The organism is Streptomyces sp. NPDC029044 (assembly GCF_040637495.1).
In the GTDB taxonomy this organism is placed as follows: domain Bacteria; phylum Actinomycetota; class Actinomycetes; order Streptomycetales; family Streptomycetaceae; genus Streptomyces.
This window is the reverse complement of record NZ_JBEZWN010000054.1, coordinates 1-53,639: the sequence shown is the minus strand read 5'-3', so window position 1 is coordinate 53,639 and position 53,639 is coordinate 1. Positions and strand designations below refer to the sequence as shown.

Here is a 53,639-nt window from a genome sequence, read left to right as displayed (position 1 = left end):
CACGTTGCGGATGCGCATCCGCAACCCGGGGACTCCCGCGGCCCGGGCCGCCAGCAGGTCCGCGGCGTGGGCGCCCGCGGCCGGCGAGTGGGCCGAGAAGATCCCGAGCGCGCCGAGGTGCATCGGGTGTTCCGCGGACTCGAGGTTCCAGAACGCCAGGTCGAGAGGAGCGAGCAGGTCAGCAGTCAAGGGCTTGCCTCGCGTCGACGACGGGTGGGTCAGCAGTCAACCGCCCCCGCCCGATTACGGTCAAGTACGATCAGGCTACGCACAGTTAACATCCGATTAAGTCCCGCCCCGGTGATAGGGGCGGGACTCATGGTGCATGTGCGGTCAGTCCAGCACAGGTCGCGCCGCCGGGCACCCGGTGGGAGTCACCCGGGAGGCGTCACGGATCAGCGCCTCGTGCGCGGTCTTCAGCCGGGCCGTGTCGGGTTTCAGTACCGCCCGGTCGTAGGTGAGGAAGCCGTTCAGCTCGCCCTCGACGTCGGCGATCTGGGTGTACACGGCCCCGTTGCTCCCTTTGCAGACCAGCGCCCGGACCTCGTCGAGCTTCTCGGTTTCTGAGGCGTCGGGGACGCACGGAACCTTCATGCCAACGTTGTCATGTATGCGCCGAAGAGAGACAAGGGCACGACAACACAGATCCCGGACTTCGTCCAGAGGCAGGACAAAGTCCCCGGGGCCGCCGCGGCTCAGGTGACCAACTGCCCCTTCCCCAGGGCGATCACGCCGCCCTTGGACACCGTGTACAGCTCCGCGTCCCGCTCGGGGTTGACGCCGATGGTCGCGCCCGGCGGCACCTCGACGTTCTTGTCGAGGACGGCTCCGCGCACCACGGCGCCCCGGCCGATGTGCACGTTGTCGTGCAGCACCGAGCCCTGCACCACGGCGCCCGGGTCGACCACGACGCCCGGTGACAGCACCGACCGCGTGACCTGCCCGCGCACCAGGCAGCCCGCGCTGATGATGGACTCGCTGGCGATGCCGCCCGCGTTGAAACGGGCCGGCGAGAGCTGGTACGAGTGCGTGTAGATCGGCCAGCTGCGGTTGTACAGATTGAAGGCCGGGCGCTCGGCGATCAGGTCCATGTGGGCCTCGTAGTAGGCGTCCAGCGTCCCGACGTCGCGCCAGTAGCCCTGGTCGCGGGTGGTCTCGCCGGGCACGTGGTTGGCGCTGAAGTCGTAGAGCGCGGCCTCGCCCCGGTCGGTGAGCTGGGGCAGGATCGACCCGCCCATGTCGTGTACGGAGGACTCGTCCTCCGCGTCCCTCTTGAGCGCCTCGATGAGGGCCTTGGTGGTGAAGATGTAGTTGCCCATCGAGGCGAACACGCAGTCGGGGTCGTCCGCCAGGCCGGGTGGAGCGGACGGCTTCTCCAGGAAGCGCTCCACCGTCTGCCCGTCGGAGCCGGGGGTGATCACCCCGAAGGACGAGGACTCGGTGCGCGGCACCCGGATCCCGGCCACCGTCACGCCCGCGCCGCTCTCGATGTGCTGGGTCAGCATCTGGCGCGGGTCCATGCGGTAGACGTGGTCCGCGCCGAAGACGGCCACGTACTCGGGCTGCTCGTCGTAGACGAGGTTCAGCGACTGCAGGATCGCGTCGGCGCTGCCCAGGTACCAGCGCGGGCCGAGACGCTGCTGCGCGGGCACGGGCGTCACGTAGTTGCCCAGCAGGTTGGACATCCGCCAGGTGGTCGTGATGTGCCGGTCCAGCGAATGCGACTTGTACTGCGTCAGGACGCAGATGCGCAGGATGTCGGCGTTGACGAGGTTGGACAGGACGAAGTCGACCAGACGGTATGTGCCGCCGAAGGTCACCGCCGGTTTGGCACGGTCCGCGGTCAGGGGCATCAGCCGTTTGCCCTCGCCGCCCGCCAGCACGATCCCCAGGACCGAAGGACCACCACCACGCATGGCCGCTCCCCTCACGCCGATTTCCCGATGCCTGCCCCTGAGCAGTACCCGCTATGCCTGTTTGACGATCTCCTCGTAGAGCCGGACCGTGCGGCGGGCCACCGCGTCCCAGCCGAACTCGCCGACCGCGCGCTCGCGCCCGGCCTCGCCCATCCTCCCGGCGGCCGCCGGGTCGGCCAGGACGGTGTCCATGGCCCGGGCGAGCCCGACCTCGAAGCTGTCGCCGGGCGGGACGAGCAGCCCGGTGGTGCCGTCGTCCACCACCTCCGGGATGCCGCCGACCGCCGAGGCCACCACGGGGGTGCCGCAGGCCATCGCCTCCAGGTTCACGATGCCGAGCGGCTCGTACACCGACGGGCAGACGAAGAGGGCGGCGTGCGTGAGGAGCTGGATCACCTCCGGGCGCGGCAGCATCTTCGGGATCCAGAACACCCCGTCGCGGACCCCGCTCAGCTCCCCGAACAGCTCGCGGAACTCCTGGTCGATCTCCGGCGTGTCCGGTGCGCCCGCGCACAGCACGACCTGCGCGGCCGGGTCGATGTCCCGCACCGCGCGCAGCAGGTGGGGCACGCCCTTCTGCCGGGTGATCCGGCCGACGAACAGCACGTACGGGCGGGAGCGGTCCAGGCCGACGCGGTCCAGGGCGTCCGTGCCGTGGTCCGGCCGGTACAGGCTGGTGTCGATGCCGTTGTGCACGACGTGGACCCGCTCCGGGTCCAGCGCCGGGTAGCAGCCGAGGATGTCCTCGCGCATCGCCCCGGAGACGGCGATCACCGCGTCGGCGGCCTCGATCGCGGTGCGCTCCGCCCAGCTGGACAGCTCGTAGCCACCGCCGAGCTGCTCGGCCTTCCAGGGGCGCAGCGGCTCCAGGGAGTGCGCGGTCATCACGTGCGGGATGCCGTACAGCATCTTGGCGAGGTGACCGCCGAGGTTGGCGTACCAGGTGTGGGAGTGGACGAGCTCGCGGCCTTCGAGGGCGGCGGCCATGGCGAGGTCGACGGAGAAGGTGCGCAGCGCGTCGTTGGCGCCGTCGAGCGCGGACCAGGGCCGGTGGCGCAGCACGCCGTCGGCGCGGCCCTCCCCCCAGCAGTGCACGTCCAGGTCGACGAGCGGTCTGAGCTCGCGGGCGAGGAACTCCACATGGACGCCTGCACCGCCGTACACATCCGGCGGGTACTCCCGGGTCAGCAGTCCGACGCGCACCCGCAACTCCCTGCTCTCAGCGGCCGTTCCCTTTCATGGTCACCCAGAAGGGGCGCGTGGGGAAGAGCGGGGCGGCCGCGGGAAGCAGCAGTCGCCGCAGACGCCCCCGCCGGGCACCCGGTAGTACAGGCAGCAGCTGCGGCGCCGGAACGCTGTGCCGGTGAGGGTCCCGGCACCGGCGAGCAAGGGGTGGGCGAGGAGTTCGGCGGCCAGGGACCGGGCCCGGACGGCGACGTCGGTACGGCCGTGCCGCCCGGCCCAGCGGTCCAGTTCCCGGGCGGCACCGGCCAGGGCGGAGGCGGCGTTGCCGCGCAGCAGGCCCGGGGCGAGGCCGTGGTGGGCGCGCAGGGCGGCCGCCAGTGGGACGAGGTGCCCGTGCAGGACGACGTCCGCGAGGGACGGCGCGTCCCCGGGCAACTGCCGTACGTCCGTCAGCCAGAGGTCGTCGGGAGCGCTGCCGTCGGCGTCCCAGTGCAGCAGCCGGGCGTCCAGGTCGGGGACGGAGCCGTAGAGCGCGGCGCAGCCGAGGGCGATCGACCAGAGCCGGGCCGCGAGCCCCTGGTGGGTCACGGACGCGGCGACGCGCAACTCCGGGGCGCGCAGGGCGGTCGCGACCTTCCGCACGCGAAAAATCAGGGGATGTGCCGACACATCCGGTGACGTGGCGGCGTAGGCCTGTGCGAGAGTGGGAAGAGACCCGGCCGATGCTCGTTCCGTGCGCAGCACGAAGAAGCCGGCGAGCGGGCGGAGCGCGGCGAGGTCGGGGTCGAGGTCCACGAACAGCAGTAGTACCAAGGCCCCTAGGGGATGTGACCCGGTGGCCCCCGACCGGACTCACCCACCCTGGGGATGACGGGGTTCTCCGCGTACTCCACCGGCAGTAGGACCCAATGAGTGCTCAGGGACGACGACGGGAAGACCTGGACACGGCAGGGTGTTGGTCATGAAAGCCCACCTTTCGCCGCGCCGGGCCGAGCGCCCCCGCCTCACGCAGAGGAGCAGCCGATGAGCGCCCTCGCGTTGTCCGTCCTGCTGTCCCTCGTCTCCGCGTTCGCCTACGCGGGCGGGGCGATCGTGCAGGAGCGGGTGGCGGAGTCGTCGCCGGGCGAGCAGTACGCGCCGCTGCGGCGGCCGGGCTGGTGGGCGGCGGTCGGGCTGAACGGCCTCGGCGGCGTGCTGCACGTGGTGGCGCTGGCGTACGGGCCGCTGAGCCTGGTCCAGCCGCTCGGCGCGCTGACCATCGTGGTGGCCCTGCCGATGGCGGCGCTGTTCGTCGGCCGCAAGGCCGGTGCCACGGCCTGGCGGGGCGCGATCATGGCGACGGTGGGTCTCGCCGGTCTGCTGTCCCTGGTCGCCGCGTCCGACGCGCGGTCGCTGGACACGGCACAGCGGGTGGCCGTCGCCGTCGTCACCGCGGGTGTGGTCGTGGCGCTGATGGTCGCCGCCCGGGCCGCGCACCGGCACCCGGCGGTGCGCAGCATGCTGCTGGCGACCGCCTCCGGCATCGCGTTCGGCATGTCCTCGGTGTTCACCAAGACCGTCGCGGTCGACTGGACCGGCGGTGTGTCGGCGGCGGACGTGCCGTCCCTCGCGGTGATCGGCGTCCTGGCCACGGCCGGCATGCTGCTGTCCCAGGCCGCTTACCGGGGCGCCGGCCTCGCGGCCCCGCTGGCGACGCTGACGGTGGTGAACCCGGTGGTGGCGGCCGCGGTCGGCATCACGATGTTCGGAGAAAGCTTCCGCTACGGCACGACGGGCACGGTGCTCGCGCTGGGCTGTGGTGTGGTCGCGGCGGGCGGCCTGATCCTCCTCACCACGGAGCGGCTCACGCACGAGCACCCGGACGCGGTTCCGGCCGGGCCTGCGGAGGCGCCGAGCGGGACGGGCGCGCCGGGCCTGCCGGCCGGAGGCCCGGGCCGGGTGCCGGAGCGGACGGGCCGGGGCGGTCCGGCCGTGCCGGTGGGTGGCCCGCAGCGCCCGGGCGACGTCCCGGAGCGGGTGCCTGCCGGGGTCCGGGCGGGGCTCACCGGAGAGCGGCTGCTCGTGGAAGACGTGCGGGCGCCCGTCGCCACGGCGGCGGTGCTCGTGCCGGGACCGGACACACCGGCCGCGGTGATCGTGCCCAGGCCGCAGAAGCCGGCAGCTGTACGCGCACCGGAGCCGACGGCGGCACTCCCGTCAGGACCGGACACACCGGCCGCGGTGATCGTGCCGGGCCCGAAGACGACGGTCGCTGTCCCCGTGCCGGATGCACCGGACGCCGTGCTCGCGCCGCGGCCGGAGGGAGCTGCGGACGTGCTCACGCCGGAGCCGACGGCGGCGGTCCCCGTGGCCGTACCGGACACCCCCGCAGAGGTGCTCCTCGCGGAGGTCGCGTTCGGGAACGGGGAGTCGTCGGGGGCGGCGGCCTCCGGCGACGATCGCCCGTTCTCCTACGTGCCCTTCTACGGCATCCCGTACGTCCCGTTGCCCGTGATCGACCGGCACCGCATGCGTGTCAGATCCTGACGCCGCCGGCCCGGAGGTACGCCACCGGGTCCACGTCCGAACCGAAGCCGGGCCCCGTCCGCACCTCGAAGTGCAGATGCGGGCCCGAGCTGTTGCCGGTGGAGCCGGAGCGGCCGATGCGCTGGCCGGCGCTCACCGACTGCCCGTCCCGCACGGAGATCGCGGAGAGGTGGGCGTACTGGCTGTAGCGGCCGTCGGTGTGCCGGACCACGACCTGGTAGCCGTACGAGCCGCCCCATCCCGCGCTGACGACGCTGCCCGACGCGACCGACTTGACCGTTGTGCCGGTGGGCACGGGGAAGTCGATGCCGGTGTGGTAGCCCTTCGACCAGGAGGATCCCGCCTTGCGGTAGGGCGTGCCGAGGGAGGCGTTGACGGGGGCGACGAACCCCTGCCGGGTGGCCGTGGACCGGTCGGCGCGCTCCCTGCTCTCGTCCTTGGCCCGCTCCTTGGGCCGCTCCTTCGGCCGCTCCTTGGCGCGGTCCTGGGCCGGCTTCTTCGTCGCGGGCTCGGCCGACGGCGCCGGCCTGTGCTCGGGCCGAGTCTTCGTGGCACCCTCTCCGCGCAGCGCCAGGCGCTGGCCGGGCACGATCAGATCGGGGTCGGACCCTATGGTCGAGCGGTTGGCGGTGTACAGGCCCCGCCAGCCGCCCCGGACGTCCTGGTCGTCCGCGATGCGGGAGAGGGTGTCGCCGCGGACCACGGTGTACATCTCGGCGTTGCCCGCCCGGGACTGCGGCGTGGACTGCGGCCGCACGTCCTCGATCGAGGTCTTCTTCTTCGTGTCCTTCTGCTTCGTGCGCTCGGCGGCCGGCCGGATGTCGGGCTCGGCGCCGCCCCGGGTCAGTCCGGCCCGTTTGGAGCAGACCGGCCAGGCGCCCGGCCCCTGCCCGTCGAGGACCTTCTCCGCGACGGCGATCTGCTGGTCCTTGCTCGCCAGGTCCGCACGGGCCGCGTAGGCCCGGCCGCCGTAGGCCTCCCAGGTGGACTGGGTGAACTGAAGCCCGCCGTAGAAACCGTTGCCGGAGTTGATGCTCCAGTTGTTGGTGGACTCGCAGGCGGCGACCTTGTTCCAGGTGTCCACGTCCGCCGCCTGGGCGGCGCCGGTGCCCATGAACGGCAGTGCCATGCCCGCGCCGCCCGCCGTGACGGTGAGCGAGGCGCGGTTGATCCTGTTCGGCTGATACCGGCGGTGCCGGCCGCGTACGGCCATCGAAAGCCCCCCTAGACATGCGTCAGGAGGGGCAAAAGTAAGCGCTGCGAACCGGCCAGAACAAGACGGCTTTTCGCCGCCCGGGAGTCCAAATGGCCGGTATGAGGCCCCTGTTGCGCGACGCGCGCCACGGCGGTGCACCGTGCACGGCACACCGTGCGCCGGTGCGACGCGCGCGGGGCGCACCCGTCGGCTGAGTGCGACGGGGCTCTCGTCCGTATCAGCCTGCGCCACGCCGTGCGACCCGGGCGTGCGGACGAAGTAGCGGCACGTCAGGATGGTCGACGGGGGATGCCCGTGGGCACCTCCCACCGGCAGCACCGATACCGAGGTCTTTAGGAGCGAACCGAATGAGCAGTACAGCGCAGATCGGCGTCACGGGTCTCGCGGTCATGGGCCGCAACCTCGCCCGCAACTTCGCCCGCAACGGCTACACGGTCGCGGTGCACAACCGGACGCCCGCGCGCATGCACGCCCTGGTGGAGGAGTTCGGCGGCGAGGGGGAGTTCGTCGCGTGCGAGAGCGCGAAGGACTTCGTGGCGGCGCTGGAGCGTCCGCGTCGGCTGGTCGTGATGGTGAAGGCCGGTGAGCCGACGGACGCGGTGATCCAGGAGTTCGCACCGCTGCTGGAGCCCGGCGACATGATCATCGACGGTGGCAACGCGCACTTCGCCGACACCCGGCGCCGGGAGCGCGACCTGCGCGAGCAGGGCATCCACTTCGTCGGCATGGGCGTCTCCGGCGGTGAGGAGGGCGCGCTGAACGGCCCGAGCATCATGCCGGGCGGGCCGAAGGAGTCCTACGACTCGCTGGGCCCGATGCTGGAGAAGATCTCGGCGAAGGCGGCGGACGGCTCGCCGTGCGTCTCCCATGTCGGTCCGGACGGCGCCGGGCACTTCGTGAAGATGGTGCACAACGGCATCGAGTACGCGGACATGCAGCTCATCGGCGAGGCGTACCAGCTGCTGCGGGACGTCGCCGGATACTCCCCCGCCGAGATCGCGGAGATCTTCCGCACCTGGAACCGGGGCCGTCTCGACTCGTACCTGATCGAGATCACGGCCGAGGTGCTGTCGCACGTCGACGCGGAGACGGGCAAGCCGTTCGTGGACGTGGTGGTGGACCAGGCCGAGCAGAAGGGCACCGGCCGCTGGACCGTGCAGATCGCGCTGGACCTGGGCGTGCCGGTGTCGGGTATCGCCGAGGCGGTGTTCGCGCGGTCGCTGTCGGGCCACGCGGCCCTGCGCGAGGCCTCGCGCGGGCTGGCCGGCCCGAAGGCGAAGCCGCTGAGTGAGGCGGAGGCCCGGGCGTTCGCGGACCGGGTGGAGCAGGCGCTGTACGCGTCGAAGATCGTGTCGTACACGCAGGGCTTCCACGAGATCGACGCCGCCCGTGACGAGTACGGCTGGGACATCGACCTCGGCGCTGTGTCGGCGCTGTGGCGGGGCGGCTGCATCATCCGCGCGGCGTTCCTGGACCGGATCCGTGCCGCGTACGACGCCCGTCCCGACCTGCCGAGCCTGCTGTCGGACGCGACGTTCGCGCAGGAGATCGCGGACGCCCAGGACGACTGGCGTGAGGTGCTGGTCGCCGCGACCCGCCAGGGTGTGCCGACGCCCGGTTTCGCGGCGGCCCTCGCCTACTACGACGCGCTGCGCGCGGAGCGGCTGCCGGCGGCGCTGACGCAGGGGCAGCGGGACTACTTCGGTGCACACACCTACCGCAGGGTGGACCGGGACGGGTCGTTCCACACGCTGTGGGGCGGGGACCGCTCGGAGACCTCCGCGTAGGCGCTGCCGCTGAGGGACGCGTACGGGGCGGTGGACGGCAGGATGTGCCGTCCACCGCCCCGTTCGTCTGCCCGGGTCAGGACAGGGGAGGTCCGGGCTCGGGGTTCGGCACGGGATCCGGACCCGGAGGGATCGGGGACGGATCCGGGCCCGGCACGGGGTCCGGGCCCGGGGGCGCCGGCGGGGTCGGGCCCGGGGGCGGGGTGGGCGCCGGCGGAGGCGGGGTCGGCTCCGGGCCGGGCGGGGGCTGCGGGTTCGGCACCGGGTCGGGGTGCGGCTCCGGGCGCTGGGGATCAGGGCCCGGTGTCGGCGCCGGCGGCACGGGGTCGGGGATCGGGTTCGTCATCAGGTCCTCCAGCCAGTAGGACGGCTCCGGCTCTGGACTACCCCCGCCTACCCGGCACCCGCCTCCGCAGTCACTCCCCAGCGGGACGGGACGGGACCAGGTGGGGGTAGCGGGGGCGGGTGTGACGGAAACGGCCTCAGAACCGTCCCGGGTGGGCCCGCAGCCAGTCCTTCGCCGCCGCGAGGAGGGCCTCGTCGGCCGGCGAGGCCTCGTCGGGGTGGCGTTCGGCCCACTTGGTGACGTACGGGCAGAGCGAGGCGACCGCACTGTGCTCGCGGCCGGCGAGCGCGTAGAGCTCGCGCGCGAGCGAACCGGCGATGCCCTTGCCCTCGTGGGCCGGCTCGACGATCGTGTGGACGGGCACCAGGGCGCGCTCGGGGCTCTCCAGTACGAAGTACTCGATACGGCCGACGACTTCACCGCCGGACACGGCCTCCAGCCGGCCCGCCGCCCGGTCGTCGCGGATCTCCGGGTCGCTCACACGCTCCTCCTCGGTCGGATGCTTCCGTCAGGCCCGGACGGCCTGCGGGCTGCGCTGCTGGTCCGATCCGGGCACCGGCTCGGACGGGTCAGCGCCGAGGGCCACGATCCGGTTGTCGTGGTCCACGTGCACGACCCGGGGAGTGAGTGCCCGCGCCTCGGCATCTGTCACCTGGGCGTAGCTGATGATGATCACGAGGTCGCCGGGGTGGACGAGGTGGGCCGCGGCCCCGTTGATCCCGATCACACCGGAGCCGCGCTCGCCCTCGATGACGTACGTCTCCAGCCGGGCCCCGTTGGTGATGTCCACGATGTGCACGAGCTCGCCGGGCAGCAGATCGGCGGCGTCGAGCAGATCGGCGTCGATGGTCACGGATCCCACGTAGTGCAGGTCGGCCTGGGTGACGGTGGCTCGGTGGATCTTGGACTTGAACAGAGTACGCAGCACTTTGGACTCCTGTTTGACGGCTCCCTGCCTGCTTTGTGCAGGTCAAAGGCGGTCTCGACTGTACACCGGGACACGCCGGTCGAGAATTGTGAGGAACGTCGCTCCGCTCGGGCGAGACGGCTTCACGGTTGGGCTTTCGCGCCGCACCGGTGCCTGGTCAGGCAATCCTCCAGGAAAGCAGCGATCAGCCTCCCGCCCCAGGCTTTCCCATACGTACCGGGCGGCCCGCTGGTGGCCACCAGGCTCTCGGCGCGGATCCACCGGTGCGAGAGCTTTGGGGCGCCCGCTGCCGGAACTGTGGCAGAACGAAGAGGGCCGTCGCCTCACACCGGTTGCCAGATCTGGGCGAGTGTCGAGGCGGTGAGAAGTTGCCCGGGGTCTCCCTGCGCCGCCAGCCGGCCCTCGCGGAGCAGGAGGCAGGCGTCTGCCGAGCGCGCGGCTTCCAGGTCGTGCGTGGCCTGGACGACGGTCCTGCCGTCGGCGACCAGCTCCCTCAGCAGGGTGGCGATCCGGTCCCTCGCTTCGGGATCCAGGCCGGTGGTCGGTTCGTCCAGGAGGAGCAGGTCCGACTCCTGGGCGAGCCCTTGGGCGATCAGAGCGCGTTGCCGCTGCCCGCCGGAGAGTTCCCCGAGTTGGCGGGTGGCGAGGTGGGCGATGCCGAGCCTGTCCATGGACTGGTCCACGGTGGCACGGTCCTTCCGGGTCAGTCGGCGCCACGGCCCGCGGTCGCCCCAACGCCCCATCTCCACTGCCTGCCTGACCGTGAGCGGCAGTGCGTCAGTGACGGCGCTGTGCTGCGGGACGAACGCCGGCGGCCGGTCGCCGACATGGTGAAGCCGACCTGATGTGGGTTGGATCACTCCGGCCATGACTCCGAGCAGGGTGGACTTCCCGCTGCCGTTCGGGCCGACGAGTGCGGTGATCGCCAACGCCGGTGTTTCCGCGTCGATTTGATGAAGGACGGGGCGGCCGGGATACCCGGCGGAGAGCTCCGTGAAGCGGACCCGGGACGTCCGGCCCTCGGTGACTACGGGAGGGACCCCCTGTGCTTTGAACATGGTTTTCATTATAGTCTGCTTACATGGAGTGGTTGACGGGTCCCTTCGAGGTGACCTTCGTGCAGCGGGCCCTGTGGGGCGGAATGCTGGTGTCGGCGATCTGCGCCCTGGCCGGCACCTGGGTGGTGCTCAGGGGTATGGCCTTCCTCGGTGACGCCATGTCGCACGGGCTGCTGCCCGGAGTCGCGCTCGCCGCGCTGTTCGGCGGCAACCTGCTGCTGGGGGCGCTGCTGAGCGCGGCCGTCATGACGGTCGGCGTCACGGCTCTGGGCCGCACGCCGAGGCTGTCCCAGGACACGGGCATCGGCCTGCTGTTCGTGGGGATGCTGTCGCTCGGTGTGATCATCGTGTCGCGCTCGCAGTCCTTCGCGGTCGACCTGACCGGGTTCCTCTTCGGTGACGTCCTCGCCGTCCGCGAGCAGGACCTGCTGCTGCTGGGCGTGGCGCTGCTGCTGGCGCTGGTCGTCTCGGTCCTCGGCCACCGGGCTTTCCTCGCCCTGGCCTTCGACGCACGCAAGGCCCAGACACTCGGGCTGCGCCCGCGCCTGGCCCATGCGGTGCTGCTCGGCCTTCTGGCGCTGGCCATCGTCGCCTCCTTCCACATCGTGGGCACGCTGCTGGTGCTCGGCCTGCTCATCGCCCCGCCGGCCGCGGCGCTGCCCTGGGCGCGCAGTGTGCGGGGCGTCATGGCCCTCGCCGCGCTCCTCGGCATCACCGCCACCTTCGGCGGCCTGCTGCTGTCCTGGCACCTGAGCACCGCGGCCGGCGCGACCGTCTCGGCCCTGGCGGTGAGCCTGTTCTTCCTCTCCCACCTGGCATCCGGCCTCCGCCACCGCAGCCGTGCGCGCCTGATCGGCGCTCACGCCACAGCGACCGACTGAAAGAACCTGAGGCGATCCCCTTGCTCGTCCGAAGCAATGTCATACCTTGGGCGCCCGCAGCGCTCGTGGCGATCTCCCTGCTCGCCACGAGTTGCGCGAGCCACGACGACACCGCGTCCGCCCCGAAGGCCACCGCCTCGGCGTCCGCTCCGCACGGCTACGTCGAAGGGGCCCAGGAGAAGGCCGAGCAGCAGTCCCGGCTGCTGCTCAACGACCCGGCCACAGGCGGAACCCGGGTACTCGATCTGATCACCGGCAAGACACACAAGGTGTCCCGGGCGACGGGCACCACCGAACTCACCACCGACGGCCGCTTCGGCTTCTTCCACACCGCGGACGGAATCCACGTGCTCGACGGCGGCGCCTGGATGGTGGACCACGGCGACCACGTCCACTACTACCGCGCGGCGATACGTGACGTGGGCCGGGTGGCCGGAGGCCCGGGCACCCGTATCCGCAGCGATGCCGCCGTGACCGCGGTGACCGACGAGGACGGCCGGGCCAGGATCTACGGTCGGGCCGAACTGGAGAAGGGCAAGGTCGGCTCCGCCCGCACGCTTCCCGGCACGCACGCGGGGGCTGTCGTGCCGTACGCGGAGCACCTGCTGGGCGTCACGGGGGACGGGAAGGTCGCGGTGTTCGACCGCGCGGGCAAGCGGGCCGCGTCGCCGGACGCCCGATGCGAGGAGGTGCGGGGGGACGCCGTCACCCGGCGCGGAGTCGTCCTCGGCTGCGCCGACGGCGCCCTGCTCGTCCGTGAGACGGACGGCACCTTCACCGCCGAGAAGATCCCGTACGGCAGCGACGTGCCCGGAGCGGAACGGGCCACGGCCTTCCGGTACCGGCCCGGCAGCGACACGCTCACGGCGCCGGCCGGGAAGCGGGCCGTGTGGGTCCTGGACGTCGGCGAACGCACGTGGAAACGGGTGAAGACCGGGCCGGTCGTCTCCGCCAACACCGCCGGCGAAGGCTCCGCTCTCATCGTCCTGGAGACCGACGGCGCACTCCATGGCTACGACATCGCCACCGGCAAGCAGGTCTCCCGTACGAAGCGGCTTGTGACGGGCACCTCCGAGACCGATACCGACGGGGACGCGCCACCGGTCATCGAGGTCGACCGCAGCCGCGCCTACCTCAACGACCAAAAGGGCAAGCGCGTGTACGAGATCGACTACAACGACAACCTGCGCCTCGCGCGCACCTTCGACCTGGACATCGAGCCGGCCCTGATGGCGGAGACCGGACGATGACCACGCGGACGCGAGGGTCGCGGCGGCTGCGCACCCTCCTGCTGGCCCTGCTCACTTTCGCCCTGGCCGGTGCGGGCACGGGTTGCGCGGACAGCGACGACCGGCCCCGGGTCGTCGTGACGACCAACATCCTGGGCGACATCACGCAGGAGATCGTCGGCGACGAGGCCGACGTCACCGTGCTGATGAAGCCGAACGCCGACCCGCACTCCTTCGGCCTGTCGGCCGTGCAGGCCGCCGAGTTGGAGCGTGCCGACCTGGTGGTCTTCAACGGGCTGGGGCTGGAGGAGAACGTGCTGCGGCACGTGGAGGCCGCCCGCGAGGCAGGGGTGGCAACCTTCGAGGCCGGCAAGGCGGCGGACCCGCTCACCTTCCAGGCGCAGGACGACGGTGGCCCCGAGGAGGACGCCGGGCAGCCCGACCCGCACTTCTGGACCGACCCCGATCGCGTCCGCAAGGCCGCCGGCCTGATCGCCGACCAGGTCGTCGACCACGTGGACGGCGTCGACGAGAAGACGGTCCGCGCCAACGCCGACCGCTACGACGAGCAACTTGCCGACCTCACGACCTGGATGGAGAAGTCCTTCGACCGCATACCGGAGAAACAGCGGTCGTTGGTGACCAACCACCACGTCTTCGGCTACCTCGCCGAACGCTTCGGCTTCCGGGTGATAGGCGCGGTGATCCCCAGCGGTACGACGCTGGCCTCACCCAGCTCCTCCGACCTGCGCTCCCTCACCCAGGCCATGAGCAAGGCAGGCGTACAGACCGTATTCGCCGATTCCTCCCAGCCCAAGCGGCTGGCCGAGGTCCTGCGCACCGAACTGGGCGGCGGAGTGCGCGTCATCGAGCTCTACTCCGAATCCCTGACCGAGAAGGGCAAGGGCGCCGGCACCTACCTGCAGATGATGCGGGCCAACACCACCGCCATGACCGACGGCCTGACCGGCGCCTGAACCAGCCCGCCCCGCACATGAACCCTGGCCGACCGGCCGCCCAAGCACACCCCCTCCCACTGCCGCACCCGCGCGGCACAGAAAGGATCACACCGGTGAACAAGTCCATACGCACCAGAGCCTTCACGGGCACGGCCCTCGCCCTGGCGGCCTCCGCGGTCCTGACCGCATGCGGAGGGGAGGACGGCTCCTCCTCCGACGCGAAGGCCAAGGCTGCGCAGAGCACCAAGGCCGTGGCGGTCAAGGACCCGCTGGTCGCCACGTTCGACGGCGGACTGTACGTCCTGGACGGCGAGAGCCTGAAGCTGGCCGACACGATCGAGCTGCCCGGCTTCAACCGCCTCAACCCCGCCGGCGACGACTCTCACGTCATCGTCTCCACCGACGCCGGCTTCCGCGTCCTGAACGCTGCCGAACAGACCTTCACCGGCATCGAGTACAAGGGCGCAAAGCCGGGGCACGTCGTCCAGCACGCCGGCAAGACGGTCCTGTTCACCGACGGCACCGGCGAGGTCAACGTCCTCGACCCCGACGACCTCGCAGGCGGCAAGAAGCCGCAAGGCCGCACCTACACCTCCGCCGAACCGCACCACGGCGTCGCCATCGAACTGGCCAATGGCGAACTCATCACCACTCTCGGCACCGAGGAGAAGCGCACCGGTGCCCTCGTCCTCGACAAGAACAACAAAGAGATCAAGCGCAACGAGAAGTGCCCCGGCGTCCACGGAGAGGCCACCGCCAAGGGCGAAGCCGTCGGCATCGGCTGCGAGGACGGCCTCCTGCTCTACAAGAACGGCGAGTTCACCAAGATCGACGCCCCCGACGACTACGGCCGCATCGGCAACCAGCGCGGCAGCGACACCTCGCCCATCCTCCTCGGCGACTACAAGACCGACCCGGAAGCCGAACTGGAGCGGCCGACCCGCATCTCCCTCATCGACACCGAGACCGCGAAACTGCGCCTGGTCGACCTGGGCACCAGCTACTCCTTCCGCTCGCTCGGCCGCGGACCCCACGGCGAGGCCCTCGTCCTCGGCACGAACGGCACCCTCCACGTCATCGACCCGGAGACGGGCAAGGTGGACAGGAAGATCCCCGTCGTCGGCGAGTGGCAGGAGCCGCTGGACTGGCAGCAGCCCCGGCCCACCCTCTTCGTCCGCGACCACACCGCGTACGTCTCGGACCCGGGCAAGCGCCAACTGCACGCCGTCGACATCGAATCGGGCAAGAAGGTCAAGTCCGTGACCCTGCCGAAGAGCACGAACGAACTCTCCGGCGTCGTCACCGGCCACTGATCCTCAAGCCTCGGAGAGACCACCCCACACCGGGCACCGGCTCGTCGTTACCGCGCCGGTGCCCGCGGTCTCACCGCGGGGCGAGTCAGTCGGAGCACGCACTGTGGTCGGCCTCAGGCGAAGAAGCCAGATCAGGGAGCGCGTCCCGTGGAGGGGCGCCGCCGCCGTCACGGCCGTGTGCGGCCCATCTCCTCGGTGAAGGGCACCGGGTCGCTGTCGAAGCCCCGGATCATCTGGCGCATCTCCCAGGCTCCGGACGCGTTCCTGGTGAACTCGGCGAAGGTGGCGGCCGTCGCGTCGGCCACGCCTGAGAAGTCGTCCGCGAGCAGCTGCCGGTAACCCTCTACGAAGAGCACCCCGGCGTTGGACATGTCACCGAACGAACGGGGGCCGCCGTCCTGGTGGATGACCACCCCCACCACCACCCGTCCATAGGCCGGTGCCAGCCGCTCGAACTCCAGCACCATCACTTCGACGAACCCGAGGCCCATGCCGGTCCGGCTGTGCCGGATCATGTTGATGGTGCCGTCCGGTGACCTGCTGTCGTAGTGCACCACATACGCCGGTTCACCGTAGGGATCGTCTGCTGTGTACGTCGCCGCGACGATGTCCAGGTGCCGGTCCGGCTCCCCGTACGGACTCGGATCCCACCGAAGCCGCACCTCGACCTTGCCCAGCCCTTGATTCCCACCACTCATGGTGCAACTCCCCCGCCAAGCCGACGTCCGCGAGACCCTCCCGCTTGATCAAGTATGGTCGGAACGGGGGCACTTCATGCGTCCGCGGCCGGCCCACGCATCGCGACCGCAGTCGGCAGGGGTGCAGCCGGGCGGTCACGCCTGCGGCGGCGATCAGCTCCGGCGCTCGTAGCCCTGGCCCCTGGGCATCACCCGACGCGCAGGTGCGACCCCGTTCACCGTCGCGCTGGAACGCCGCGCACCGCCCGGTTTCGGACAGGCGCGCAGCTGGGGCAGCGTCTCCCGGCTGTTGGCTGGGTCATTCCGCCGCCTTCTCCACGGCCCTTGTCGCCCTTGTCCGTGCCGTGGACGCTGTGCTCCTTCGCCTCCATCGCGCGGGCCTTGTCCTCGCCGCCCTGCTGGGGCGTGCCGCCGCCAGCACGGCCCTTCCCCGGGCCGCGGGACGAGCCTCACTGAGGCGGAGCGCCCAGCGGGCTCGCGGCCAGCGCACGGGCGGTGCCGTACAGATTGGCAGCCATCGCACGGCCGGTCTTGTGAGCCCAGTCGTGGCCGCGTCGGTCGTCGAGGTAATCCGGGCCCGGGCCGGGGCCCAGGTGCCAGTAGGTCCACGACTGGCCGGGGACGGTGTAGCCGATGTCGCCCAGGGCTCCGTTGATCTCGCTGATCACGTGGTGCGCCCCGTCCTCGTTGCCGGTGACGACGACGCCCGCGACACGGTTGTAGGCGACGGGGCGGCCCTCGTCGTCCGTCTCGGACAGCATCGCGTCCATCCGTTCCAGGACGCGCTGGGCTACCGAGGACGGCCGGCCGAGCCAGGTCGGGGACGCGATGACGAGGATCTGCGCCTGGAGCAGCTTGGCGTGCACCGTGGGCCAGTCGTCACCTGCGGCGACGGCTTCACTCACCACGCCGGGATGGATGTCGAGATCCACGGCTCGGACGTACTCGACCTCGACGCCGGCGTTCTCCGCCAGCCAGTCGCCGACGACCTGGGCCAGCGCCGCGGTGTTGGACGGCTCGGGGGACTTCTTGAGCGTGCAGTTGATCACCAGTGCCTTCATGACACAGCCGTACCCCGCTGCGGGCGGACGACCCCGGGGTGCACCCGACCGGGCCAGAAGCAGCACTGGCAGGTCGTCAGGGACGGGACGGCGGGACGTGGTTCGCCTGCCGCGGGGCCTTCCCTGCACTGAGGACGACGATTCGCCGGCGGCGGGTCTTCCCGCGTCGGACGGCGTTGCGCGCACAGGAACGCCGGCGACCGGCACGAGCACTGCCGCGTCCGCGCTGAAGCCTGCCGCCGCTGCGAACAGGCGTGCAACGACCTGCTCGCCTCCCTGGGCTGATGTTCGGACGACCGGGCGGACTCCGCGAGCGCGGCGTTTCGCCCGTACCCGCACGGTTACCCCTGAAGAGTCGTACCCTCGCGCGCCCCCCTGTGCACGGTCCGGACGCCGGGGACAGTGGTTCATCGACGGGATCGGAACGGAGCTTGCATGGCCAGCACCAAGGTGTCCGACTACATCCTCCAGCGGCTGCGCGAATGGGATGTCGACCACGTCTTCGCCTACGCGGGCGACGGCATCAACGGTCTGCTGGCGGCCTGGGGGCGGGCGGACAACAAGCCCAAGTTCGTCCAGGCCCGCCACGAGGAGATGGCCGCGTTCCAGGCCGTCGGCTACGCGAAGTTCTCCGGCAAGGTCGGGGTGTGCGCGGCCACCTCCGGCCCCGGCGCCATCCACCTGCTCAACGGCCTCTACGACGCCAAGCTCGACCACGTGCCCGTGGTGGCCCTGGTCGGGCAGACCAACCGCAGTGCCATGGGTGGCTCCTACCAGCAGGAAGTGGACCTCGCGAGTCTCTACAAGGACGTCGCCTCCGACTTCTGTGAGACGGCGACGGTCCCCGAGCAGCTGCCGAACCTCATCGACCGCGCCTTCCGCACCGCCTACGCCAAGCGCACCGTGACGGCGATCATCCTGCCTGCCGACGTGCAGGAACTGGACTACAGCCCGCCCACGCACGCCTTCAAAATGGTGCCCTCCAGCCTGGGACTGGGACGGTACGCGCCGGTGCCGGCCGACGAGGACCTCCAGCGGGCCGCCGACGTGCTGAACGCCGGTGAGAAGGTCGCGGTCCTCATCGGCCAGGGCGCCCGCGGCGCACGCGAGGAGGTCGAGCGGCTGGCGGACGTGCTCGGTGCCGGCGTGGCCAAGGCCCTGCTCGGCAAGGACGCCCTGCCCGACGACCTGCCCTACGTCACCGGCTCCATCGGGCTGCTGGGCACCCGCCCCTCCTACGAGCTGATGCAGGAGTGCGACACCCTGCTGATGATCGGCTCCAGCTTCCCCTACACGCAGTTCATGCCGGAACTGGACCAGGCCCGTGCCGTCCAGATCGACATCGACCCGTTCATGATCGGCCTGCGCTACCCGAACGAGGTCAACCTCGTCGGTGACGCCCGCGAGACGCTCCAACGGCTGCTGCCCGGGCTGCACCGGAAGACGGACCGGGCGTGGCGGGAGAAGGTCGAGAAGAACGTCGCCCGCTGGTGGGAGGTCATGCAGCGCCGTGCCGCCGTCAGCGCCGACCCCGTCAACCCGGAGTACGTCGTCCACGCCCTGGACGGCAAGCTGCCCGACGACGCGATCCTCGCCGCCGACTCCGGCTCGGCCGCCAACTGGTACGCCCGGCACCTGCGGCTGCGCGGCCGCATGCGCGGCTCCCTGTCCGGCACCCTGGCCACCATGGGTCCCGGCGTGCCGTATGCCATCGGGGCGAAGTTCGCCCACCCCGACCGGCCCGCCATCGCCCTGGTCGGCGACGGCGCCATGCAGATGAACGGCATGATGGAGCTGGTCACCGCCGCGAAGTACTACCGCGAGTGGTCCGACCCGCGGCTGGTCGTGGCCGTGCTCAACAACGGCGACCTCAACCAGGTGACGTGGGAGATGCGCGCCATGTCCGGGGCTCCGCAGTTCGAGGAGTCCCAGCACATTCCCGACCTCCCGTACGCCGACATCGCCCAGCGCATGGGCCTGGACGGCGTGCGGGTGGAGAAGCCCAAGCAGGTCGAGGCCGCCTGGGACCGGGCTCTCGCCGCCGACCGGCCTTTCGTCATCGACTTCCGCACCGACCCGGCCGTGCCGCCGATCCCGCCGCACGCCTCCCTGGACCAGATCGAGGCCGCGGCCACCGCGATCCTCAAGGGCGACAGCGACCGGGGCTCCATGGTGAAACAGGGTCTGAAGGCCAAGGTGCAGGAGATGCTGCCCGGCAGCCGTCACCGCGACGACCGCCCCGGCGCCGGCAAGCACGACAGCGCCGAAGAGAACAAGTGACACAGGAGGCACCGCACGACCGGACGCTCCACGACGGGCCCGTCGTGGAGCGTCTGGCCGTCTCCGTCTACCGGATCCCCACCGACCTGCCCGGCGGCGACGCGACCCTGACCTGGGACGCGACGACCATGGTGCTGGTCGAGGCCACCGCGGCCGGGGTGACGGGCCTCGGCTTCACCTACGGCTCGCCCGCCACCGCCACCGTCGTCGAGCACGAGCTGGCGGACCTCGTCGTCGGGCACGACGCCTTCGACGTCCCCGCCGCCAACGACCGGATGAGCCGGGCGCTGCGCAACGCCGGCAGGCCCGGCATCGCCGCCGGGGCCGTGTCCGCCGTCGACACCGCCCTGTGGGACCTCAAGGCACGCCTTCTGGACCTCCCGCTGGTGCGTTTGCTGGGCGCGGTCCGCGACGAGGTCGCGGTGTACGGCAGCGGCGGCCTCACCCCCTACGACGACACCCGGCTGGAACAGCAACTGCGCGGCTGGACCGGCCTGGGCATCGACCGCGTGAAGATCAAGGTCGCCGAGTCCTGGGGGCGCCGCGAGGCCCGTGACCTGCACCGCACCGCGCTGGCCCGCCGTGCCGTGGGTGACGCCGCCGAGCTGTACGTCGACGCGAACGGCGGCTACACCCGCAAACAGGCCGTACGTATGGCAGCCGCCATGGCCGACCTCGGCGTGACCTGGCTGGCCACCCTCATCGACGCCCTGCACGCACACGGATCCGCCGGGGCCGGCGAAGGAGGACGTATCGCCGCCGGATCCCAAGGCGTTCGGTCGATTCCGGGAGCAGTCAGCCAATCAGGCGCCGATGGGGCTCTCGACCCGGAAAATGTGCGGCGCAGGACCGGTCTCACAGATGCATTTGCGGTGGCCCATTGACCGGGACCAAAGCGCCCGGATAGAAACATCACGATCAGGATCGCGATCACGAGTCGGGTCCGTACAGCTCTGCCCCGGGGGATTTCGCTTTGCCGCACACCGATGCACTGCGTCCTGCCCGCATCCTTGTCGTCGAACCCGCCTCCTCCGGAGGCGCCACCCTGATCGGCGTCGCGGCCGGGAATGGGGCTGCGGGTCGTCGTCGCCACGGCCGACTCCGGCGACCGCCGGCTCTCCGACGCCGTGCGCGCGGCGGCCGATTCGGTGCTGACGGTGGAGACCAACGACAGGCCGCAGGCCGTCCCCGAGGTGCGCCCGTCCGGACCACATGTGTCACACCCATACCTACGACCTCAACAGGTAGGCGAGCACCATGACCGTACAGCGACGACACGACCCGGACGAGCGCGGCTTCGCCAGCGACAACTACGCGGGCGCGCACCCCGAGATCATTGCGGCGATCGCCCTGGCCAATGGCGGCCACCAGGTCAGCTACGGCGCCGACGTCTACACCGAGCGCCTCCAGGAAGTGGTGCGCGGCCACTTCGGCCCCGCCGCGCACACGTACCCGGTCTTCAACGGCACCGGCGCGAACGTGGTCGCGTTGCAGACCATGCTCGACCGCTGGGACGCCGTGGTCTGCGCCGAGTCGGCCCACGTCAACGTCGACGAGGGCGGGGCGCCCGAGAAGGTTGCCGGGATCAAACTCCTGACGGTGCCCGCATGGGACGGCAAGCTCACCCCTGAGCTGATCGACCGCCAGGCATGGGGCTTCGAGGACGAGCACCGGGCGCGGCCCAGGGTCGTCTCGATCGCCCAGTCCACCGAACTCGGCACCTGCTACACGCCGGACGAGATCCGTGCCGTCTGCGACCACGCGCACGACCTCGGCATGCTCGTCTACCTGGACGGCGCCCGGCTCTCCAACGCCGCCGCCACCCTCGGCGTGTCCCTGCGTGAGATGACCACCGACGCCGGCGTGGACGTCCTCTCGCTCGGCGGCACCAAGAACGGGCTGCTCTTCGGCGAGGCGGTGATCGTGCTCAACGAGGACGCGGTGCGCGGCATGGCCCACCTGCGCAAGACGAGCATGCAGCTGGGCTCCAAGATGCGTTTCATGTCGGTGCAGTTCGAGGCGCTGCTGGGCGGCGACCTCTGGCTGCGCTCGGCGGCCCGCTCCAACGCGATGACCCGACGGCTGTACGAGGCGGTGCGCCATCTGCCGGGTCTGGAGATCGCCCGCCCGGTGCAGGCCAACCAGATCTTCGCCGTGCTGCCGCCGGCCGTCACCGAGCGTCTCCAGAAGCGCTTCCGCTTCTACACCTGGGACGAACAGGTCGGCGAGGTCCGCTGGATGACCTCCTTCGACACCACCGAGGGCGACGTGGACGCCTTCGCGGCGGCGATCGCGGAGGAGCTGGCGGCGGAGCGAGGGCAGGGGGCGGCGGGCGCGCTGACCACGGCCGAGCGCGAGGAACTGGTGGAACTGCGGCACAAGGTCCGCGAAATGCAAGAGACGATCGAAGCACTGAGGACGGAGCCCGCCTCCCCCTCGAACCGCAGGACGAAGTAGCCGACGGCGAAGGCGCAGGTGGCCGGGGAAGGCATCGCCCCGGCCACCCGTGCCCGTGCCCGTGCCCGTGCCTGAGATCAGGCCGCTTGCCTGCTCGCCAGCTTCTTCGCGGCCGTGATGCGCTCGGGGTCTTGGACGTTCTGGGTCCCGGCCCCCTTGCCGGGGGTGATTCTCCACTGCCGGAGGGTCTCCGCGACCTGGGCCAGTTTCGCCGAGCCCGGGGGGACGTCGACGAAGAAGGTCGACTCCTTGGCCGGCTCCATGTCGCCTCCCCACTTGATGACGCCCTGAAGCTCGGCGAGGATGTCCCGGATCGCCGTGACCTGGTAGGGGAAGAGGTTTCCCTTGACGCCGAGCGGACAACTCTCCGGATACAACGCCAACGCGGTGCCTGACAGATGGTTGGATTCGAAGTCCGCCTTCACGTGCAGAGCATCGCTGTACCCGATGATCTGCCCGCGGCCCGCTACGAGCTCGGCCACGTCGTAGTGGAAGCGTTGCGCCGCATACGACAGGACGGTCCCCACATCTCCTTCTCGCAGGGTGACATGGAGGTCGGTTCCCGGTATGTCATAGGGGGCGGTGCCCGAGGAGCGTCCGCGGAGGACCTCCCAGCCGTTCGCCGATCTGGACTTGTGCCACGAGTCGTCGGCGGCTTGGGCGGTGAGGGGGACGAGAAGGCCTTCCCCGGTGGTGAGCAGTGCCGCTCCGGCCACGACCCCGGTGAATTGTTTCAGCACGCTGCGGCGCGAGAACTTGGCGTTCATGAAGAGGCTCCAGGAGATTGTCCGACACGCTTGCGCAGGAATACGGAGGTGCCGGCCGAGACGAGGCCGGAGCCCGCCAGCAGGCACACGACCACGTTGATCGACATCGAGACGTACTCCACGGTGGACCCGTCGGAGTACAGGCAGGCGCTGCGAAGAGGCCAGTACTGCTGCTTGATGGCCGTCAGTTCGGCTCCGGCGTCGTTCTGGCTCGTGCACAGTTCGGGAAAGGGACCTCCCAGGCTGACCGAGAACCAGCCGTAGCAGTACAGCGCCACCGCCAGGGAGAACAGGATCAGAGCGATGAGCGCGTAGACCTTCGGCACAGGCAGCGGCGGATGGCTCAGCAGGATGAGGATCACTACGACGCCCACCGCCGCGGCCACCGCGCTGACGACGAGCAACGCGCCCATCAGGACCATGTGCGACTACCCCTTTTCCGCCTTCTGCGCGGCGATGAACTTCGCTCTGCGGGCCACTTGCTGATCGATGAGATTCTGGAGCGTCTCGGTGAAACCCGCGTAGAACTCGCTCATGACGGAGTCCGGCTCGTTCCACGGCTCCTTGCCCAGGGGGCAGTTCCGCTGGATGAGGAGCGCACGGGTGGAAGACAGCAGGGTGTCGTCGATCTGGTCCTCCAGGAACGCCTTCGCCGTCGTGCCGATGTTGCTCGTGACACCGCCGAACCGGTACAGCTTGAAGTCGCTGAAACGGGTCAGATGTCCTGTGCCGATGAGGATTCTCTTCAGTTCGTCGACGATGTTCGTGCTGCTGTTGTCCTTCAGGCGCTGAGCGACCAGAAAGCCGTCGATGTCCTCGATGAGGTCGCCCAGCGCGAACGTCGATGCCACATCGGGACGGCACAGCGTCTTGCGGCAGAAGTCCAGCGGAGAGGCGTTGTCCGAGCGGCTCCACTCACCGTAGAAGGTGAGCAGGTCTCCGCCCCAGCTCGCCAGTTCGGCGCGGTTCGCCTTGCCCACTCCGGCATTCCCCTTGAGGAAGTACCCACTGGCGCTCGCCACCAGGTGGTCCGGATTGATGACGACACCCATGGACGGGTCCGCGTAAGCGAAGTTCCTCGACCGGCCGATCCCCCGGCCGGAGGCGTAGGTGATGAACGCGTCGTCGACCTCACCGAACAGCGCTCTCCACCGCGAGTCGGTGTACTTGTCCCAGCGCATGAACTGCAACGAGAGTTCGTCCGGATCGCCCTTGCCGTAGGAGACCGCGGCGTCGTAGACCGCTTGAACGTAGGCGACGAACTCTTCGGCCGCCGAGGTGCCGGTGTCGTTGACCGACTTCTGCCCGAAGTCGGATCCGGGGCGGTGCGCCACCCGGTCAAGTCCGAAGGTGTCCGACCCGCCGGTGAAATCGAACTCCTTGATCTGGTTGAACGTCCAGTTCTGCGGCAGCGGGAAGCCGAGGTTGCCGGAGAAGCCGTAGGACATGCCGGACACGTACGCGTACGGCACATAGGCGCCCCCGGAAACGCTGGCGCACACGTTTCGTGAGCCGTAGACACCGGCTATGTACTTGCTTCCATTGCTCTTGAGGGCATCGTTCACGCCGGAGAAGTAGTCGATGATCCGGTCCATGTCCGCCGCGGTGGCGTCGTAGTCGACCGCGAAGTAGATGACCGTGCTCCGGTTGAAGCCGTACCCCTCGGCCCGGCCGTGCGCGAGACTGCCGTGCAGGTAGCCGTTGCTGTACTTGAAGTCCGTGAGGCTGCTCGCGTCGTACTGCCAGATGGGTATGACGTTCAGTCCGGCGGAGAAGATGGCGTTCAGCTCGCCCGGCTGGATCTCCTTGTTGAGGGTGCTCGACGCCGGCTCGTCCAGGTAGCGGCCCACGGCGCGGTATCCCGCGTCGTAGAGGGCCGCTGCCCGCTCGGCGGTGATGGTGAAGCGGGTGTCGCAGGCGTTGACCGGGCGATCGGGGTTGCCGTAGGAGACCAGCAGTTGCGCCCAGGTGTCGAAGTCGGCCTTGCCGGTCTCGCCGATCGCGGAGAAGCTCTGGAACTTCTTGACCCAGTCCGTGAGGTCCGCGTCGAAGGTGTTGCCGAACGTGGCGATGTCACCACTGGTGTTGGAGGGGCCGTTCGCCACGCACGCGCCGGTGAAGAGCTGCACCCACGTGCCGCTGTCGCCCTCCGAGAGGGTGTGGGCCTTCAGGCCGGCGACGGTGCCGGGACCGAACACACCGGTGGCCTGGTCCTCGGGGATGCCGGACTCGTACTGGATCCCCTTCATCAGCGCCTGCTGGGCGTCCCGGGAGAAGAATCCGTCGCACGGGCCGATGAAGAAGGTGGACTTCTCGAAATAGCGGCCGTTGAGCCACTGCTGCATGAACCGGATCTGTTCCAGTCCGCCGGACAGGAATATGTAGGCGTCCATGGTCAGCAGGGCCTTGAACACCTTGGGGCGTACGGTGCCGTCGAGGTAGACCGCCGATAGACCCATGTGCTGCATCATCGTGTTGATGCCGGTCTGGGTCGCCTGGGACATCTGCCCGTCTATGGCGCCGGCGCTGTAGCCCTTGCAGTACATCGCACACTGGATGATCTTGACGATGTTCTCGTTGGTCTCGCCGATCTTGATGGAGCCCTTGGCCTGAAGCGTCGACAGCGTCGTCGGCCCGAAGGCGTTGGACAGTGCGGTGATGCCGAGTTCGTGTTGCAGCGCGCGCGTCAGGGAGTACATGGTGTTCCAGCCGGTCTTGCCGTCTTCCGTGACAAGGGTGTAGCCGGAAACGTTCTTGTAGGTGGCGTTGACCCATTTCTGAGCCTGTAGCACCATTTCGTCAGCCATGGCGACAAGCAGCCCTTCGTTCAGTTACCGGTCGGTGATGGGGGTGAACTCGTCGACGAAGATCTTCGGTTTCTGCGGAATCGGGCCCATGTCCTTGGAGCCGATCATCGCTTCGTCCCGGCCGGTTCCTCCCGGGGGGACGTCCTGAAGCCAGAAGCGGTTGTAGGCGGTCCAGCCCTTGCCGTCGGCGATGCTGATCTGGACCGAGTACGTCGTCGCCCGCTCGTGGGTGTTGGCCACCTCGATCTCGGTACGCACACCGCCGGTTCGGGGTGTGGCGCGCACCCGCAGGTCTCCGTACTCCAGGACCCGTGTACGGCCTTCGGAACGGACCGAGGCCACCGGCGACGGGGGCGCCTGCGGACTGCTCTGCTCCGCGCCAGAAGTCGTCGGCCGCTGCGACGGGGCGGGGGCCGGGCCGGTGGCCCCGTCCGTACACCCCGCGGCCAGCAGGCCTGCCGCGATCAGGCACAGTGCCCGCACCGGGCGCGATGCGGGCGCTGCCGGGCTGTTTCTCACCGCGCGGAAGCCGTCATCTGCTTGCGCGCCGCGGCGACCTCCGTGCCGTGCTGCTGCTTGATGGCGGTCAACTGGCTCCGGTTGTCGGCGATCTGCCGGTTCTGGATCGCCGACTCCACGTCGAACCAGATCTTCACCAGGTCGGTGTGCTGCTTGCAGTCGATGTCGTCGACCGCCAGGGCGATGGACTCCTTCGTCGGCTCGCCGTTCGCCGTGACGCCCTGGTCCATCGCCTTGTAGGGATCGGCGAGTCCCGCGTGTCCCTTGCCGGCCATGCAGGAGGACCACGCGGCGGTGGCCTTGACGACCTTCTCGTCCTTCATCGACTCCGTCAGGCTGTCACCGGCCAGCTGCGCGACGACGACCGGGTCTGCGTCCTTCACACCGAGCCGGTCCTTGGACCAGCCGATGCAGCCGCCCTGCTTCAGCGCCTTCCCGTTGTACTCCGCTCGCGCGGGCCGCACGCCCTGCGCGGGGGCTGCGACGGGCTGACCCGCCTTGGCCGCCGCGGGAGTCTCGGGCTTGGTGTGACCGGTCAGGACCTCGACCTCGACTCCGGACAGCTCCCGCATGGTCTGCTCGGTGTGCTCCCGCAGTGCCGGGGGGAGTTCGTAGCCGTACTTCTCGGCCTGGCCCCGGTCGGTAATGCCGTAACGGCGTTCGATGTTGGCATCGTTGTCGCTGGGCGGCGGGTTGGCGCCCGCCTTCGGCAGCGCCAGGTCGATGCCGTAGTCCTTCATGCAGGACTGCTGGAGATCACTGGCGGCCTGCTCGACGGTGACCTGGTCCTCGTAGGAGGCCATGTACGCCTCCAGGGGCAGGGTCAGGTCCTTGGTCAGGCCGGAGGTGGGGACCTTCGCGGGCCAGTTCTCCTTGTTCACGATCGGTTTGCCGTCGGCCGCGTTCCGGGTGATGTCCGGAGCGGCCCCGGAGGAGCAGGCACTGACCAGGAGAGCCGAGGCGGTCAGGGCGACCGCGGTGGCCGTCCGCTTGATGCGCTTCACGCGGGTTCCTTCTTATGCGAAATGGGAGGAAGCGTTGTTGTTCTTCAGGGCGGTGATCAGATCGGTGATGTTGCAGTCCCCGTACGGACCGTTCTTCGCGAAGTACTGAGAGGTGCCGCCGTAGCCGGAGTTGAAGTACACGCGGTAGTTGTCGTCCCGGGCGCAGTTCTGCACGGACGCCGCGTTGTTCTTCATGTACTGGCCGTTGCCGTTGCCGCCGTTGCCGAAGACGTACCGGTAGGTCGTCAGTGACGATCCCTGGTACTGGCTCGTGCCCCAGTGGTCGGACACGTTGCTGTAGAACGTCGTGTACGCCGACTTGATGTAACCGCCCTGGATGGCGATGTCCTTGGAGTTGTAGAACAGCCAAAGATCACCGTAGGAGCAGGTGATCCACGGGACGTCACAGTTGTCCGTGACGGTGTACTCCGCCGCGTTCGCCGGGTGGGCGGTCGCTGTCACGGCCGCCACGGCCGCGAAGGACATGGCGAAGGCGGCCGACTTGGCCCTGAAGCGGGCACTCCTCATCACAGCTCCATCAATAGGTCACGGATGTGAAGAGGATCCTGGCCTTCCGGTCACTGTCATGGCCATGAACTTTGCTTGATCTAGACCCGATGTACATCTGCGAGTTAGGTTAGGCTAAGTTAATAAACTCCTGGGGTGTCCGGACCTGAACGGAGTGACCGCGTGAGCGTGACAGCAGCCCGAGAAGAGGGTCCGTTCGCCTGGGCACTGCCCTGGCCCGAGGGGCTGCGGGGCAGGGCGGTCGTCATCAAGTTCGGCGGAAACGCCATGGTGGACGCGAGCCTGCAACGGACCTTCGCGCAGGACGTGGTGGAGCTGTGGCACGCGGGCCTGCGGCCGGTCGTCGTGCACGGCGGTGGGCCGCAGATCAGTGCGATGCTCGACCGGCTCGGGCTGGAGACCCGGTTCGAGGCCGGGCTGCGGGTGACCACGCCCGAAACCATGGATGTGGTGCGCATGGTGCTTTCGGGGCGTGTCCAGCGGGAGTTGGTCGGTCACATCAACGCCCATGGGCCCTTCGCCGTGGGGCTGACCGGGGAGGACGCGCACACGATGACGGCCGTGCGGCGCCAGGCGCGCGTGGACGGTGAGACCGTGGACATCGGTCTCGTCGGTGACGTCGTGGACGTCAACCCGGCCATGGTGCGAGCCCTGTTGGAGCAGGACCACATCCCCGTCGTCTCCCCCGTGGCCCGCGGCGCGGACGGTCAGGTCTACAACGTGAACGCCGATCTCGCGGCGGCGGCCCTCGCCGTCGCTCTCGACGCGGAGCGGCTGGTGATGCTCACCGATGTCGAGGGGCTGTACGCGGACTGGCCGCGCAGCACCGAGGTCATCGGGCGGCTGACGGCCCGTGCGCTGGACGCACTGCTGCCCGGGCTGGCGAGCGGCATGCTGCCGAAGATGGAGGGCTGTCTGCGGGCCGTCCGCGGCGGGGTGCGCAAGGCGCACGTGGTGGACGGACGTGTGCCGCACGCGGTGTTGCGCAGTGTCCTCGCCGAGACCAGCCCGGGCACCACCGTGGTGCCCGACGCCGTCACCAAGTCCTGATCAGAACACGCGCGTTGCGCCGCGGATCCAGGGATTGCGCCCAGGTACGCGGCGCACGGTGCGCGGTCGTGGGCGTGAAGCCGTGACGGAGGAACAGTCCGGCGCTCCCGGTGGTCGCCGTGAACAGGGCGCCGAGCGACCGGGCGCGCGCCGTGACGAGCACCGCCCGTAAGAGCCCGGCTCCCGCTCCGCTCCCCTGCCGGTGTGCCGCGACGCAGAAGTTGTAGACGACGCCCGCGAGTTCGCCGTCCTCCCGCGCGTCCGTGGGGTAGGCGCGCAGGCCCACGCAGCCGTCGAGCGTGCCGTCAGGGGCCTGGAGGACCAGGAAGTCGGCCGCGTGGGCGGCGTAGAGCGAGACGGGGCGTTCGCGCAGCGCGCCCGAGCGTACGAAGGGCCGGGACAGGGCGGCGAGGGCGGCGGCCTCGTCCGGGCGTGCGGTGCGCGGGGCGGGTGTCGGTGCGTCGCTGGCGCGTGGCAGCGCGGCAGGGCGCGGCAGGGCCGTGGTCACGGGGTTCCTTCCTCGGTTCCGGACCGGGGATCAGTCGCGCGGGCGGCTCGGGAGGCCGTCCACGTACGTCTCCACCACCTCGATGTCGCCGATGCGCGAGGTGTCGACGCTCCGGGGGTCGTCGCCGAGGACGACCAGGTCGGCGTGTTTGCCGGGGGTGAGGCTGCCCAGGCGGTCGTCCCAGTGACAGGCGCGGGCACCGGCCACGGTGTGGGCGTGCAGGGCCTCATCGACGGTGATGGCCTCGTCCGGGCCGATGAGCTGCCCGGACGCCGAGGCCCGCTCGACCATGAACTGGACGGCGCGCAGGGGCGATCCGTCGGCGACCGGCCGGTCGGAGCTGCCCACGAGGGGAATGCCGTGGTCCAGGAAGGCCCGGCCCCGGTACATCCAGGGCGCTCGTTCCTGGCCCATGATCGAGGCGTAGTCGTCGCCGAAGCAGCTCAGGAAGTTCGGCTGGACGACCGCGCTGACGCCGAGCCGCGCCATGCGCGGGAGCTGGTCGGGCCGGATCAGTCCGGCGTGTTCGATGCGGTGGCGTGCCCCGGGCCGGGGCCGGAGCCGCTGGGCGCGCTCGATGGCGTCCAGGGCGACGTCCGCCGCGCGGTCGCCGATCGCGTGCACGGCGAGCTGCCAGCCGGCGAGATGGCCGTCCACGACGAGGCCGGTGAGCGCATCCGGATCGTCCTGCAACTGCCCGGCGTGGTCGAGCCCTTCGTACGGGCTGGTCAGCGCGGCCGTGCGGGCCATCATGCCGCCGTCGGTCCAGACCTTCAGCGCGCCGACGGAGAGCCGGTCGTCACCGAACCCGGTACGCAGGCCGAGGCCGAGGGCCCTCGGGATGCCGTCGCTCTCGTGCGCGGCGACCGGGTCCAGCCGGTCCGCTGACACCATGAGCTGCACCCGCAGCGGCAACAGCCCCTTGTCCCGGGCGAGTTGGTAGGCGCCGAGTTCGACGGGGCTGTGGCCGAACAGGGCGCCGCCGATGCCCGCTTCGGCGCAGGCGGTGACGCCCTCGGTCAGGCAGGTGCGGGCCGCGCGGCCGATCGCCTCGGCCAGGTCCTCCTGGGCGTGCGGCAGACGCAGGGCGCGGGCGGCACCCATGGCCTGCTCGGCGAGGAAGCCGTTCTCGTGCGGGGTGCCGGCCGGGAGCAGGTCCAGGACGGCGGTGTTGACCACGCAGCCGTGCCCGGAGTCGTGCAGCAGGTAGAGCTTGCGTCCGTCGCTGACCCGGTCCAGGTCGGCCGCGGTCAGGTGGCGGCCCAGGGCCCGCTGGTCGTAGCCGGCGATGCTCACCCAGTCGCCGGGTGCGCGGGTGCGGGCGACGGCCTCGGCCACGACCGCGAGCACGTCGTCGACGCGGGTGCGGCCCGCGATGCTCGGGGTGTTCTGCTTGAACCCGGTCCAGGCGAGGTGGACATGGGCGTCGATGAACCCCGGCAGCACCGTGGCGCCCTGGAGGTCGACGGTCTCCCGGGCGGGCAGGGAGGTCACGGCCTCGTCGAGGCCCACGATCCGGCCCTGCCAGATGCCCAGGTCATGAGCGACCGGATGGTCCGGATCCATGGTGAGGAAACGGGCGTTGGTCAGCCTGGTGCACAGCATCGGCGGTGTCAGGCGTCCTGGGATGCGGCGAGGGACCGGGGGCGCAGGTCCGTCCAGTGGGTCTCGACGTACTCCAGGCATGCCTCGCGGGTGTTCTCGGCGAAGGCGATCGTCCATCCCCCGGGCACGTCGGCGAACGACGGCCAGAGGGAGTGCTGGCCCTCGTCGTTCACCAGGACCAGGAAACGGCCGTCGTTGTCGTCGAAGGGGTTGGTGCTCATGCGCTGTGCCTCCTCGGAAGGCCAAGATTAGGTTAGGCTCGCCTAATTGACGGAGCTTAGCCTTTGGTCCTTCCCTCTCACAAGGAGATGTTCATGCACGTGGCCGCGGCCGACAGGGAGGGCGCGTTCGCCGGGTTCGGCCTGCCGGGCGTGCCCGGCAGTGACGCGTTCTGGGCCGTGGTGGGGGCGCCCTCATCGGTGCCCGCCGAGGGGGGCGGCTGGGTGACCCTGTTCCTGTGGCGCGGGTCGTCGCCGGTGACCGTCGAGTTCGAGAGCTGGTCGGAGCCGGTCGCCCTGCGCCGCTGGAGGGACACCGACTGCTGGTACGCCGAGGTGTCCATGCCCGCGCGGCTGCGGGTGACGTACCGGTTCGTGACGGGTGACGCGTCGCACGCCGATCCGTTCAACCCGGCCGGGGCGGGAGCCGACCGGTCCGTCGTCGCGACGCCGGACGCACCGGAGCAGCCGTACTGGCCCGTCCTCGGGGCCGACGCGGTGCTGCCCGTGCCGCGTACGCGGATTCGCTGGGCGAGTGAGCGGCTGGGCGGGCGGCGTACCGTGCGGGTTCACCCGGCGGGGGGTGGCGGGCCGGTGGTGCTGCTGCTCGACGGGGACGACTGGCTGTACCTGCATCCGGCCGTGACCGCGTTCGACGCGGCTGTGGCGGCCGGTGAGTTGCCGCCTGTCACGTTGGTCTTTCTGCCTGCCAAGGACCGCTCGGCCGAGTTCACGTGCCGGCCCGAGCTGTGGGAGGCGGTGCGGGACGAACTGCTGCCGTCGGTGGCGGAGTCGGGCGTCACCGCCGACCTGGAGCGGCTGGTGGTCGCCGGGCAGAGCCTCGGGGGGCTGAGTGCGGTGTACGCGGCGCTGGAGTTTCCCGGGTTGGTGTCGCGGATCGCCTGTCAGTCGGGGTCGTTCTGGTGGACGCCGGATGCCATGCGGGCGGCTGATCCGTTGGGGGGGCCGGTCGGGGGTGTGATCGCCGAGCGGCTGCGGGCGGGTGTCGATCTGTCGGGGCTGCGCGTCGCGTTCGACGTCGGGGAGCACGAGGACCGGATGCTGCCCCACTGTGAGGTGATCGAGGGCTTGGTGGAGGGGGCCGGGGCGACCGTGCGGGTCTCCCGGTCCGCGTCGGGGCATGACCGGGCCGGGTGGCGGCATGCGCTGCTCAGGGATGTGGGCTGGGCCCTCGGGTCGTAGTCGTGTGCGGGTGCGTGGGGGGCTGGTCGCGCAGTTCCCCGCGCCCCTGAGGACGTTCCCCCGAGCCCCCTGACGAGTCACACGTGGCTTCAGGGCTTCGCGTGCAGCGTCATTGTCGGGTGCGGGTGCGTGGGGGCTGGTCGCGCCGTTCCCCGCGCCCCTGAGGACGGTTCCCCCGAGCCCCCCTGACGAGTCACACGTGGCTTCAGCGCTTCGCGTGCAGCGTCATTGTCGGGTGCGGGTGCGTGGGGGCTGGTCGCGCCGTTCCCCGCGTCCCTGGGGACGGTTCCCCTGCCCCCTTGAGACGTCAGCGTGCCACCGCCGAGCAGTACTCCTGGTTTCTTGCCAGCAGGTTGCGGTGGGTGTCCTCCGCGGTGATGACTCCGTCGTCCAGGACCAGCACCCGGTCCGCCGCGTCCAGGAAGGCCGGGCTGCTGGTGATGACGATCGTCGTGCGGCCCCGGCGCAGTTTCGCCACGTTGCGCGCGATGAGCTGCTCGGTGACCGCGTCCACCGCCGTCGTCGGGTCGTGCAGTACGAGGACGTCGGTGTCGGCGGCCAGGGCACGGGCCAGGGACAGGCGTTGCCGCTGGCCTCCGGAGAGGTTGGCGCCCCGGTCGCGGACGCCGTAGTCGAGGCCCTCGCGGTGCAGGGCCACGACGTCCGTCAGCATGGACGCCTCGACGGCGTCGGGGACCGTCCGGCTGGTGCCCGAGGGGTCGATGTTCGTGCGGAGGGTGCCCGCGAAGATCTCCCCGTCGTACGGGTTGACCAGCATGTGCTCGCGGACGCCCTCCACCGAGAGGTCCGCCAGCTCCCGGCCGCCGATCCGTACCGTCCCCCCGTACGCGGCGGGCGGGACGCGCACGGCCAGGACGGCGGCGAGGTCGGCCGCCGCGCGGGGCTGGTAGGGGGCGATGACGACGAACTCCCCCGCCTTCACCCGGAACGTCAGGTCGGTCAGGGTGCCGTGGCGGACGCAGTCGATCTCCAGGTCGCCGCCCGGGGACGGGTGTGCGGAGCCCGGGGTCATGACCGGCGGGGCCGACAGCACCAGCGCCATCCGCTCGGCCGAGGCCCGCGCGATCATCACGTACTTGGGCATCTCCGAGAACAGCTTGAGCGGCTCCATGATGAACTGCGCCAGGCCGACGGCCATGACGAGTTCCCCGACGGTGATCCGGCCTTCGAACGCCAGCCAACCCGCCGTCAGGGTCACCGCGCCGGCGAGGACGGCGTTGAGGGCCAGCGCGGTCCCCGCGTAGGCGCCGTTCACCTTGGCCACGGTGATCGACTGGTGCTTCGCCTCCGTGCTGACCTTCCGGTAGGACCGGAACGCCGCGTGGTTGCCGCCGAAGCCGTGCAGCGGGCGCAGGCCGGTGATCAGGTCGGCGACCTTCGCGCCCGCCCGCGCCACCCGGGCCTGCTGCTCCTGGGTGCTGCTGCCGATCCGCTTCGACATCACGCTGAGGACCGACAGGATCGCGACGGTGCCCACGATCACCAGCAGACCGAGCCGGATGTCGGCCAGGCCCAGTGCGACCGCCGCGACCAGCACCGCGACGAGCGAGCTGATCAGCAGCGGCACCACCTCGATGATGTCGGCGGTCTGGTCCGCGTCCTCGGTGGCGATGGTCAGCACCTCGCCGGACTTGAGGTCGACGTCCCGGGCCACGGGCTGGAGGCCGCAGGCCGCGACCTTCACCCGCCAGCGGTGTGCCTCGGTCGTGTTGGCCTTCTGGAGGATCCGCATGCCGAACCGCCACGACAGCGACACCGTCGTGATGATCACGGCCAGCGCGCCGATCGACAGGGCGAGCGCCTGCATACTGCGGCCGTCCCGCATCGTGTGCTCGACGATCAGGCCGAGCGCGATGGGGAAGGCCGTCTCACCGGCCTGGTAGAGGCCCATGAGGAGGGTGCCCCAGACCATGGCGCCGATGTTGCGGCGCAGGGCGGTGCGGAGGATGGCGGCCCCTTCACGGGGCCGCTTCGTGTCAGTTGTCATCGAGGTGGCGGGCAATCGCTTCCGGGGTTCGCAGGGTGAACAGATCGCGGATCGTGATCACGGGACCGTACTCGCGGCGGAGCAGCCCGACGAGCCGTACCGCCAGCATGGAGTGTCCTCCCAGGGACACGAAGTCGCTCACCGCGCTCACCTCGTCGTCGTCCAGATCCAGTGCCTCGGCGAAGTACTCGCACACCACGGTCTCGGTCTCGGTCTCGGGCCCCCGCTCCCCCACCGTGGTCAGCGCGCCCAGCGGCTTGGCCTCGGGCAGTGCCTTGGTGTCAGCCTTCCCGTTCACCGTGAGCGGGATGCTGTCGACCTGGGCGTAGTGCGTGGGCCGCAGGAAGTCCGGCAGTCCGGCGCCCACTTCGGCGGCGACGGTCGCCAGGTCCGCCCCGTCCAGGACCAGGTAGGCGGCCAGCCGGTGGGCGCCGTCGACCTGCGGGTCGGGCTGGGCGACCGCGGCGGCGAACCGTACGGCCGGGTGGGCTGCGAACACGGCCTCGACCTCGCCGAGTTCGACCCGGTGGCCGCGGATCTTGACCTGCTGGTCGGTGCGGCCCAAGTACATCAGGTTGCCGTCCGGCCGGCGCACCACCAGGTCGCCGGTGCGGTACATGCGCTCGCCGGGCTCACCGAACGGACAGGCGACGAAGCGGTGCGCACTCTGGGCGGGCTGCCCGAGGTAGCCGCGTGCGATGCCGATGCCCGAGACGTACAGCTCACCGGGGACGCCGTCCGGCAGGGGTCGCAGCCACGGGTCCAGGACGTACACGTCCGTGTTGTCGATGGCGACGCCCACCACCGGGTCCGCGCACTCGAAGGTGCCGACGCCGAGGGTGTTGATGGTGTACTCGGTGGGTCCGTACAGGTTGTAGCCGACCGTGCCCTCGGTGTCGGCGAGCCGCTGCCACAGCGTCGGTGTGACGGCCTCACCGCCGAGCAGCACCAGCGCCGGTCGCCGGTCCGGGTTGTCGAGCAGGCCCTCGGCCACCAGTTGCTGGGCGTAGGTCGGGGTCACGTTGACGACGTCGATCCCGTGCTCCAGGCAGTACTCGACCAGCCGGGGCGCGTCCCTGCGCAACTCCTCGTCGCAGATGTGCACTTCGTGGCCGTCGGCGAGCCACAGCAGCTCCTCCCACGACATGTCGAAGGCGAACGACACGGTGTGCGCGATCCGGAAGACCCGGTGGCCGTGCTCGGCCAGCACCGGCTCGAAGATCCGGCGCTGATGGTTGATCAGCATGTTGGTGAGCCCGGCGTACTCGGTCACCACGCCCTTGGGCTTGCCGGTGGATCCGGAGGTGTAGATCGTGTACGCGGGGTGCCGCAGCCGGTGGGGGTCGTCCGGCGCGAACGTCTGATAGGGCTCGGTCTCGGGAAGCGGCCGGTCGAGTTCGATCAGCTCGCCGGTCAGCCGGGGCGACACACCGCTCACGGTGAGGGTCACGTCCGGCCCGGCGTCCTCGACGATGGCGGCGATCCGCTCGTCCGGGTGGTCCAGTTCCAGCGGCACGTAGGCGGCGCCGACCCGCAGGACGGCGAACAGGGCCACGATCCAGTCGAGGGAGCGCGGGATCGCGAGCCCGACGGTCGTCTCGGGGCCGATGCCGCGCGCGGCGAGCACTCCGGCCACCGTCCGGCTGCGGTCCCGGAGTTCGGCGAACGTCATCGTCGCGCCGTGGGCGACGAGCGCCACCCGCTGCGGATCGCGGTCGGCGGCCCGGTCGAACCGGTCGACGACGGTGTCGGTTCCGACATCGGTGCGCTCCCCCGGCTCGGGCACCGGCCCCAGGCCCCGCAGGGCGCCGACGGGCCCGGTCGCCCTGGCCACGTCCTCCAGCACGCTCAGGTAGTCGTCCAGGAGACGGCGGGCGTTGCCCGTGTCACCGTCGCGGTACTCCAGCTTGACCGTGAGCCGCTCGCCGGGGGTGACGACCCAGGTGAAGGGGTAGTGCGTGGAGTCGTCCGCCTTGACCGAGGTGATGCCGTGCCGGGCGTTCATCTCGGCGAAGGCGTCCATGTCCAGGAAGTTCTGGAGCACGAAGAGGTTGTCGAACAGGGTGTCGTGCCCGCTGGCCCGCTGGATCTCGCCGAGCCCGAGGTGCTCGTGCTCCATCGCCTCGACCCGGACCGCCTGGACGGACGACAGGTAGGCGCGGACCGTGTCGTCCGGGCGGGCCCTGGTCCACATGGGCACGGTGTTGAGCAGTACGCCGACGATGCCGGACAGCCCCTCGCCGTCGCGGCCCGAGACGGTCACGCCGAACACGGCGTCGCTCCGGCCGGTGTGCGCGCCGAGCAGCAGACCGAACGCGCCGGTCAGCACCGAGTTCAGGGTGACGCCGTGCACCCGGGCCGCTTCCCGGACGAGCGCTGACTGCTCGGCGGACAGCGTGTGCACGAGGGCCTCGGGCAGGTCGTCCGAGAAGGACGGTGCCGGTCCGGCGAGCAGGGTCGGTCCGGGAAGACCGGCCAGGTGGCCGGCCCAGAAGCGCTCCGACACCGCCGGGTCCTTGGCGGCGAGCGCCCGGGCGTGCTCCTCGAAGCTCGGGGCGGCCGGTGCCGGGTCGAGGGGCTCGCCCGCGAGGACGGCGCGGTAGGCGTCGAAGAGGTCCCTCAGCACGATCTCCCGGGACCAGCCGTCCCACAGGAGCAGGTGGTAGCTGAGCAGGAGGCCGTCGCGGTCGCCGGGCAGGTGCACCACGGTCAGCCGGATCAGCGGGGGCTCACCCGGGTCGAAGCCCGTGTCGCGGTCCCGGGCGCGCAGGGCGTCGACCTCGGCGTCCGTCGCCAGGGCGATCGTACGGACGTCGACCTCGCGGCCCGCCCTGAGGAGCTGCACCGGGTTTCCGTCGTCGTCGGTGCCGAAGCCGGCGCCGACGACCGGGTGCCGGGCGATCACGTGGGACATGGCCGCGGCCAGCGCGCCGGTGTCCAGCCGCCGGTCGAAGGTGAACCAGTTCTGCGCGACGTAGTGTCCGGCCGAACCCGCCAGCTGGGCCTGGAAGAACAGGCCGCGCTGGAGCGGGGTGACCGGAGCGGTGCGCTCGGCCGTCGTCGCGGCGTCCGCGAGGTGCCGGAGCGCGTGCTGCCAGTGCTCGGTGATCTCGTCGGGGACGCCCTCGGCGAGGACGAACTCGGCGAGCAGACTGCCGGTGGCCTCGTCGGTCCACGCGTTGACCTCGACGGCGTACGGGCTGCCCTGGTCGCCTTCGGTGAGGTGCGGCGCCTGGGACTCGCTGCCCCGGCCGAGGTAGTTGAACAGCACCTGGGGGCGGGCGGTCAGCAGTGGGGCCGTCTGCGGGTTGAGGTACCTGAGCCTGCCGTAGGCGACGTGCCCGTCCTCGTCCGGCTGACGCTCCACGACCTCGCGCGCGGCCGCGACGGGGTCGGTGTGCGGGGTGAGCCGTACGGGTGCGATGGAGGTGAACCAGCCGACCGTACGGGTGTAGTCGTGCTGTTCGAGGACCGGGACCCGGCCGTGGCGCTCCAGGTCGATCGCCAGGTCGGTGGGCGACGGCTGGATCCGGGTCAGCGCGGTGCGCAGGGCGCCGCACAGCAGCTCGGTGAGGCCGATGCCGAGTGCGGCGGGGGCGGTACGGGTGACGCTGCCGCTCACGTCCGGCGCGAGTACCACCGTCGTCTTGCGCAACGCTCCGGTGAGCGGGAGCAGTTCGGGAGCCTGGAGGGTGGTGACCCAGCGGTCGAGGTCGTCAGGGCCCTGGGTCGCACGGAGCGTCAGGGCTTCGGCGTACTCGGCGTACGAAGTGGTCGGAGGGGCGAGGGGCTCGCCGCGCAGGGCCGTGGCCAGGTCGTCGAGCAGGATCAGCCAGGAGACCGCGTCGACGGCGAGGTGGTGGACGGTCACGACGAGGGTGCGGCTCGCCTCCAGCCACGCGACGGCGATCATCTCGCCGGATTCGGGGTCGAGTTGCCCGGCGGCCTCGTCGGCTACGGCTGTCGCGTCGGTGGTGTCCGGGCGCACGACGGTGACGTCGCGGGCGGGTTCGGTGCGGAGGTTCCACACGCCGTGCTCTGTGCGGAGCCTCAGCCGCAGGGTGGGGTGGGCGGCGACCACGGCGTTCGCGGCGCGTACGGCGTCGGCGTAGCCGGTGCCTTCGGGGGCCTGGAGGGTCCTGGCCTGGGCGAAGCGGGTGAGGGAGCCGCCGAGTTCGCGTTGGCGGAGGATGATCGGGGTGGGGGTGAGGGGGCCGTCCTCGCGGCGGGTGGGGGCCTGAGAGGTCTGGGGTGTGTGGGTGCCCAGGTGTTCGGCGAGTGCGCGGGGGGTCTTGAGCAGGAAGACGTCCTTCGGCGCGATGGGCAGTCCGAGGGAGCGGGCCCTGTTCACGACCGTGATGGCGATGATGCTGTCGCCTCCGGCGCGGAAGAAGTCGGTGTCGGCGTCGACGGAGGCGCCGGGCAGCGTCTCGGTGAAGATCTTGGTGAGTGCGGCTACCGCGGTGGTTTCGTCTGCGGGTGCGTTGTGGCTTGTCGCGCCCCGCGGCGGAGCCGCACATCGATACAGCCCCGCGCCCCCGAGGGCACGCTCCACCAGCGCCTTTCGATCCAACTTGCCGTTCACCGTCAGCGGTAGGGCATCGGTCGTGAGAATCCTGCCCGGGATCATGTGAACGGGCAGCTTCTCCGCCAGCCGGACCTCGAGATCACCCGGCACGCTGCCCACCACGTGCGCCACCAGGTGATCCCCGGTGTCCGCCACCGTGACGGCCACGTCGACCACACCGGCGAACCCGCGGATCGCGGACTCCACCTCGCCCAACTCGATACGGAATCCCTTGAGTTGAACCTGGTCGTCGGCGCGGCCGGTGAAGACCAGCTCACCGTCGAGGGTGCGGATCGCGAGGTCGCCCGTGTGGTACATGCGGGAGCCGTCGGCCGTGAACGGGTTGGCCACGAAGCGGCCCGCCGTGAGCCCGGGCCTGCCCAGGTAGCCGAGGGACACCTGGTCGCCGGCGACGTAGATGGCGCCTTCCCGGCCCGGCGGCACCGGGCGGAGCCGGTCGTCGAGCACGTAGGTCACCAGGCCGGGGATCGGGCCGCCGATGGGGCTGACGTCGTCGCCGTGGCCGAAGTCGTCGTCGGTCAGCACCCGGTGGGTGACATGCACGGTGGTCTCGGTGATGCCGTACATGTTGACCAGCTCGGGGGCGGCCGTGCCGTGCCGCTCGACCCAGCCGCGCAGCCGCCCGAGGTCCAGTGCCTCGCCGCCGAAGATGATCCGGCGCAGCGCGGGCAGCGGTTCGCCGGCGAGCCGGTCCGCCTCGATGAACTGGTAGAAGGCCGAGGGGGTCTGGTTGAGCACGGTCACGCCGCGCTCCCGGACCAGCCGGTGGAAGTCGACCGGGGAGCGCGTCAGCCCGTAGTCGGGCACCAGCAGCTCACCGCCGTGCACCAGCGCGCCCCACAGCTCCCAGACGGCGAAGTCGAAGGAGAAGGAGTGGAACTGGACCCAGACGTCGTCCGGGCCGAAGTCCATGTCGGGGCGGGTGTTGGCGAGCAGGCTCACCACGCTGGAGTGCGGGACGACGACACCCTTGGGGCGGCCGGTCGAACCGGACGTGTAGATCACATAGGCCGGGGTGTGCCAGTCGGGCTCGGGGGCGGGCTCCGTGGGGGCGGCCGGGGGTTCTTCGCCCTGCACCAGCACGCGGGCGGCCACACCGGCCCGGGTCAGGAGTTCGGTGCAGCGGTCGCGCTGGTCCGGGTCGACGAGGACGACCTGCGGGGCGGCGTCGGCGAGGATGTACTCCAGCCGTTCGTCCGGGTAGGCCAGGTCCAGCGGGACGTACGCGCCGCCCGCGCTGACGATCGCGACCAGGGCGACGACCTGTTCCAGGGAGCGCGGGACGGCCACGGCGACCCGCTTGCCCGGGCCGACCCCGGCGGCGCGCAGGGCGGCGGCCAGGTCGTCCTTGCGGCCGGACAGTTCGCCGTAGGTCAGGGAGCGGGTGACGCCGTCGAGGCCGCACTGGGTGACGGCGGTGGCCGCCGGGTCGCGGCGGGCGGCGGTGTCGAACAGTGCGCCCAGGGTGGCCGGGGTGATGGGTGCGGGACGCCGCTCGCTCCGGTGCGCCAGGTCGTCGACCGGGGTGTCCGGGTGGGTGAGCAGGCCGGTCAGGGTCCGGGTGAACGTGTCCAGGATCGTCCGGGCGGTCGTCTCGCCCAGCAGTTCGCCGTCGTGGATGAGGTTGAAGCGGGGGCGGCCGTCGAGTGCGCGCTCGACCACCAGGGTCAGCGGGTAGTGCGGGGCGCCCTCGTTGACGAGGTCCGTGATGGTCAGGGTGTCGCCGGGGCGCCGGAGTGAGGTCACGTCGGTGGCCACGTCGAACACCACGAGCGTGTCGAAGAGGGAGCCGGCGCCGGCCTGGCGGCCGATGCGCGCCAGGGAGACGTGCTGGTGGGGCAGGACGGCGCTCTGGTGGTCCCGCACCGAGGTGAGCAGGTCGCCCGCCGTGGTGCCGGAGGCCCAGCCGGCGCGTACCGGAACGGTGTTGATGAACAGGCCCACCATGTCCCCGATGCCGGGCACGTCGGCGTCGCGGCCGGAGACCGTGGAGCCGAACACCACGTCCCGGACCTGGAGGATGCCGCCGAGGGTGACGGCCCAGGCGCTGTGCACGGCGACGCTCAGCGGCACACCGGCCTCGCGGGCGGCGGCGTCGATGTCGCCCTCGGGCTCCACGGCGATGTCGGCGAACCGGTCGGAGGGGGTGTGCCCCTCGGCGACCAGCGAGGGGCCGGGCAGTCCGGCGAGTTCCTCGCGCCAGACACGGTCGCTCTCGTCGGCGTCGCGGCCGGCGAGCCAGTGGACGTAGTCGGCGAAACCGCCGGTCGGGTGGACGGTGCCCGGGGCGTGGTACTCGGCGAGCAGCGCGCGGAGCATGGGCGGCACGGACCAGCCGTCGGCGATGATGTGGTGCACGGTCTGCACCAGGACGTTCCGTCCGGAGCCGGCGCGGACGAGCGTGTACCGCATGAGGGGGCCGGTGGCCAGGTCGAAGCCGCTGCGGCGGTCCCGTTCGGCGAGGTCACCTATCTCCTCGTCGGTGATGCCGGGACGGTCCAGAGTGGTGAAGGGGGCCTCGGCGCCGTTCTCCAGGACGGAGACCACGCGGCCGTCGGCCAGCGCCGTGAAGCGCGCGGCCAGGTTCGGGAAGAGGGTGAGCAGCCGGGTGGCCGCCGCGGCGAGCCGGTCGGCGTCCACCTCGCCGTCCAGCGTGAGCAGTTGCTGTTCGACGTAGGCGCCCGCGGAGTCGTCGTCGAAGACCGAGTGGAAGTAGAGGCCTTCCTGGAGCGGGGTCAGCGGCAGGACGTCCCGCAGCGAGGGGCCGTCCAGGGCGTCGACGTCGGCCTGGGTGAGGGGCACCAGCGGGAAGTCGCTGGGCGAGTGGCCGCCCTGGTCGAGCGCGGCGAGTCCGGCCAGGGCCGTGCGGAAGTAGTCGCCCAGGGCCGTGATGTCGGCGTCGGTGAACAGGCCGTCGGGCCAGGAGATGGTGGTGACCAGCTCGTACGCGCCGGAGGCGTCGGGTTCGGCGATCGCGTTGAACTCCAGGGCGCGCGGCAGGCGCATCCTGGGGTCACGCTTCTCGCCCAGCTGGCCGGTGGTGCCGGCGAGTTGCCAGTCGCCGGGGGCGCCGGCGGCGAAGCGGCCGAGGTAGTTGAAGAGCACCTGGGGGGCGGGCGCGTCGAACTCGCTGTGGGCGAGGTAGCGCAGGGCGCCGTAGGAGACGCCGTTGTCCGGTACCCGGGCGAGGTCCTCCTTGACCGCCTTGAGCGCGGCGGTCAGGTACTCGGGCGTGGTGAGGTCGGGCGCCGTGCCGGGGTCCACGGTCACCGGGAAGAGGGTGGTGAACCAGCCGATCGTGCGCGACAGTTCCGGTTCGAAGCCGGCCGACTGGGCGACGAACTGCCCTTCGCGGCCGTGGCCTTCGAGTTCGATGTGGGCGAAGGTCTGGTCCTGGCCGAGGTCGCGGCGCCGTCGGGCGAGGGCGACGGCGAGCGCGGTGAGCAGCACGTCGTTGACGCCGGCGTGGAACTTCGCGGGGATCTCGGTCAGCAGTGCGGCCGTGACTTCCGGGCCGACCGAGACGGTCCGCAGGCGCTCGTTCGCGACGGTGTCGGTCCCGGACAGGGCTCGGCGGGCCAGCGGCTGGTCCTCACCGGGCAGGCGGCGCCGGTAGTAGGTGCTGTCGGCGTCGAACGCGGCGCGTTCCAGCAGCTGGGTCCAGCGCCGGAACGAGGTGCCCACCGGCGGGAGTTCGACGGGTTCGCCCGAGCCGAACTGCCGCCAGGCGGTGGCCAGGTCGTCCATCAGGACGCGCCAGGAGATGCCGTCGACGACCACGTGGTGGGCGACGAGGACGAGTTGGCGGGCAGCAGGGCGCCAGACGGCCCGGAGCATCACGCCGTTCGCGGGGTCCAGGCCGGCGGTGGCCAGGGCGACGCACTCGTCGAGCGGCAGGTCGCTCTGCTGCGGGGCGGGCACGGCCCGGTCGGCGTCGGGGATGTCGAAGCTCCAGCGCTCGCCGCGCACCAGCCGGGCGCGGAGCATGTCGTGCCGGGCGACGAGGGCGGTGAGGATCGTGTCGAGGGCGTCGGCGGTCAGGTCCGCCGGGGTGTTCAGGACGACCGACTGGACGAAGCCGTCGACGGCGTCCGTGGTCTCACCGAGCCACTGCACGATGGGCGAGCCCACGACGGTGCCGGTGGCGACGTCGGCGTGGTCGACGGTGGAGACGTCCTCGCGGCTCGCGACCGCTGCCAGCGCGCCCACCGTGCTGTGGGTGAAGATCTGCCGTGCCGTGACGTGCAGGCCCCGCTCGCGCAGTGCGCTCAGCAGGGAGATCGCCAGGATGCTGTCGCCGCCGAGCTGGAAGAAGTCCTGGTCGACGCCGACCTCTTCGAGGCGCAGCACCTCTGCCACGGCGGTGCACACCGCACGTTCGTCGTCGGTGGCGGGGCGCGCGAGGGAGCCCGTCCCGATCACGGGCTCGGGCAGGGCGTTGCGGTCGAGCTTGCCGTTGGCGGTGAGCGGGAACTCCGCCAGCACGACGATGTGGGCGGGCACCATGTACTCGACCATGTGCGCCGCGGCCCACGTCTTGACCTCGTCCGCGCGCAGGTCCTCGGCACCGGCGGCGGGTATGACGTAGCCGACGAGGTAGGTGCCGCCGGCCGCGTTCTTCCTCGCGACGACACAGGTGTGCCGTACGCGCGGGTGTTCGGCGAGACCGACCTCGACGTCCTCGATCTCCAGGCGCATGCCGCGGATCTTGATCTGGTTGTCGGCGCGGCCGAGGAAGTCCAGCGATCCGTCGGGGGCGAAGCGGGCGAGGTCGCCGGTGCGGTAGAGGCGGGAGCCGTCGTCGGCGAAGGGGTTGGCGACGAAGCGGGAGGCGGTCAGGCCCGGAGCGTTGACGTAGCCGCGGCCCAGGAGGAAGCCGCCTACGTAGAGTTCACCGCCGACACCGACCGGGACCGGGCGCAGTTCGTCGTCCAGGACGTAGAGCTGGGTGTTGGGGTTGGCCTTGCCGATGGAGGTCGACAGGCGTTCCGCGGCGCCCCGGTAGATGACGTGCGAGACGCCGATGGTCGTCTCGGCAGGGCCGTAGCCGTGGTACATGGGGATGTTGTCGAGCTTGGTGCGGAACCGCTCGTACAGCTCGGGGGTGAGCACCTCGCCGCCGCACCACACGTGCCGGAGGCTGTCCAGGCGGCCTGAGTCGCCGGCCATCTCCAGCAGCACGTCGAGCATGGACGACACCAGGTACGTGAAGGTGACGCGCTGTTCGGCGATGACGCTCAGCAGGTGGTGCGGGTCGCGTTCGCCGCCGGGCCGCAGGACGACGAGCCGGCCGCCGCACACCAGCGGCAGGAAGATCTCGTTGATGGAGATGTCGAAGGACAGCGGCGCCTTGAACAGGGAGGCGTCGTCGTGTCCGAAGCCGAGGATCTCGTCGACCTGCCACAGCAGGCGCTCGCTGATCGCCTCGTGCCGGATCATCGCGCCCTTGGGCCGTCCGGTGGATCCGGAGGTGAAGATCACGTAGGCCAGTGCGTCGCCGGGGACGGTGACGCCGGGCCCCTCGGCCGGGTACGAGCCGTACCGCCAGTCGCCGAGGTCGACGGCCACGGCGTCCGGTTCGGCCGGGTCGTGCTCGCCGGAGGCGTTGAGCTGGAGGACGACCCGGGCGTCCTCGATGACGACGGCCCGGCGCGCGGCGGGCCACTGCGGGTCGAGCGGCACGAAGGCGCATCCGGCCTGGAGCACGGCGAGCAGCCCGACGACCATGTCGGCGGAGCGGGCCAGGGAGATGCCCACGACCTGCTCGGCGCCGAGTCCGCGGGCGAGCAGGTGGTGGGCCAACTGACCTGCCCGCTCTGCCGCTTCACGGTAGGTCAGGGTGCGGTGCTCGTCGACGACGGCCACGGCGTCCGGCCGGGCGAGCGCCTGCTCGTGGAACATCTCCACGATGGTGGGGCGGACCCGGTCGGCCCGGTTGTCGTTCCACTCGGCCAGGGTCCGGAGTCTGGCCGTGACGCTGGAAGGGCCGATGGTGCCGAGCGGCCGGTCCGGGAAGTCGGCCAGGTCGTCCAGCGCGAGCTGCGCGTCCTCGGGTGTGACACCGTCGGGGACGGTGATACCGCGTCCGTCGGGGGCGACCTCCCAACTCTCGGGCGCACGACCGCCGTTGTCGACCCAGCCGAGGACGTCGGCGAAGAGCGTGCCCGGGGTGAGGTCGATGCCCTCGGGGCCGGCGCCGGTCGCCCAGTACGACAGGCCGATGGCGCAGGCCTCGGTGATGGTCCTGTCCGGGTAGTCGCCGATCCGCCGGCGCACATCGGCCAGGCGCGTGGGGGAAAGCAGTGCGAGACGAGCGCGCGGTTGCAACATCGAAGACTCAGCGTCCCTTCCAGAATGTGGAGTTAGGCTAACCTAAATTAGGGTTGCCTAACTACCCTCTCGCCAGGCCCGCCACAGTCGTGCGTACCGGCCGCCCAGAGCCACCAGTTCCTCATGCGTCCCCTGCTCCACGACGCGTCCCGCGTCGAGCACGGCGATCCGGTCAGCGGCCATCGCCTGGGTCAGCCGGTGCGCCACGAACAGCGTGGTCCGGCCCTCGCACGCGGCCAGTACGGCCCGCTCCAGCTCGGCGGCGCCCTCGCTGCCGGCCTCCGCGGTCGACTCGTCGAGCACCACCACCGGCGCCCGGCCCAGGACCAGCCGCGCCAGGGCGATCTGGGCGACCTTGGTGACGTCCAGGCGCTCACCGCCCTCACCCACCGGGGTGTTCAGCCCGTCGGGCAGCGCGGCCACCCAGCCCTCGGCGCCGACAGTGCGCAGCGCGTCCAGCAGCTCCGTGTCCGACGCCCCCGGCGCGGACAGCCGCAGGTCGTCGGCGAGCGGGCCGGAGAACACATGTGTCTCCTGCGTCAGGATGCTCACCAGGGCCCGCGCCCCGGCCTCGTCCAGGCCGGAGAGATCCGTCGTCCCGATGCGCACCGAGCCGGCCTCCGGGGTGCCGATGCCGGCGATCAGCGCGGCCAGGGTCGTCTTGCCCGCGCCCGTGGCGCCGACCAGGGCGAGGGACCCACCCGCCGGGATCGTCAGGTCCACGTCCCGCAGCACCGGCTCCTCCGAGCCGGGGTAACGGAACGTCAGCCCCTCGACCGTCACCGGGTACGCCCCGGCACCGGCCGTGGTGACGGACTCGTCGCCGACCAGCCGCTCCTCGGCGGACTCCCCCAGCACCCCGACCAGCCGCGTCAGGCTCGCGCCCGACTTCTGCGCCTCGTCGAAGGTGAACATGATGGCGCCCAGCGGGGTGAACAGCCGGTGGAACAGCAGCGGGGCCGCCGACACCTCACCCAGGCTGGCCGCGTCGGCCTCCAGCAGCGCGTACCCCACCACGAGGATCAGGACCAGACCGATGAACTCGGCGCGGTTCTCCCGGCCGACGAACCGGCCGAAGAACCGGAACACCTCGATACCGAGTTCACGCACCCGCCACGACTCGGAGGTGACCTTCTCGCGGAAGGCGCCCTCCAGACGGTAGGCGCGGACCGTGTCGATGCCGTTGAGGCCGCTGATGAACGCCTGGGCACGGTCGGCCTGGGCCACGCGCTGCTTGCGGTACAGCGGGGCCGACCGGGGCAGGTACCAGCGCAGCGCCAGCGCGTACGCGGGCAGCGCGCCGGCACCGGCCAGACCGAGCCGCCAGTCGAGCCCGAACATGCCGAGCGTCGCGATGACGACCAGCACGCCCGCCGAGAACACCGTGGGGACGGCCGTGCGGATGCCCTTGGAGATGACGGCCACGTCGTCACCGACCCGGGAGAGCACGTCTCCCCGGCCCACCTGCTCGATCCGGGTGCTCGGCATCCCGAGCACCGCCCGGACGGCGCCTTCGCGCAGCCGCGCGAGCAGATCCGCGCCCAGCCGTCCGATCAGGTAGGTGGAGACCGCGGTGGCCGCCGCGCCGAGCAGCGCGGCGGCACCGATCAGCACCCCGATCGTGACCAGGACCGAACGGTCCTCGCCCCCGACGACCCCGTCGACCACCCGGCCGAGCAGGAGCACCGGGAGCACCTGGAGCGCCGCCCCCGCGACCGTGGTGAGCACGGTCGCGGCCGAGAGTCCGGGCATGGCACGGCAGTGTCCCGCGACCCAGCGGGCGGCCTCGCGTCCGGTCGTCGTGCGCAGGGTCGCCGGGGCGACGCGCGTGTCGGTGGTGCTCACTTCCCTACTCGACCGACTTGACGAGCTCGTCGATCGCGTACGGCATGGACAGCAGGGTGCCCTGGGAGATGGCCGCGCCGACGGCCGGTCCCTCGCTGTCGAGGAGGTAGGACACGTTGCCCTTCTTCACCGCGTCGAGGTTGGCGAACAGCTTGAACTTCTTCAGGGCCTCGGTGTCGGCCTTGTCGTTGATGACGAAGATGTGGTCGACGTCGACGAGGTCGATGCGCTCGGGCGAGAGCTTGGTGTAGAAGCTGCCCCCGGCGACCTTGTCGATCCCGGTCTGGTACTTGAAGCCGATGCCCGAGACGAGCCGGCCGCGCACGTCGGTGGAGGTGAACGGCGCCACGGAGTTCTCGTACCAGGACAGCGCGACGGCGGTCTGCTTGCCGAGCTCCGGGTGCTCCTTCTTGGCCGTGTCCAGCTGGCCCTGGATGTCGTCGACCATCTTCTGGCCCTCGTCCGCCTTGCCGAGGGCCTTGGCGATGTGCAGGGCGTTGTCCTGCCAGGGGGCGCTGAAGGGCTCCTTCTCGCCCTTGGTGCGGGCCACCGTGGGAGCGATCTTGGAGAGCTTGTCGTAGCCGGCCTGGTCGATCTCGGAGTAGACCGCGACGATCAGGTCGGGCCGCAGGGCCGCGATCTTCTCGTAGTTGGGACCGGAGTCGCCGTTCTTCATGATGACCTCGGGCTTGGTGTCACCCCAGTTGTCCTTCACCCACGGCCACTGGGTGTTGATGTCGGGGGACTTGCCCGGCGGGTTGGGGTACTGGTCGACCATGCCGACGGGCTTGATTCCGAAGGCCAGGATGGTCTGGTCGTCGGTGTAGCCGACGGAGACGACCCGCTGGGGTGCCTTCTCGACCTTCGTGGATCCGAACGCGTGCTCCACGGTGACCGGGAACGCACCGGCCTCCGCGGACTGGGTGCCCTCGTTCTTGCTGTCCGCCGTGTCCGCCGAGTCGGAACCGCATCCCGCGAGGAGACCGACGCCGAGGGCGGCCGCGGACACGACCGCCGCCAGCCGCCGCCATGGCTTCCGGGACGTCGTTCGATGGAGGAGCATCCAAAACCCCTTGCTTTCGCGCTAGTTCACTGCACCCTCGCCTAAAGGGCAGGCAAACCTTATCGTGATGGAGTGAGGTTAGCCTAGCCTTACCTCTACTCTTTATCGGGACGTGTCCGGACGCACGTGCGTCCGCCCGATCGGCACGATCAAGGGCCGGTCCCCCACCGGGTCGTCGATCACCTGGGCGCGCAACCCGAAGGCCTCGTGGAGCAGTTCGGCGGTGACGACGTCGTGCGGATGGCCCTGGGCGAGGATCGACCCCTCCCGCATCACGACGAGGTGGTCGCTGTAGCGCACGGCGAGGTTGAGGTCGTGGAGCACCATGACGACGGTGCAGCCCGACTCGTGCAGATCGTCGACCAGGTCGAGGACGTCGACCGCGTGCGCCAGGTCCAGATACGTCGTCGGCTCGTCCAAGAGCAGCAGATCGGTGCCCTGAGCCAGTGTCATGGAGATCCACACGCGCTGCCGTTGCCCGCCGGAGAGCGAGTCGACGGGGCGGTCGGCCAGGTCGGCCACACCGGTCATGGCGAGCGCCCGCTCCACGACCTCGGCGTCGTCCGAGGACCACTGCCGCAGCCAGCTCTGGTGCGGGTGCCGGCCCCGGGCGACCAGGTCGGCCACCGTCAGCCCCTCCGGCGCGACCGGCGCCTGCGGGAGCAGGCCGAGCTTCTTCGCCACGTCCCGGGTCCGCAGCCTGCCGATGTCCTCGCCGTCCAGGACGACCGACCCCCGGGTCGGCTTGAGCAGCCGCGACAGGGTCCGCAACAGGGTGGACTTCCCACAGCCGTTGGGGCCGATGATCGTGGTGACGACCCCGGGCGGTATCGCCACGTCGAGGCCGTCGATGACCGTCCGGCCGCCGTAGCCGACCGTGACGCCTCGGGCTGCCAGCCGCGAGGCGTCGCCGACCGCGGCCTCGGTGACGGACTGTGCGACCACGGGTCCCCCCTTGCCTAGGTTCACCTGACTCTTGTACATCTACCGGAGGTTCGCCCGCACCAGCAGGTAGACCAGGAAGGGCCCGCCGATCGCGGCGGTGACCACGCCGACCGGGAGCGAGACCGGCAGGACCGCCCGCGCGACCAGGTCCGAGCCGATCAGCAGCAGCGCGCCCACCAGGCCCGAGGCCAGCATCGGCGGCGTGGGACAGCGCGCCAGCCGCATCGCCACCTGCGGGGCGACCAGCGCGACGAACGGGACCGGGCCCGCCGCACTCACCGCCACACCGGCCAGCAGCACCGCGCACAGCAGCAGGACCGCCCGCACGGCCGCGTACCGCACCCCGAGGCCGGCGGCGACCTCGTCACCGAAGTGCATGGGCTTGAACTGGAACGCGACCGCGGCCACGACGACCAGCAGGGCGAGCGTGCCCCACAGGGCCACCTGGACCTCGCCCCACGAGCGGTCGTCGAGCGAGCCGACCAGCCAGGCCTGCGCCTGGGCCACGTCCCTGATGTCGGCCGTGACGAGCAGCCAGGTGGTGATGGCCTCCATCACCGCGCTCACCGAGATGCCGATGAGGATGAGCCGGAAGCCGTCGATCCCGCGCCGCCAGGCCAGGAAGTAGACCAGCAGCCCCGTGCCGAGACCGCCGGCGAGCGCCGCCGCCGACAGACCCACGGTGTCGACCACGGCCGCGGCGGCCCCGCCCGACACCGTCACCAGGAACACCGCGACCGCGCTCGCGCCCGTGGTGATGCCCAGGACGTCCGGGCTGGCCAGGGGATTGCGGGCGATGGACTGGGTGATCGCCCCGGACACCCCGAGCGCGATCCCCACCACGAGCCCGGCCAGGGCACGCGGCATCCGCAGGTCCATGATGACGAATTCGTCGACCTGTTCGCCCCGCCCGAGGAGCGTGCGGACGACCTGCGGCAGGCCGATGGGGAAGTCCCCGACCCCGATGGACACGCAGAAGATCAGGAAGGCCGCAGCCGCCAGCATCAGCGAGACGCCCACCAGCCAGGGCCGCCAGAAGAACGACACCCGGCCCAGCCGCACGCCGGGCGGCAACGACGGCTTCACTTCGGTCACGTTCATGCGCTCCTGAACTTTCCGCGCCAGACCAGCACCGCGAAGAAGGGGGCACCGAGGAGCGCCACGACGACGCCCGCGTCCAACTCGCCCGGCCTGACCACCAGTCGGCCGATGATGTCGCAGACCAGCAGGACGACGGCGCCGAGCAGTCCGGCGCAGGGCACCAGCCAGCGGTAGTCCGGGCCGGTCAGGTGGCGGGCCACGTGGGCCACCATGAGGCCGAGGAAGGCGATGGGCCCGCACGCGGCCGTCGCCGCCCCCGCCAGCAGGGTGATGGCGGTGATGCCGACGGTCCGGCTCAGCGCGATGTTCACGCCGAGCCCCCGCGCCACGTCGTCACCGAGGTTGAGCAGGTTGAGCGAGGGCAGCGTGGTCAGGCTCAGCACCACGCCGACGGCGACGAACGCGGTCACCGGCCAGATGACGTCGAAGCCGACGCCGGCCACGGAGCCCGCGTTCCAGAAACGAAGGGCGTTCAGCGAGGCCTGGTTCGACAGCGCGACCGCCGTGGTCATCGCCATCAGGAAAACCGTGATCCCCTGCCCGGCCAGGGCCAGTGTCAGCGGGTTGCCGGCGCCACGGCCGATGCTCGCGAGACCGAACACCACGACACCGGCGACCGCCGCACCGAGGAAGGCGAACCAGACGTACTGGAAGGGGTCGGAGAACCCGAAGACCGCGATCACCGACACCACGGCGAACGACGCGCCGGTGTTCACGCCGAGCAGGCCGGTGTCGGCGATCGGGTTGCGGGTGAACCCCTGGATGAGCGCTCCGCCGATCCCCAGGGCGATGCCCGCCACGATCGCGAGCACCGTACGGGGTACCCGTACGGTCTCCACGATGAGCCGGATCTCCGTGAGCCGCTGGTCGGACGTCGGGGCCCCGAAGAGCCCGTGCCAGACCTCGGCGGGACTCAGCGCCCGGGCGCCGACGGCGAGCGACAGCGCCGCGGCGACCACGAGGACCGCCAGCAGGATGCCCAGACCCGTGACCCGTCGCCGACGGGTCTTCGCCAAGCCCCCGGGCGCGGGGCGCTCCATCACAGCAGTCGTGCCCATGTGGACGTACGTTATCCCTTGCGCCAGCGGTGAGTTGATCGAGCGCGGTGCTTACTGACGGGCCGCGCTGCCCGTGCCGTCGGCGAGCGTGCGGGTCTCGTCGGCGGTGGGAGCCGAGCCGCGTCCGAGGAGCGAGTTCAGGATCTCCCCCACCCTGATGGCCGTGTTGGACAGCAGGGACGAGGTGATGCCGTGCGTGTGCTCCGTGCCGCCCTGGAGGTAGATGCCGCAGCGCAGGGCGGGGTCGGTCGCGATGCGCCAGTCACGCTCGACGCGGACGCGGCCCTCGTCGTCGCGGACGCAGCGGTCGGCGACCTCGCCGAGCAGACCGGTGGGGTCGGCGGGGCTGTAGCCGGTGGCGAAGACCACGACGTCGGCGTCGAGATCGGTCTCCTCGCCGGTGACGAGGGACTTCACGGTCGCCAGGGCGCTGGTGGGGGTCTCCTTGACGGCGGTGAGGCGGGAGACGTTGAGGAAGCGCAGGCGTTCGGTGCCGAGGACCTTCTCCTGGTACGACTGCCGGTAGAGGTCGTCGATCAGGTCGATGTCCACGACCGAGTAGTTGGTGTTGCCGTGGTAGTCCATCAGACGACGCTTGACGTCCTCGGGCGCCGCGAAGTAGTCGTCGACGGCCTGGGGGTCGAAGATCCGGTTGGCGAAGCTGCTGTCGTCGGCCGGGCTGTAGCCGTAGCGGGAGAAGACGGCGCAGACCTCGGCCCCGGGGAAGCGGCGGTGCAGGTAGGCGACGTTCTCGGCGGCGCTCTGGCCGGCCCCCACGACGACGAACCGGGACGGCGAGGTGCCCTCCAACTCGTCTACCCGTGCCAGGAGTTCGGAGTTGTGCCAGACGCGTTCGCCGCGCTCCACACCCTCGGGCATGAGAGGGCGCAGGCCGGTGCCGATGACGAGGTTGCGGGCCCGGTGCACCTCCAGGCCGCCGCCCGAGCGGACGGTCACCTCCAGGTACTCCACCACGCCGTCCCGGGTCACGGGCGCGACCCCGACGACCTCGTGGCCGTAGGAGACCATGTCGTCGACCTGGGAGGCGGCCCACTCGAAGTAGTCGTGGAACTCCACGCGCAGCGGGAACAGGTTCTTGTGGTTGATGAAGTCGATCAGCCGGCCCTTGCTCTGCAGGTAGCAGAGGAAGCTGTACTCGCTGGCCGGGTTCCGCAGCGTCACCAGGTCCTTGAGGAAGGAGACCTGCATGGTGGCGTCGTCGATGAGCATGCCGCGGTGCCAGCCGAAGCGGGGCTGCTGCTCGAAGAAGTGAGCGGTGATCGCCTCCTGCCTGCCGACGCGGGTGTTGTGCTCGCGGAGCGCGATCGCCATGGCCACATTGGACGGCCCGAAGCCGATACCGATCAGGTCATGGACCGGTGATGCGTCATCAGGAAGAACCTGCGACATGTCACTCCCATCGTGCGGGGCAGCCGCGTGTCAGGTGTGGAGGGAACGAAAGATGGGCATGCAGACGAAGCAGCACCCCATGGAACTTAGGTGAGCCTAAGCTAAACCCGCGAGGGTGTCGACAGGGCAAAACGGACAGCCGAACCCGCGAGGCCTCTCAACTGCGGCGGAACACCCACCCGTTGCGGACTAAGGTAAGCCTTGCTTTACTTGCGTCGGCCAACACCTTGCTCTGAGGAGGAACCCCATGCGGGTCGTCATGTTCGGTTACCAGACCTGGGGGCACCGCACCCTGCAAGCCCTCCTGGAGTCCGAGCACGACGTGGTGCTGGTCGTGACCCACCCCAAGAGCGAGCACGCCTACGAGAAGATCTGGAGCGACTCCGTCGCGGACCTCGCCGAGGAGCACGGCGTCCCGGTGCTGATCCGCAACCGCCCGGACGACGACGAGCTGTTCGAGCGCCTCAAGGAGGCCGACCCGGACATCATCGTGGCCAACAACTGGCGCACCTGGATCCCCCCGCGCATCTTCGGCCTGCCGCGCCGGGGCACGCTGAACGTGCACGACTCGCTGCTGCCGAAGTACGCCGGGTTCTCCCCGCTGATCTGGGCGCTCATCAACGGCGAGCCCGAAGTGGGCGTCACCGCGCACATGATGAACGACGAGCTCGACGCCGGCGACATCGTCCGGCAGGAGGCGGTGCCGGTCGGCCCGAAGGACACCGCGACCGACCTCTTCCACAAGACCGTCGACCTCATCGCCCCGGTCACCATCGGCGCACTGGACCTGATCGCCTCCGGGCAGACCGAGTTCACACGGCAGGACCGCTCCCAGGCCTCCTTCTTCCACAAGCGCGCCGATGAGGACAGCCGCATCGACTGGAGCTGGCCGGCCGAGGACCTGGAGCGCCTGGTGCGCGCCCAGTCCGAGCCGTACCCCAGCGCCTACACCTTCCACAAGGGCAAGCGGCTCGACGTCCTGGCCTCGTTCGTGTCGGAGGGCCGTTACGGCGGCACCCCCGGCCGGATCTTCTACCGCGAGGGCGACGGCGTGGTGATCGTCGCCGGCGCCGACGCCCGGACGGGCCGCAACCACGGCCTGGCCATCACACGCGTCCGCACCGAGGACGGCCGGGAGCTGCCCGCCACCGAGTACTTCACCTCCATGGGCGGCTACCTCACCACCCGCCCCTGACGTGCCGGGCCCGGGTCGGTGCCGGGGCCGGCCGGTTCGGGGGCGCG

Annotated in this window: 39 protein-coding genes and 2 pseudogenes; 13 read left to right on the top strand and 28 right to left on the bottom strand. The window is 70.8% G+C overall.

Annotation, left to right across the window (positions count from 1 at the left end; genetic code table 11):
- The 5 genes and pseudogenes from AB0E85_RS30990 to AB0E85_RS30970 form a co-directional block, all read right to left on the bottom strand.
- Positions 1-189 (bottom strand): wax ester/triacylglycerol synthase domain-containing protein (locus AB0E85_RS30990; RefSeq protein ID WP_361934056.1); only part of this gene is annotated, 189 nt, incomplete at its 3' end.
- A gap of 144 nt (positions 190-333) precedes the next feature.
- A pseudogene (locus AB0E85_RS30985) lies at positions 334-555 on the bottom strand (hypothetical protein); the annotation flags it as partial.
- A 140-nt stretch (positions 556-695) separates the two neighbouring features.
- Positions 696-1,916 (bottom strand): glucose-1-phosphate adenylyltransferase, encoded by a 1,221-nt coding sequence (gene glgC, locus AB0E85_RS30980; RefSeq protein WP_361934054.1) that lies wholly within the window; start codon positions 1,914-1,916, stop codon positions 696-698.
- A gap of 51 nt (positions 1,917-1,967) precedes the next feature.
- A complete protein-coding gene (glgA, locus tag AB0E85_RS30975; protein WP_361934052.1) occupies positions 1,968-3,119 on the bottom strand; it encodes a glycogen synthase in 1,152 nt (383 codons plus the stop codon).
- A gap of 39 nt (positions 3,120-3,158) precedes the next feature.
- Positions 3,159-3,914, bottom strand: a complete 756-nt coding sequence (locus tag AB0E85_RS30970) for a (2Fe-2S)-binding protein (RefSeq protein ID WP_361934049.1) — start codon at positions 3,912-3,914, stop codon at positions 3,159-3,161.
- A gap of 210 nt (positions 3,915-4,124) precedes the next feature.
- Here AB0E85_RS30970 and AB0E85_RS30965 point away from each other — a divergent pair, with 210 nt between their 5' ends.
- Complete coding sequence (locus AB0E85_RS30965; protein WP_361934046.1) at positions 4,125-5,627, top strand: DMT family transporter; 1,503 nt, start codon at positions 4,125-4,127, stop codon at positions 5,625-5,627.
- Here AB0E85_RS30965 and AB0E85_RS30960 read toward each other — a convergent pair.
- Positions 5,617-6,840: a transglycosylase family protein gene (locus AB0E85_RS30960; protein ID WP_361934044.1), complete on the bottom strand. Its 1,224-nt coding sequence runs from the start codon at positions 6,838-6,840 to the stop codon at positions 5,617-5,619. The genes AB0E85_RS30965 and AB0E85_RS30960 overlap by 11 nt on opposite strands.
- Positions 6,841-7,190: 350 nt before the next feature.
- On the opposite strand from AB0E85_RS30960, the gene gndA reads away from it, so the two are divergent.
- Positions 7,191-8,630, top strand: a complete 1,440-nt coding sequence (gene gndA / locus AB0E85_RS30955; protein WP_361934042.1) for an NADP-dependent phosphogluconate dehydrogenase — start codon at positions 7,191-7,193, stop codon at positions 8,628-8,630.
- A 482-nt stretch (positions 8,631-9,112) separates the two neighbouring features.
- Here gndA and AB0E85_RS30950 read toward each other — a convergent pair whose 3' ends face one another.
- The 3 genes from AB0E85_RS30950 to aztA all read right to left on the bottom strand — a co-directional run bounded on the left by AB0E85_RS30950 (position 9,113) and on the right by aztA (position 10,962).
- Entirely contained in the window at positions 9,113-9,457 is a 345-nt protein-coding gene (locus AB0E85_RS30950; protein ID WP_361934039.1) for an N-acetyltransferase, read from the bottom strand.
- A 27-nt stretch (positions 9,458-9,484) separates the two neighbouring features.
- Entirely contained in the window at positions 9,485-9,904 is a 420-nt protein-coding gene (gene panD / locus AB0E85_RS30945) for an aspartate 1-decarboxylase (RefSeq protein ID WP_062930484.1), read from the bottom strand.
- Between the two features lie 323 nt (positions 9,905-10,227).
- Positions 10,228-10,962 carry a zinc ABC transporter ATP-binding protein AztA gene (gene aztA, locus AB0E85_RS30940; RefSeq protein ID WP_361934035.1) on the bottom strand — a complete coding sequence of 245 codons (735 nt, stop codon included), beginning with the start codon at positions 10,960-10,962 and terminating at the stop codon, positions 10,228-10,230.
- A gap of 23 nt (positions 10,963-10,985) precedes the next feature.
- Here aztA and aztB point away from each other — a divergent pair, with 23 nt between their 5' ends.
- The 4 genes from aztB (at position 10,986) to aztD (ending at position 15,344) form a co-directional block, all read left to right on the top strand.
- A complete protein-coding gene (aztB, locus tag AB0E85_RS30935; RefSeq protein ID WP_361934032.1) occupies positions 10,986-11,843 on the top strand; it encodes a zinc ABC transporter permease AztB in 858 nt (285 codons plus the stop codon).
- A 20-nt stretch (positions 11,844-11,863) separates the two neighbouring features.
- Positions 11,864-13,093, top strand: coding sequence for a hypothetical protein (locus AB0E85_RS30930; protein ID WP_361934029.1), 1,230 nt, complete (start codon positions 11,864-11,866; stop codon positions 13,091-13,093).
- The gene (gene aztC, locus AB0E85_RS30925) at positions 13,090-14,049 is read left to right on the top strand and encodes a zinc ABC transporter substrate-binding protein AztC (protein WP_361934026.1); all 960 of its coding nucleotides are present in this window, start codon (positions 13,090-13,092) and stop codon (positions 14,047-14,049) included. The genes AB0E85_RS30930 and aztC overlap by 4 nt, the downstream gene beginning before the upstream one ends.
- Before the next feature lie 95 nt (positions 14,050-14,144).
- Positions 14,145-15,344, top strand: a complete 1,200-nt coding sequence (gene aztD, locus AB0E85_RS30920; protein WP_361934023.1) for a zinc metallochaperone AztD — start codon at positions 14,145-14,147, stop codon at positions 15,342-15,344.
- 167 nt (positions 15,345-15,511) lie between these two features.
- On the opposite strand, the gene AB0E85_RS30915 is transcribed toward aztD, so the two are convergent.
- Both AB0E85_RS30915 and AB0E85_RS30910 read right to left on the bottom strand, forming a co-directional pair.
- Complete coding sequence (locus AB0E85_RS30915) at positions 15,512-16,042, bottom strand: TerD family protein (RefSeq protein ID WP_361934020.1); 531 nt, start codon at positions 16,040-16,042, stop codon at positions 15,512-15,514.
- Positions 16,043-16,491: 449 nt separating this feature from the next.
- Entirely contained in the window at positions 16,492-17,103 is a 612-nt protein-coding gene (locus AB0E85_RS30910) for a flavodoxin family protein (RefSeq protein WP_361934016.1), read from the bottom strand.
- A 198-nt stretch (positions 17,104-17,301) separates the two neighbouring features.
- On the opposite strand from AB0E85_RS30910, the pseudogene AB0E85_RS30905 reads away from it, so the two are divergent.
- From AB0E85_RS30905 to AB0E85_RS30890, 4 genes and pseudogenes are all read left to right on the top strand, one after another.
- Positions 17,302-17,388 (top strand): annotated as a pseudogene (locus AB0E85_RS30905) (four-helix bundle copper-binding protein); the annotation flags it as partial.
- A gap of 150 nt (positions 17,389-17,538) precedes the next feature.
- The gene (locus AB0E85_RS30900) at positions 17,539-19,383 is read left to right on the top strand and encodes a thiamine pyrophosphate-requiring protein (RefSeq protein WP_361934013.1); all 1,845 of its coding nucleotides are present in this window, start codon (positions 17,539-17,541) and stop codon (positions 19,381-19,383) included.
- Entirely contained in the window at positions 19,380-20,267 is an 888-nt protein-coding gene (locus AB0E85_RS30895) for an enolase C-terminal domain-like protein (RefSeq protein ID WP_361934010.1), read from the top strand. Before AB0E85_RS30900 ends, AB0E85_RS30895 begins: the two co-directional genes overlap by 4 nt.
- A 373-nt stretch (positions 20,268-20,640) precedes the next feature.
- Positions 20,641-21,840, top strand: coding sequence for a low specificity L-threonine aldolase (locus AB0E85_RS30890; RefSeq protein WP_361934007.1), 1,200 nt, complete (start codon positions 20,641-20,643; stop codon positions 21,838-21,840).
- Positions 21,841-21,917: 77 nt separating this feature from the next.
- Here AB0E85_RS30890 and AB0E85_RS30885 read toward each other — a convergent pair whose 3' ends face one another.
- From AB0E85_RS30885 to AB0E85_RS30860, 6 genes are all read right to left on the bottom strand, one after another.
- A complete protein-coding gene (locus AB0E85_RS30885) occupies positions 21,918-22,607 on the bottom strand; it encodes a hypothetical protein (protein WP_361934005.1) in 690 nt (229 codons plus the stop codon).
- Positions 22,604-23,029 carry a hypothetical protein gene (locus AB0E85_RS30880; RefSeq protein ID WP_361934002.1) on the bottom strand — a complete coding sequence of 142 codons (426 nt, stop codon included), beginning with the start codon at positions 23,027-23,029 and terminating at the stop codon, positions 22,604-22,606. Before AB0E85_RS30880 ends, AB0E85_RS30885 begins: the two co-directional genes overlap by 4 nt.
- A gap of 6 nt (positions 23,030-23,035) precedes the next feature.
- A complete protein-coding gene (locus AB0E85_RS30875; RefSeq protein ID WP_361933999.1) occupies positions 23,036-25,414 on the bottom strand; it encodes a glycoside hydrolase domain-containing protein in 2,379 nt (792 codons plus the stop codon).
- A 24-nt stretch (positions 25,415-25,438) separates the two neighbouring features.
- On the bottom strand, positions 25,439-25,699 hold the full coding sequence (locus AB0E85_RS30870) for a hypothetical protein (RefSeq protein ID WP_361933997.1): 261 nt from the start codon (positions 25,697-25,699) through the stop codon (positions 25,439-25,441).
- Between the two features lie 230 nt (positions 25,700-25,929).
- Positions 25,930-26,937, bottom strand: a complete 1,008-nt coding sequence (locus tag AB0E85_RS30865) for a hypothetical protein (RefSeq protein WP_361933995.1) — start codon at positions 26,935-26,937, stop codon at positions 25,930-25,932.
- 12 nt (positions 26,938-26,949) lie between these two features.
- Positions 26,950-27,465 (bottom strand): hypothetical protein, encoded by a 516-nt coding sequence (locus tag AB0E85_RS30860; protein ID WP_361933993.1) that lies wholly within the window; start codon positions 27,463-27,465, stop codon positions 26,950-26,952.
- Between the two features lie 207 nt (positions 27,466-27,672).
- Between AB0E85_RS30860 and argB the strand changes: the two genes are divergently transcribed.
- A complete protein-coding gene (gene argB / locus AB0E85_RS30855; protein ID WP_361934061.1) occupies positions 27,673-28,515 on the top strand; it encodes an acetylglutamate kinase in 843 nt (280 codons plus the stop codon).
- Here the strand turns inward: argB and AB0E85_RS30850 are convergent.
- Genes AB0E85_RS30850 through AB0E85_RS30840 form a run of 3 tightly spaced genes read right to left on the bottom strand, consistent with a single transcriptional unit; the run spans position 28,502 to position 30,849 of the window.
- Positions 28,502-28,993 (bottom strand): GNAT family N-acetyltransferase, encoded by a 492-nt coding sequence (locus AB0E85_RS30850; protein ID WP_361934059.1) that lies wholly within the window; start codon positions 28,991-28,993, stop codon positions 28,502-28,504. The two genes, argB and AB0E85_RS30850, sit on opposite strands and share 14 nt — an antisense overlap.
- Positions 28,994-29,053: 60 nt before the next feature.
- Positions 29,054-30,628, bottom strand: a complete 1,575-nt coding sequence (locus tag AB0E85_RS30845; RefSeq protein WP_361933990.1) for an amidohydrolase — start codon at positions 30,626-30,628, stop codon at positions 29,054-29,056.
- An 8-nt stretch (positions 30,629-30,636) separates the two neighbouring features.
- The gene (locus AB0E85_RS30840; protein WP_184554348.1) at positions 30,637-30,849 is read right to left on the bottom strand and encodes an MbtH family protein; all 213 of its coding nucleotides are present in this window, start codon (positions 30,847-30,849) and stop codon (positions 30,637-30,639) included.
- Between the two features lie 93 nt (positions 30,850-30,942).
- Here AB0E85_RS30840 and AB0E85_RS30835 point away from each other — a divergent pair, with 93 nt between their 5' ends.
- On the top strand, positions 30,943-32,049 hold the full coding sequence (locus AB0E85_RS30835) for an alpha/beta hydrolase-fold protein (protein ID WP_361933986.1): 1,107 nt from the start codon (positions 30,943-30,945) through the stop codon (positions 32,047-32,049).
- Between the two features lie 307 nt (positions 32,050-32,356).
- On the opposite strand, the gene AB0E85_RS30830 is transcribed toward AB0E85_RS30835, so the two are convergent.
- From AB0E85_RS30830 to AB0E85_RS30795, 8 genes are all read right to left on the bottom strand, one after another.
- Positions 32,357-34,057, bottom strand: coding sequence for an ABC transporter ATP-binding protein (locus AB0E85_RS30830; protein ID WP_361933984.1), 1,701 nt, complete (start codon positions 34,055-34,057; stop codon positions 32,357-32,359).
- Complete coding sequence (locus AB0E85_RS30825; protein WP_361933981.1) at positions 34,047-44,975, bottom strand: amino acid adenylation domain-containing protein; 10,929 nt, start codon at positions 44,973-44,975, stop codon at positions 34,047-34,049. Before AB0E85_RS30825 ends, AB0E85_RS30830 begins: the two co-directional genes overlap by 11 nt.
- A gap of 57 nt (positions 44,976-45,032) precedes the next feature.
- Entirely contained in the window at positions 45,033-46,820 is a 1,788-nt protein-coding gene (locus tag AB0E85_RS30820) for an ABC transporter ATP-binding protein (RefSeq protein WP_361933979.1), read from the bottom strand.
- A 4-nt stretch (positions 46,821-46,824) separates the two neighbouring features.
- On the bottom strand, positions 46,825-47,883 hold the full coding sequence (locus AB0E85_RS30815; RefSeq protein ID WP_361933976.1) for an iron-siderophore ABC transporter substrate-binding protein: 1,059 nt from the start codon (positions 47,881-47,883) through the stop codon (positions 46,825-46,827).
- A gap of 102 nt (positions 47,884-47,985) precedes the next feature.
- Positions 47,986-48,828 (bottom strand): ABC transporter ATP-binding protein, encoded by an 843-nt coding sequence (locus AB0E85_RS30810; RefSeq protein WP_161366157.1) that lies wholly within the window; start codon positions 48,826-48,828, stop codon positions 47,986-47,988.
- A gap of 39 nt (positions 48,829-48,867) precedes the next feature.
- Positions 48,868-49,929, bottom strand: a complete 1,062-nt coding sequence (locus AB0E85_RS30805; RefSeq protein WP_361933973.1) for an iron chelate uptake ABC transporter family permease subunit — start codon at positions 49,927-49,929, stop codon at positions 48,868-48,870.
- On the bottom strand, positions 49,926-50,987 hold the full coding sequence (locus AB0E85_RS30800) for an iron ABC transporter permease (RefSeq protein WP_361933970.1): 1,062 nt from the start codon (positions 50,985-50,987) through the stop codon (positions 49,926-49,928). The genes AB0E85_RS30805 and AB0E85_RS30800 overlap by 4 nt, the downstream gene beginning before the upstream one ends.
- A gap of 51 nt (positions 50,988-51,038) precedes the next feature.
- Positions 51,039-52,397, bottom strand: coding sequence for a lysine N(6)-hydroxylase/L-ornithine N(5)-oxygenase family protein (locus tag AB0E85_RS30795; RefSeq protein ID WP_361933968.1), 1,359 nt, complete (start codon positions 52,395-52,397; stop codon positions 51,039-51,041).
- Positions 52,398-52,644: 247 nt separating this feature from the next.
- Here AB0E85_RS30795 and AB0E85_RS30790 point away from each other — a divergent pair, with 247 nt between their 5' ends.
- Positions 52,645-53,592 carry a formyltransferase family protein gene (locus tag AB0E85_RS30790; protein ID WP_361933966.1) on the top strand — a complete coding sequence of 316 codons (948 nt, stop codon included), beginning with the start codon at positions 52,645-52,647 and terminating at the stop codon, positions 53,590-53,592.
- The last annotated feature ends 47 nt before the right edge of the window (positions 53,593-53,639 follow it).

What these genes read in the sequence shown, in the direction of transcription:
- AB0E85_RS30790 (WP_361933966.1), top strand. Translation starts at nt 52,645, where the DNA reads ATGCGGGTCGTCATGTTCGGTTACCAGACCTGGGGGCACCGCACCCTG.
- AB0E85_RS30805 (WP_361933973.1), bottom strand. Translation starts at nt 49,929, where the DNA reads ATGAACGTGACCGAAGTGAAGCCGTCGTTGCCGCCCGGCGTGCGGCTG.
- AB0E85_RS30880 (WP_361934002.1), bottom strand. Translation starts at nt 23,029, where the DNA reads ATGGTCCTGATGGGCGCGTTGCTCGTCGTCAGCGCGGTGGCCGCGGCG.
- aztC (WP_361934026.1), top strand. Translation starts at nt 13,090, where the DNA reads ATGACCACGCGGACGCGAGGGTCGCGGCGGCTGCGCACCCTCCTGCTG.
- aztA (WP_361934035.1), bottom strand. Translation starts at nt 10,962, where the DNA reads ATGTTCAAAGCACAGGGGGTCCCTCCCGTAGTCACCGAGGGCCGGACG.
- glgC (WP_361934054.1), bottom strand. Translation starts at nt 1,916, where the DNA reads ATGCGTGGTGGTGGTCCTTCGGTCCTGGGGATCGTGCTGGCGGGCGGC.
- AB0E85_RS30965 (WP_361934046.1), top strand. Translation starts at nt 4,125, where the DNA reads ATGAGCGCCCTCGCGTTGTCCGTCCTGCTGTCCCTCGTCTCCGCGTTC.
- AB0E85_RS30825 (WP_361933981.1), bottom strand. Translation starts at nt 44,975, where the DNA reads ATGTTGCAACCGCGCGCTCGTCTCGCACTGCTTTCCCCCACGCGCCTG.
- AB0E85_RS30830 (WP_361933984.1), bottom strand. Translation starts at nt 34,057, where the DNA reads ATGACAACTGACACGAAGCGGCCCCGTGAAGGGGCCGCCATCCTCCGC.
- AB0E85_RS30875 (WP_361933999.1), bottom strand. Translation starts at nt 25,414, where the DNA reads ATGGCTGACGAAATGGTGCTACAGGCTCAGAAATGGGTCAACGCCACC.
- AB0E85_RS30795 (WP_361933968.1), bottom strand. Translation starts at nt 52,397, where the DNA reads ATGTCGCAGGTTCTTCCTGATGACGCATCACCGGTCCATGACCTGATC.
- AB0E85_RS30910 (WP_361934016.1), bottom strand. Translation starts at nt 17,103, where the DNA reads ATGAAGGCACTGGTGATCAACTGCACGCTCAAGAAGTCCCCCGAGCCG.
- aztB (WP_361934032.1), top strand. Translation starts at nt 10,986, where the DNA reads ATGGAGTGGTTGACGGGTCCCTTCGAGGTGACCTTCGTGCAGCGGGCC.
- AB0E85_RS30815 (WP_361933976.1), bottom strand. Translation starts at nt 47,883, where the DNA reads ATGCTCCTCCATCGAACGACGTCCCGGAAGCCATGGCGGCGGCTGGCG.
- AB0E85_RS30835 (WP_361933986.1), top strand. Translation starts at nt 30,943, where the DNA reads ATGCACGTGGCCGCGGCCGACAGGGAGGGCGCGTTCGCCGGGTTCGGC.
- AB0E85_RS30845 (WP_361933990.1), bottom strand. Translation starts at nt 30,628, where the DNA reads ATGCTGTGCACCAGGCTGACCAACGCCCGTTTCCTCACCATGGATCCG.
- AB0E85_RS30860 (WP_361933993.1), bottom strand. Translation starts at nt 27,465, where the DNA reads ATGAGGAGTGCCCGCTTCAGGGCCAAGTCGGCCGCCTTCGCCATGTCC.
- gndA (WP_361934042.1), top strand. Translation starts at nt 7,191, where the DNA reads ATGAGCAGTACAGCGCAGATCGGCGTCACGGGTCTCGCGGTCATGGGC.
- AB0E85_RS30885 (WP_361934005.1), bottom strand. Translation starts at nt 22,607, where the DNA reads ATGAACGCCAAGTTCTCGCGCCGCAGCGTGCTGAAACAATTCACCGGG.
- AB0E85_RS30840 (WP_184554348.1), bottom strand. Translation starts at nt 30,849, where the DNA reads ATGAGCACCAACCCCTTCGACGACAACGACGGCCGTTTCCTGGTCCTG.
- AB0E85_RS30890 (WP_361934007.1), top strand. Translation starts at nt 20,641, where the DNA reads ATGACCGTACAGCGACGACACGACCCGGACGAGCGCGGCTTCGCCAGC.
- AB0E85_RS30900 (WP_361934013.1), top strand. Translation starts at nt 17,539, where the DNA reads ATGGCCAGCACCAAGGTGTCCGACTACATCCTCCAGCGGCTGCGCGAA.
- AB0E85_RS30915 (WP_361934020.1), bottom strand. Translation starts at nt 16,042, where the DNA reads ATGAGTGGTGGGAATCAAGGGCTGGGCAAGGTCGAGGTGCGGCTTCGG.
- AB0E85_RS30800 (WP_361933970.1), bottom strand. Translation starts at nt 50,987, where the DNA reads ATGGGCACGACTGCTGTGATGGAGCGCCCCGCGCCCGGGGGCTTGGCG.
- AB0E85_RS30960 (WP_361934044.1), bottom strand. Translation starts at nt 6,840, where the DNA reads ATGGCCGTACGCGGCCGGCACCGCCGGTATCAGCCGAACAGGATCAAC.